The organism is Caloranaerobacter sp. TR13, assembly GCF_001316435.1.
GTDB lineage: Bacteria > Bacillota > Clostridia > Tissierellales > Thermohalobacteraceae > Caloranaerobacter.
The window spans coordinates 1-57671 of sequence record NZ_JXLL01000007.1; the positions used below are offsets into that span (position 1 = coordinate 1).

The 57671-nt window shown below is 29.5% G+C and carries 61 protein-coding genes and 1 riboswitch (1 of these 62 running past the window's edge); of the genes, 6 read left to right on the forward strand and 55 right to left on the reverse strand.

What is annotated here, in order from left to right; genetic code table 11:
* Nucleotides 1–156: 156 nt before the first annotated feature.
* The 36 genes from grdD to TR13x_RS06775 form a co-directional block, all read right to left on the reverse strand.
* Nucleotides 157–1338 carry a glycine/sarcosine/betaine reductase complex component C subunit alpha gene (gene grdD / locus TR13x_RS06595; protein WP_054871123.1) on the reverse strand — a complete coding sequence of 394 codons (1182 nt, stop codon included), beginning with the start codon at nt 1336–1338 and terminating at the stop codon, nt 157–159.
* An 11-nt stretch (nt 1339–1349) separates the two neighbouring features.
* The gene (gene grdC / locus TR13x_RS06600; protein WP_054871124.1) at nt 1350–2888 is read right to left on the reverse strand and encodes a glycine/sarcosine/betaine reductase complex component C subunit beta; all 1539 of its coding nucleotides are present in this window, start codon (nt 2886–2888) and stop codon (nt 1350–1352) included.
* A gap of 166 nt (nt 2889–3054) precedes the next feature.
* Nucleotides 3055–4365: a glycine reductase complex selenoprotein B gene (grdB, locus tag TR13x_RS06610; RefSeq protein WP_082394821.1), complete on the reverse strand. Its 1311-nt coding sequence runs from the start codon at nt 4363–4365 to the stop codon at nt 3055–3057.
* A 31-nt stretch (nt 4366–4396) separates the two neighbouring features.
* On the reverse strand, nt 4397–4873 hold the full coding sequence (gene grdA, locus TR13x_RS06615; RefSeq protein WP_082394822.1) for a glycine/sarcosine/betaine reductase complex selenoprotein A: 477 nt from the start codon (nt 4871–4873) through the stop codon (nt 4397–4399).
* A 73-nt stretch (nt 4874–4946) separates the two neighbouring features.
* Nucleotides 4947–6233 (reverse strand): glycine/sarcosine/betaine reductase component B subunit, encoded by a 1287-nt coding sequence (locus tag TR13x_RS06620; RefSeq protein WP_054871128.1) that lies wholly within the window; start codon nt 6231–6233, stop codon nt 4947–4949.
* Between the two features lie 45 nt (nt 6234–6278).
* Complete coding sequence (gene trxA, locus TR13x_RS06625) at nt 6279–6596, reverse strand: thioredoxin TrxA (protein WP_054871129.1); 318 nt, start codon at nt 6594–6596, stop codon at nt 6279–6281.
* Between the two features lie 17 nt (nt 6597–6613).
* Nucleotides 6614–7561: a thioredoxin-disulfide reductase gene (gene trxB, locus TR13x_RS06630; protein ID WP_054871130.1), complete on the reverse strand. Its 948-nt coding sequence runs from the start codon at nt 7559–7561 to the stop codon at nt 6614–6616.
* A gap of 100 nt (nt 7562–7661) precedes the next feature.
* On the reverse strand, nt 7662–8042 hold the full coding sequence (locus TR13x_RS06635) for a GrdX family protein (protein WP_054871131.1): 381 nt from the start codon (nt 8040–8042) through the stop codon (nt 7662–7664).
* A 153-nt stretch (nt 8043–8195) separates the two neighbouring features.
* A riboswitch (glycine riboswitch) is annotated at nt 8196–8297 on the reverse strand.
* 84 nt (nt 8298–8381) lie between these two features.
* A complete protein-coding gene (locus TR13x_RS06640; RefSeq protein WP_054871132.1) occupies nt 8382–9494 on the reverse strand; it encodes a DUF362 domain-containing protein in 1113 nt (370 codons plus the stop codon).
* A 66-nt stretch (nt 9495–9560) separates the two neighbouring features.
* Entirely contained in the window at nt 9561–10409 is an 849-nt protein-coding gene (locus tag TR13x_RS06645; protein ID WP_054871133.1) for a DegV family protein, read from the reverse strand.
* A gap of 207 nt (nt 10410–10616) precedes the next feature.
* Nucleotides 10617–12221, reverse strand: coding sequence for a Na/Pi cotransporter family protein (locus TR13x_RS06650; protein WP_054871134.1), 1605 nt, complete (start codon nt 12219–12221; stop codon nt 10617–10619).
* Nucleotides 12222–12354: 133 nt separating this feature from the next.
* Entirely contained in the window at nt 12355–12825 is a 471-nt protein-coding gene (trmL, locus tag TR13x_RS06655) for a tRNA (uridine(34)/cytosine(34)/5-carboxymethylaminomethyluridine(34)-2'-O)-methyltransferase TrmL (protein WP_054871135.1), read from the reverse strand.
* Nucleotides 12826–12924: 99 nt separating this feature from the next.
* Entirely contained in the window at nt 12925–13395 is a 471-nt protein-coding gene (locus TR13x_RS06660) for a chemotaxis protein CheX (RefSeq protein WP_054871136.1), read from the reverse strand.
* A gap of 34 nt (nt 13396–13429) precedes the next feature.
* Nucleotides 13430–14356, reverse strand: a complete 927-nt coding sequence (locus tag TR13x_RS06665) for a DUF362 domain-containing protein (protein WP_054871137.1) — start codon at nt 14354–14356, stop codon at nt 13430–13432.
* An 85-nt stretch (nt 14357–14441) separates the two neighbouring features.
* Entirely contained in the window at nt 14442–15263 is an 822-nt protein-coding gene (locus tag TR13x_RS06670) for a Cof-type HAD-IIB family hydrolase (protein WP_054871138.1), read from the reverse strand.
* A gap of 59 nt (nt 15264–15322) precedes the next feature.
* Nucleotides 15323–16576 carry an ABC transporter ATP-binding protein gene (locus TR13x_RS06675; protein WP_054871139.1) on the reverse strand — a complete coding sequence of 418 codons (1254 nt, stop codon included), beginning with the start codon at nt 16574–16576 and terminating at the stop codon, nt 15323–15325.
* A 16-nt stretch (nt 16577–16592) separates the two neighbouring features.
* Nucleotides 16593–17645, reverse strand: coding sequence for an iron ABC transporter permease (locus tag TR13x_RS06680; protein WP_054871199.1), 1053 nt, complete (start codon nt 17643–17645; stop codon nt 16593–16595).
* A gap of 18 nt (nt 17646–17663) precedes the next feature.
* Nucleotides 17664–18635, reverse strand: coding sequence for an ABC transporter substrate-binding protein (locus TR13x_RS06685; RefSeq protein WP_054871140.1), 972 nt, complete (start codon nt 18633–18635; stop codon nt 17664–17666).
* A 21-nt stretch (nt 18636–18656) separates the two neighbouring features.
* Complete coding sequence (locus TR13x_RS06690; RefSeq protein WP_054871141.1) at nt 18657–19187, reverse strand: cob(I)yrinic acid a,c-diamide adenosyltransferase; 531 nt, start codon at nt 19185–19187, stop codon at nt 18657–18659.
* Nucleotides 19188–19533: 346 nt separating this feature from the next.
* Nucleotides 19534–20847 (reverse strand): lipase/acyltransferase domain-containing protein, encoded by a 1314-nt coding sequence (locus TR13x_RS06695; protein ID WP_054871142.1) that lies wholly within the window; start codon nt 20845–20847, stop codon nt 19534–19536.
* Between the two features lie 69 nt (nt 20848–20916).
* On the reverse strand, nt 20917–21450 hold the full coding sequence (locus TR13x_RS06700; protein ID WP_054871143.1) for a methylated-DNA--[protein]-cysteine S-methyltransferase: 534 nt from the start codon (nt 21448–21450) through the stop codon (nt 20917–20919).
* A gap of 8 nt (nt 21451–21458) precedes the next feature.
* Nucleotides 21459–22121 carry a DUF2225 domain-containing protein gene (locus tag TR13x_RS06705; protein WP_054871144.1) on the reverse strand — a complete coding sequence of 221 codons (663 nt, stop codon included), beginning with the start codon at nt 22119–22121 and terminating at the stop codon, nt 21459–21461.
* A gap of 45 nt (nt 22122–22166) precedes the next feature.
* On the reverse strand, nt 22167–23516 hold the full coding sequence (locus TR13x_RS06710; RefSeq protein ID WP_054871145.1) for a VanW family protein: 1350 nt from the start codon (nt 23514–23516) through the stop codon (nt 22167–22169).
* A gap of 100 nt (nt 23517–23616) precedes the next feature.
* Nucleotides 23617–25602, reverse strand: coding sequence for a cell division protein FtsA (locus TR13x_RS06715; RefSeq protein WP_054871146.1), 1986 nt, complete (start codon nt 25600–25602; stop codon nt 23617–23619).
* 108 nt (nt 25603–25710) lie between these two features.
* Nucleotides 25711–26280: a hypothetical protein gene (locus tag TR13x_RS06720; protein ID WP_054871147.1), complete on the reverse strand. Its 570-nt coding sequence runs from the start codon at nt 26278–26280 to the stop codon at nt 25711–25713.
* 22 nt (nt 26281–26302) lie between these two features.
* Nucleotides 26303–26779 carry an N-acetyltransferase gene (locus TR13x_RS06725; protein WP_054871148.1) on the reverse strand — a complete coding sequence of 159 codons (477 nt, stop codon included), beginning with the start codon at nt 26777–26779 and terminating at the stop codon, nt 26303–26305.
* A 53-nt stretch (nt 26780–26832) separates the two neighbouring features.
* Entirely contained in the window at nt 26833–27516 is a 684-nt protein-coding gene (locus TR13x_RS06730; RefSeq protein WP_054871149.1) for an HD domain-containing protein, read from the reverse strand.
* A 180-nt stretch (nt 27517–27696) separates the two neighbouring features.
* Nucleotides 27697–28419 carry a helix-turn-helix transcriptional regulator gene (locus TR13x_RS06735; RefSeq protein WP_054871150.1) on the reverse strand — a complete coding sequence of 241 codons (723 nt, stop codon included), beginning with the start codon at nt 28417–28419 and terminating at the stop codon, nt 27697–27699.
* A gap of 76 nt (nt 28420–28495) precedes the next feature.
* Nucleotides 28496–29218 (reverse strand): biosynthetic peptidoglycan transglycosylase, encoded by a 723-nt coding sequence (locus TR13x_RS06740; RefSeq protein ID WP_054871151.1) that lies wholly within the window; start codon nt 29216–29218, stop codon nt 28496–28498.
* Complete coding sequence (locus TR13x_RS06745; protein ID WP_054871152.1) at nt 29215–29682, reverse strand: GNAT family N-acetyltransferase; 468 nt, start codon at nt 29680–29682, stop codon at nt 29215–29217. Before TR13x_RS06745 ends, TR13x_RS06740 begins: the two co-directional genes overlap by 4 nt.
* Before the next feature lie 45 nt (nt 29683–29727).
* A complete protein-coding gene (locus TR13x_RS06750) occupies nt 29728–29907 on the reverse strand; it encodes a hypothetical protein (protein WP_054871153.1) in 180 nt (59 codons plus the stop codon).
* Between the two features lie 27 nt (nt 29908–29934).
* Entirely contained in the window at nt 29935–30237 is a 303-nt protein-coding gene (locus TR13x_RS06755) for a DUF3784 domain-containing protein (protein ID WP_054871154.1), read from the reverse strand.
* Nucleotides 30238–30240: 3 nt separating this feature from the next.
* Nucleotides 30241–30744 carry a GNAT family N-acetyltransferase gene (locus TR13x_RS06760; protein WP_054871155.1) on the reverse strand — a complete coding sequence of 168 codons (504 nt, stop codon included), beginning with the start codon at nt 30742–30744 and terminating at the stop codon, nt 30241–30243.
* Nucleotides 30745–31076: 332 nt separating this feature from the next.
* The gene (locus TR13x_RS06765; RefSeq protein ID WP_054871156.1) at nt 31077–31886 is read right to left on the reverse strand and encodes an amidohydrolase family protein; all 810 of its coding nucleotides are present in this window, start codon (nt 31884–31886) and stop codon (nt 31077–31079) included.
* A 357-nt stretch (nt 31887–32243) separates the two neighbouring features.
* Nucleotides 32244–32885 (reverse strand): endonuclease III, encoded by a 642-nt coding sequence (gene nth, locus TR13x_RS06770; protein WP_054871157.1) that lies wholly within the window; start codon nt 32883–32885, stop codon nt 32244–32246.
* Between the two features lie 60 nt (nt 32886–32945).
* Nucleotides 32946–33227: a DUF503 domain-containing protein gene (locus TR13x_RS06775; protein WP_054871158.1), complete on the reverse strand. Its 282-nt coding sequence runs from the start codon at nt 33225–33227 to the stop codon at nt 32946–32948.
* Between the two features lie 247 nt (nt 33228–33474).
* Here TR13x_RS06775 and TR13x_RS06780 point away from each other — a divergent pair, with 247 nt between their 5' ends.
* Entirely contained in the window at nt 33475–34488 is a 1014-nt protein-coding gene (locus tag TR13x_RS06780) for a cell wall-binding repeat-containing protein (RefSeq protein ID WP_054871159.1), read from the forward strand.
* 101 nt (nt 34489–34589) lie between these two features.
* Here the strand turns inward: TR13x_RS06780 and TR13x_RS06785 are convergent, their stop codons facing one another.
* From TR13x_RS06785 to TR13x_RS06805, 5 genes are all read right to left on the reverse strand, one after another.
* On the reverse strand, nt 34590–35780 hold the full coding sequence (locus tag TR13x_RS06785; RefSeq protein ID WP_054871160.1) for a glycine C-acetyltransferase: 1191 nt from the start codon (nt 35778–35780) through the stop codon (nt 34590–34592).
* 23 nt (nt 35781–35803) lie between these two features.
* Nucleotides 35804–36850 carry an L-threonine 3-dehydrogenase gene (gene tdh, locus TR13x_RS06790; protein ID WP_054871161.1) on the reverse strand — a complete coding sequence of 349 codons (1047 nt, stop codon included), beginning with the start codon at nt 36848–36850 and terminating at the stop codon, nt 35804–35806.
* 126 nt (nt 36851–36976) lie between these two features.
* Entirely contained in the window at nt 36977–38098 is a 1122-nt protein-coding gene (gene queG, locus TR13x_RS06795) for a tRNA epoxyqueuosine(34) reductase QueG (protein WP_054871162.1), read from the reverse strand.
* 12 nt (nt 38099–38110) lie between these two features.
* Entirely contained in the window at nt 38111–38686 is a 576-nt protein-coding gene (gene lepB, locus TR13x_RS06800) for a signal peptidase I (RefSeq protein WP_054871163.1), read from the reverse strand.
* 190 nt (nt 38687–38876) lie between these two features.
* The gene (locus TR13x_RS06805; RefSeq protein WP_054871164.1) at nt 38877–39614 is read right to left on the reverse strand and encodes a ZIP family metal transporter; all 738 of its coding nucleotides are present in this window, start codon (nt 39612–39614) and stop codon (nt 38877–38879) included.
* A 201-nt stretch (nt 39615–39815) separates the two neighbouring features.
* Between TR13x_RS06805 and TR13x_RS06810 the strand changes: the two genes are divergently transcribed.
* A complete protein-coding gene (locus tag TR13x_RS06810) occupies nt 39816–40715 on the forward strand; it encodes a YIEGIA domain-containing protein (RefSeq protein ID WP_054871165.1) in 900 nt (299 codons plus the stop codon).
* 23 nt (nt 40716–40738) lie between these two features.
* A complete protein-coding gene (locus TR13x_RS06815; RefSeq protein WP_054871166.1) occupies nt 40739–40933 on the forward strand; it encodes a capping complex subunit for YIEGIA in 195 nt (64 codons plus the stop codon).
* A gap of 33 nt (nt 40934–40966) precedes the next feature.
* Here TR13x_RS06815 and TR13x_RS06820 read toward each other — a convergent pair whose 3' ends face one another.
* From TR13x_RS06820 to TR13x_RS06835, 4 genes are all read right to left on the reverse strand, one after another.
* Complete coding sequence (locus TR13x_RS06820; RefSeq protein WP_054871167.1) at nt 40967–43369, reverse strand: heavy metal translocating P-type ATPase; 2403 nt, start codon at nt 43367–43369, stop codon at nt 40967–40969.
* A 246-nt stretch (nt 43370–43615) separates the two neighbouring features.
* A complete protein-coding gene (locus tag TR13x_RS06825; RefSeq protein ID WP_054871168.1) occupies nt 43616–44443 on the reverse strand; it encodes a deoxyribonuclease IV in 828 nt (275 codons plus the stop codon).
* A gap of 11 nt (nt 44444–44454) precedes the next feature.
* On the reverse strand, nt 44455–45471 hold the full coding sequence (locus TR13x_RS06830) for a spore photoproduct lyase family protein (protein ID WP_200905832.1): 1017 nt from the start codon (nt 45469–45471) through the stop codon (nt 44455–44457).
* Nucleotides 45422–46231 (reverse strand): hypothetical protein, encoded by an 810-nt coding sequence (locus tag TR13x_RS06835; protein WP_054871169.1) that lies wholly within the window; start codon nt 46229–46231, stop codon nt 45422–45424. Before TR13x_RS06835 ends, TR13x_RS06830 begins: the two co-directional genes overlap by 50 nt.
* A gap of 184 nt (nt 46232–46415) precedes the next feature.
* Between TR13x_RS06835 and TR13x_RS06840 the strand changes: the two genes are divergently transcribed.
* Nucleotides 46416–47825, forward strand: a complete 1410-nt coding sequence (locus TR13x_RS06840) for an aminotransferase class V-fold PLP-dependent enzyme (protein ID WP_054871170.1) — start codon at nt 46416–46418, stop codon at nt 47823–47825.
* 90 nt (nt 47826–47915) lie between these two features.
* Complete coding sequence (gene rodA / locus TR13x_RS06845; RefSeq protein WP_054871171.1) at nt 47916–49064, forward strand: rod shape-determining protein RodA; 1149 nt, start codon at nt 47916–47918, stop codon at nt 49062–49064.
* Between the two features lie 23 nt (nt 49065–49087).
* On the opposite strand, the gene TR13x_RS06850 is transcribed toward rodA, so the two are convergent.
* The 6 genes from TR13x_RS06850 to TR13x_RS06875 form a co-directional block, all read right to left on the reverse strand.
* Nucleotides 49088–49615: a GerMN domain-containing protein gene (locus TR13x_RS06850; protein WP_054871172.1), complete on the reverse strand. Its 528-nt coding sequence runs from the start codon at nt 49613–49615 to the stop codon at nt 49088–49090.
* 164 nt (nt 49616–49779) lie between these two features.
* A complete protein-coding gene (locus TR13x_RS06855) occupies nt 49780–50241 on the reverse strand; it encodes an NUDIX domain-containing protein (protein ID WP_054871173.1) in 462 nt (153 codons plus the stop codon).
* A 170-nt stretch (nt 50242–50411) separates the two neighbouring features.
* On the reverse strand, nt 50412–51329 hold the full coding sequence (gene glsA, locus TR13x_RS06860; RefSeq protein WP_054871174.1) for a glutaminase A: 918 nt from the start codon (nt 51327–51329) through the stop codon (nt 50412–50414).
* Between the two features lie 69 nt (nt 51330–51398).
* The gene (locus TR13x_RS06865) at nt 51399–53063 is read right to left on the reverse strand and encodes a nucleoside kinase (RefSeq protein WP_054871175.1); all 1665 of its coding nucleotides are present in this window, start codon (nt 53061–53063) and stop codon (nt 51399–51401) included.
* Nucleotides 53064–53148: 85 nt separating this feature from the next.
* Nucleotides 53149–53577: a CBS domain-containing protein gene (locus TR13x_RS06870; RefSeq protein WP_054871176.1), complete on the reverse strand. Its 429-nt coding sequence runs from the start codon at nt 53575–53577 to the stop codon at nt 53149–53151.
* A gap of 72 nt (nt 53578–53649) precedes the next feature.
* Nucleotides 53650–54618 carry an RluA family pseudouridine synthase gene (locus tag TR13x_RS06875; RefSeq protein WP_054871177.1) on the reverse strand — a complete coding sequence of 323 codons (969 nt, stop codon included), beginning with the start codon at nt 54616–54618 and terminating at the stop codon, nt 53650–53652.
* Between the two features lie 178 nt (nt 54619–54796).
* Between TR13x_RS06875 and TR13x_RS06880 the strand changes: the two genes are divergently transcribed.
* Nucleotides 54797–55360 (forward strand): hypothetical protein, encoded by a 564-nt coding sequence (locus TR13x_RS06880; protein ID WP_054871178.1) that lies wholly within the window; start codon nt 54797–54799, stop codon nt 55358–55360.
* Nucleotides 55361–55406: 46 nt separating this feature from the next.
* Here TR13x_RS06880 and TR13x_RS06885 read toward each other — a convergent pair whose 3' ends face one another.
* From TR13x_RS06885 to TR13x_RS06900, 4 genes are all read right to left on the reverse strand, one after another.
* Nucleotides 55407–56060 carry a DUF4397 domain-containing protein gene (locus TR13x_RS06885; protein ID WP_054871179.1) on the reverse strand — a complete coding sequence of 218 codons (654 nt, stop codon included), beginning with the start codon at nt 56058–56060 and terminating at the stop codon, nt 55407–55409.
* A gap of 71 nt (nt 56061–56131) precedes the next feature.
* Nucleotides 56132–56683: a DUF6648 family protein gene (locus TR13x_RS06890; protein WP_054871180.1), complete on the reverse strand. Its 552-nt coding sequence runs from the start codon at nt 56681–56683 to the stop codon at nt 56132–56134.
* Nucleotides 56684–56769: 86 nt separating this feature from the next.
* On the reverse strand, nt 56770–57285 hold the full coding sequence (gene pssA, locus TR13x_RS06895; protein ID WP_054871181.1) for a CDP-diacylglycerol--serine O-phosphatidyltransferase: 516 nt from the start codon (nt 57283–57285) through the stop codon (nt 56770–56772).
* Nucleotides 57275–57671, reverse strand: the 3' portion of a protein-coding gene (locus TR13x_RS06900; protein ID WP_054871182.1) for a phosphatidylserine decarboxylase family protein. It continues 248 nt past the right edge of the window; 397 of the gene's 645 nt are visible here — the last part of the coding sequence; its start codon lies off the right edge, out of view; the stop codon is at nt 57275–57277. Before TR13x_RS06900 ends, pssA begins: the two co-directional genes overlap by 11 nt.

Genomic DNA, 57671 nt, shown 5'->3' on the forward strand with positions numbered 1-57671 from the left:
AAGGAAGATTTTGATGAAATCCATTACCAAAATTACAATGGAACATCTTAATGAAAAACTTACTGAAGCTTTGTTGTTAAAATTTTGAAAATTACTAATGCTTGCTTACTATAATAATTTATGTAAAATGCCCTAGGAATATACCTAGGGCATTTACTAACAAGGGTCAGATTCCTTTGATGTATAACCAGCATTCGCCAGCACTTCTATAGCTTTTTGTAACTTTGCTTCATTAACCATTACTATAGGACCTGTACAGCCCATTCCACTTTCTGCGTAAATACCGTTTTTCCATAACGCTTTAACAGCATTTTCTAATTCTAAAATATCTATGCCTGAAATTGATCCTGTTACAACTTCCTTCGGTGGAGCTTCAACCTCTTCATCTACTTCTTTAGATGTTACTTCTTTTTTCAATCCCTTTATTATATCATCTAATTCAGCTTTCTTAGCTTTATTAAACTCTTCTTTACTAATTTTTATTAAATCACCTCTAGCTAATTCTGCAGCATAAGAAATAGCATTTGCTACTACCGGAACACCAGAAGCTCTCGAAAGTATTAATATTATCCTACTGTAATCTTCTCCAATTCCAGGACCATATCCATAACCTAAAGCTTCATAGCTTCCTCCTGTTGTAAATGAAGAAAAAATCTTCATTAGTAAATTACCTGTTAATGTATCTGTAATCATTACATCAGGCGTTCCTGCCAAAAGGTCATTTCCTCTCATTACAGAACCACCATCTGACCTCATTGATTCAGTAAAGTTTATTTCATATCCATTATTTGATAATTCTTTTAGAGCTCTTTCTACTTGTCTAGCTCCATCAACATTAAGTATACCAACAGTAGGATTTTCTATTCCCATTGCTTTAGCTGTTATAATACCGAAAATTCCATTTTTAATCATAGCCTCTACTCTATGTGGAGAAGATGTTCCAGTTGTAGTAGCTATAAACATCTCTCTGCCTAAACCTGGTGTAATAACTCTTCCTACAGTTGAAACACCTATTGGAAAATTATAATGCATCGTAACAGCACTATGAATTTCACCACTATCTAATAATTCTTCCATTTTCTTATGAGCTTCTTCTTCTGTATTAGCCTCAACTACTTCTAACTTTGTATCTACTTTAGGTCCTATTAATACTACTTCAATAGAATTATCCCTTGATTGAGCTATTTCAGCACCTTTAACTATATTTTCAACCCCATGCTCACTGCCTAGGATTGTAATACCTACTCTTATTTTCTTACCAAATTGTCCTGTTTCTATTGCATCAGCTATGTCATTAAAGACTTTACCAATGAGTTTTTTTACGTTATTATCTGACATCTATATCACCTCTAATCTCTTAAAAGATGTGATGCAAATTCCCTCATAGCTTCTGCTACTAACTTTTTAACTTCTTCCTCAGAAACTCCTTTATCACTATCCACTTTACCACTATTTCTTTCAATTACTATTGATACACCATCAAATAGATTTGTCATACGACCTAAGAATAAACTACCTTTACCAACGATCATAACTCTATTTATATTGCCATCAAGTAGTTCTTCTCTTGCAAATCCTACATAAGGAACCCCAGAAGGAATATGTCCTTGAGTTGGAGCCCATCCTGGCATACCATGCTCTTTAACAAAATTCATTAAGTCTTTTCTTTCTAGTTCTTTTCTCTTAACGCCTAAAGCAGCAATCATCTTATAGTTTGATGTAGGAACATCTCCTGCTCCAGCAGGCTTTGTAACATCTGGATTTTGCATCTCAACAGAATATTTATCTATATCTGTAATTTTTAGATTTCCCTTATCAAGAGGAGCTGTAATTAATGAAGTTATTACAGCCTGTGGTGAAGAACCTGTTCCAACAGTATGGCGTCCTACTAAATCAGTTCTTAATACAGGATTTACGCCATCATTTTTACTCACTAATATTGCAAATCCACCTAAAACATCTTCTAATACAGGCATTCCTTTTTTCACGTGATCTTTTCCATTCATTCCTAATTTTGCAGTTGCTCCTCCACCTACTATTACAACATTTTCATAAACTCCTGCTTGTACTAAAGCAGCAGCTTCTATTAATGCATGAGTAGGTGCAGCACAGAATCCTCTTGTATCTGAACCAGTTGCATTGATACAACCTGCAACTTCTGCAATTGCTTTTGCGAAGTTGCCTCCACCTCTTTGGTTCATATCTCCACAAGCTTCTTCTGAGCATTCAATTACATAATCTATGTCTTCAGCTTTAAAATTGCTCTTATCTAGTAAATTTAATAATGCTAATACACCTGAAGCTTTAACAACTAAGTTTTCAAATAAAGTATGAGCATTCAAATTAATATCAATATCATGCGCTCTCTTAACACAGCCAACTATTTTACCTTCATTATAGATAGGTTCAGCATGTTGCTCATTAATCAATTTTTCTATTTCAGAATTTTCTTCTCCTTCTTTAAGCTTCGAAATTAAATTGTCATTTATTAATGGATGTTTTTCTAATTTTTCTTTAACAACATTAGTAAATTCTTTTTCAAGCTTTACTAAATCAAATGCATCAGATATCTTCATAAGACCTATAAATTCGTCCTGAGGCATTATTTCTCCAAATTTACCAAATCTATTTGCATCTTCAACTTTTTTATCATACCAAGGCATCTCGTATTTTGATAAATCATCTGGTGTAATATTTCCGATATAAGTTTGATTTGGTGCATAACTTACAACTTCATCAAAATTACGCAAATGCTTTGGAAGCTCTTTTAAATACTCTGAGTCAGGATTTATTAATCTCTCTGAAGTTTGTGTAGTACCGCTGTGTATTACCATATCAGGTGCATGTACTAAAACATAACCTGTTCCTTTAACTACTGCAAAACTCATAGTTTTCACCTCCAAAAATTATCGTCGTTAGTCACTCGCTATTCACTATTCGTTAAATCTAAGAAGCTAAAAATGGAAATAATAAATTTTCATAAAGTATTATTCTGCTATATTTTAATAAAGGGTGATGAACCTATCATCACCCTTATAATTTTATATGATTAGCTTACTCTTCGAAAACTGTTTGACCATCCACTTCAGTTTGTAGAGCTTTTAATGCTCTTTCAACCAAACTTCTTCTTAAAGCCTTTTCTTCTTCTTTGCTAAGGCTTGGATTTCCAAGTGGATGTGGTATAGCTATTGTTGGAACTATTCTATTAGCACCAACAGTTAGTGATATAGGTACTACTGTACACATGTGAACTACAGGAATACCTGCTCTTTCGATTTCTTTAACCATCGTTGCACCGCAACGTGTACAAGTACCTCATGTAGATGTTAATATAACTGCATCTACACCATCTGCTACTAATTCTTTTGCAAATTCAGCTGCAAAAGCTTTAGCGTTAGCAACAGCTGTACCATTACCAGTTGTTGTATAGAAGTATCTGTGAAGCTGACCAATTTTTCCTTCTTTTTCTAATTCTCTAAGAACATCTACAGGTAATACCCTATCTGCATCCTCATTTGCATATACAGGGTCATAACCACCATGTGCTGTTTCATGTGTTTCTGGTGTTAAATCATCGAATTGTGAAATATCATATTTACCATACTTAGATGCACTTGAAGATTCAATATGATCTGGATTACCTTTTGGTACTATACCTCCAGAAGTAACTAAAGCAATCTTAGCTTTTGTAATATCCTTTACTGGAGGATTTGGTTCAACTCTGTCGAAGTCTGGCATTGGGTACTCAGTTTTGAATTCCTCGCCTTTAAGCTTTTTAATAAGCATTTCAACAGCTCTTTCTGAACCTCTTTTTTCTGCAAAATAATTCTTTCTTATACCTCTAGGGATATAACCTTCAACATCAGGAGCTTTTATCTCTTCTCCTTTTGCTAGTTTTAGAGCTAAAGCAGCCATTGACTTAACAGCTTTTCTCATACCAGCTGCACTATTTTTAGTTTCTACTATATAAACACTCTTTTTGAACATATCTGCACCAGGGTTTTCTGGATACATACCTGTCAATACTGGTATCCCTAATTCTTTATTAACGGCCTCAGTTATAGTACCACAAGCAACACCGTATCTACCAGCATTAAACGCTGGACCAGCAATAAATAAATCAGGGTTATATTTTCTAACCATTTCTATTATTATTTTCTTTGCTTCTTCTATATTTTCATTGAAATATGAGTCACCACAGATTATAGTTGCTACTATTTCTGCTTCGTCACCAAATCTCTTGCTAAATTCCATTCCTGGACCTACAACACCTTCTCTTACTTCAGGTTTGTGGTCAGCCTTCTCTTCTCCACCAATTCCTGCAAAGAATTGATTAATATAATGAACTACTCTTATTTTGCTCATTTTTCCCCCCCTCTCTAATTCGGGTCTTATTTTAGTCGTTAAATTTACAATATTCTTCTCTTATATCGCTAACTTCACTTATAATTTCATCTACATCTAATACCATTTCCATCATACCAATTTGTTCATCATAAACTTCTGGATCAACTTCATTTTTGAACTCTGGTTCTACTGCATGATATACTCTAAGTCCTAACTGGACTCCTGCTAATGGACCTGCAAAAGTAGGGTCTCCTGCTGTAACAGTTTCAGCTGCTAGCCCAGCAGCTTCTGCTTCAGCAGCTCCTAATATTACTACAACATTTTCAGCACCATATTTTTCAGTTAAATCTTTAACCCTCTTTTGATTTTCTAGGTCCATAGCTCCTGCAGCAGTTCAGACAAAACATTCAGTTGATGCAAAAACTACTTCAGCTTCAGTAGTCTTTAAGCACTCTTCAATAGCTGGTGCAGGAATTCCATCTCTGTCACCAATTACGATTACTTTCTTACCATCTAGTAATCCCATTCTTACCCTTCCTTTCTATCTAATTTTAATTTTCTTTGTTTTGTATACTATTTATAATTTACAAGTAACTAGCTTAATATCCTTTAGCTGTTAATTTGTTAAATCCTAACTCATTAGTAGCTCCTGTTATAGCTTGCAATTCAACTACTATAGAGCCATCTTCCTTCAAACTACCATCAAATCCACCAGCAATCTTATTAGCAGGTTCAATATGTCCTATAACTTTATCCATAGGTGGTAACTCGATAACTTCATTTGCGTTACCTCCTGTAACAACTGCATTTGCTAGTGGGTCTGCATCTGCTAATGATTGTGAAGCTCCATCTCTTCCTGCATATTCATCTGTTACAATAACTGTTTTAATACCTTTTTGTTCTATTTTCTTGCAGTTCATAATTAAGTCTGTATCTGGATTACCAAAACCTTCTTGTGAAATAATAACACCGTCTACACCTAGATATTCAGCTAATTTAGCAGTCCAGTTTGATGAACGCTCTTTATCAGCTAAATATACATTCTCATTAGTTATAATAACCCCAACAAAATTCAATTCTTTACCATGTTTATTGTAAAGGTCACGAATTATTGGGTTATTTAAATGATGATAAGTAGTATTCTTATCACAAGCTGATACGCAGTTACCACTAATAATAGCTCCATCCATTAACTCAGTTGGGCTTATTAAAGTAGGTAAAATCTGTTTAGCATCAACGCCATATACATAAGTATCATGCAATAAACCTTGACTTTGAAGCATTAATACATATGCTACCTTTGGTAATTCTGGATATTTTTCAATACTCTTAAGTAACGGTAAAAATTCATAAGTTTCAACATCATCTGGCTGTACATTCTTAGCTGCTTTTCCTAAATACTCTGCAGCTTTTAATCCAGCCATTCTAACAGCTTTTTCATGTTCATGTTGCTTTAATCCATCAACTGGCTCGCAAACTAAAACAACATTATTTAACTTTGAAAAAGGTGTATATTCGGCTCCTGGGCCAGTCATATCAATTATACCTTCTTGGAAACCTACTATTTTACCAGTAGTTACTACAGCAGCGCCTTTCAAAACATTAGTTCTTCCAGAACCTACTGTTTCTACTTTTGATAATATACCAGGGAAAATACCACCTTTTCCTTCAACTTTAACTCTAGGCTCAATAACATCCTTTACAGGCATTATTCTTACACTTTCACCTGGTCTAGCTAATTCAACATCTATACTCTTTAGATGTTCATCCTCTGATAAGATAGAAATCAATTCTTCTTTATTTACATAAAGCACTCCATTTTCAACCTTTGTTTCATTTCCAAACTGAACATCTTTGATATAGATATTTCCTAATTCTAGGCGCATGTAGTTCACCTCCCTTTTATTTTCAATATATTTCAAAATAAAAATTTAGACATACTTCTTAATCATTTCTTCTATATTTGCAGGTGTTGCATCTTCTTTTGTTAATTCATCAATTTTCTCTCCATCTTTATAAATAGCTATTGTAGGTAATCCTAATACTCTTTGTTTAATAGCTAGTCTTCTTGCTGATGAAGTGTCAAGTTTGCAGAATTTCATCTTATCTCCATATTTTTCTGCTAATTCTTCCACATGTGGTAATAAAGCTTTGCAAGGTTCACAGCTTTTTCCCCAGAAATCTACTAATACATATCCTTCTGCATTTAATACTTCAGCTTCAAAAGTTTCCTTATTTACTTCTAACATCATAATCCCTCCTTATTTTATTCACTAAAATTATTCTCAATATATTTTTCAGCCTGTGTAGCAGCTATTGCTCCATCTGCACAGGCAGTAACAACCTGTCTTAATGACTTCTTCCTACAATCTCCTGCCGCAAAAACACCTTCTATATTTGTTCTCATATCTTCATCTGTTAACAAATAACCTCTTTCATCCATATCTAATATACCTTTGAATAAAGCAGTTTGCGGCATATATCCTATAAATACAAATATGCCAAAAGTACCATCTTCTTCATTTGCGTGTATTTCTGTTTCTTCACCAGTAACTCTGTTTCTTATAACCATTGATTCAACAATGCCATCACCTTTTATTTCTTTAACTTCAGAGTTCCAAATAAAATCAATTTTTTCATTTTTAAATGCTTTTTCCTGAATAGATTTAGCTGCTCTTAACTGATCTCTTCTATGTATAATGGTTACTTTTCTAGCAAACTTTGTCAAATAAATAGCCTCTTCTACTGCTGAATCCCCTCCACCGATTACATATACATCAAAATCAGTAAAGAAATCAGCATCACAAGTAGCACAGTAAGAAACTCCTTTTCCAGTAAACTCTTTTTCTCCTGGACAATTTAGCTGTCTAGGTTTTGCTCCTGTTGCAACTATTACAGTTTTAGCTCTGTATTCTCCCTTTTCTCCTTTAAGTACTTTGATTTTTCCTTCTAATTCAACTTCATTAATAGTATCAGAAATCTTTTGAGCTCCAAATTCTTCAACTTGTTCAACCATTCTTGCAATTAAAGAAGGTCCTGTTGCATTTCTAATTGACCCAGGATAATTAGCAACTTCGTCTGTAGTTACTATTTGTCCTCCTGTTCTCTCTTTTTCGATAACTAAAGTCTTTAATCTTGCTCTTCCTGCATACAAAGCAGCTGATAATCCTGCTGGTCCTGAACCTATAATAACTACATCATATAAATTTTCCATAATTAACACCCCTTTTTAAGTTTTTAATATCGAAGATTTTGTTCCAACTTAACTAAATTTTCTCTCTTTAAAGCTTTTTTTATACAAATACAGCTTTTCATTATACCTTTTCGTTTATAACAACATCCTTAATAAGCGACAAATCTATAGTTTGGAAATCAATTAAAATCTTTTCTGGCCAGTTTGGAGTTTTGAAATCTCTTATAAATTTTTCTGCTGTTTGTATACTCCCTTCGATAATTATCAATGAATCATAATCTAAATATCCTCTATCGCTGCTAATAATTATAGATTTATAAGGTGTTTCATTAGGCTTTATACTTCCCGATAAAGGATGTGATAACAACTTATGACCTAAGTGTACTTTATCTCTAACTTTTCTCAAAATATTTAAATAATCCGTTTCATAATACTCTATATCGATGTATTCCGATAACTGATCTTTAACTAAAGGATTATTGGTTATAAGTATTTTACCCAATCAATTCACTCCTTAAAAGGAAAAGGTTTTCAGTAAAAATAACATAAAAACAGAGCAAAAGACCCCTATAGGTGCCTTTGCTCTGTTTATAACCTGAGAGTTTCTTCTTTTCCAAGAATTGCTCCTTCGGTGCCCTGAGGCTCTCCAGAGAACTGTCGAAATACGGTCCTTTTGCCTGAGAGCTTCATTACATACCGGCACAAGGTATATAACTTACTCCTTCGGCGCCTAAATGGTCTCTCCCGCATCTCTCATCCAGACAAAATAATATTCAATTATTAAACTTCTTTATATTCATATTATAATACATAAATTTTTCTTATACAACAAATTTTTCATTTATTTAACTTCTATTAATTCATAATTTGTACTACCTAATCCAATAGCTTCTCCATACTCTAATATTCTATTAGCATCTACTTGTGGATGTAAACCATGAAATTTATCTTCACCTGGTTTGTGTCCATCTTTCAAATCACTATTTTTTATACCCATTTGATCATTTATTAAATCTATACTTGCCTTATCTATTGCTACTGGGTCAAAAGAAGCTAATATACCTACATCATTAACTATTGGTGCATCGCTCCATGGAACACAGTCACACATTGGAGTTACATTCATCACAAAATTAAAATATGCAACTTTGCCTTCTTTGTTTTTAACAGCTCCATAAGCATATTCAGCCATTTTTTCAAGGAAAACATCTGAATCTGTCTCCCATTGTATTTGAATTGCACGTTTAGGACATATTGTTATACATTCACCACATCCAATACATTTGTCTTTGTCTATAACTGCTTTATTATCTACCATTTCTATAGCTTCAACAGGGCAATGTTTAACACACAATTTACATCCAATGCATTTCTTACTAATAACTTTAGGCTTAGCATCAGAATGCTGAATTTGTTTTCCTGCAGCAGTTGCACAACCCATTGCTAAGTTCTTTATAGTACCACCAAATCCAGCCATTCCATGTCCCTTAACATGACTTAATACAATCATAGAATTAGAATAATAAATATCCCCAGCTATCTTTACTGTTTCAAAATGATTTTTATCTATTTTAACTTCAACTGAGTTTTTACTATATATGCCATCAGCTATTATTATAGGTGCATTCACTACAGCATAAGCAAATCCATTTTCTATTGCCGTTTGTATATGTGTAACGCTATTTGTTCTACTTCCCGTGTATAGAGTATTTGTATCTGTTAAAAAAGGTCTAACTCCACATTCTTTTGCCTTATCAACTATTTGCCTAACAAAAATTGGATGTATGAAAGCACTTGAACCTTTTTCTCCAAAATGCAGTTTTATTGCAGTTATATCATCACTTGATAAAACTTCTTTAACACCAGCTTTATCAAATAACCTTTGAATTTTATTCGGTATATTATCTTTCTTACTTCTCGCTCTTAAATTTACAAAATAAACTTTACTTGCCACCCTATCACCTTCCTGTAAATAAGTATGTAATTCGTCTTTTAATATATCCAATTTATCAATAGGTTTTTATTCTTTTTCATAATATATAGCAAATGCTCCAGTACCAGCAAAAATAGCTACTGTACACCCTACTTCACCAAAAACTATTTCACTAACATCAAAGTTTTCTTTAATAGTATCTACAAGTTCTATGCCAAATTCTTCATTTCTCGCATAATTTATGGCTATAGTCTTATCTTTTAGATTTACATTCTCGCTTTTCATTTTTTCTATAATCCACTTGATTACTTTTTTTCTTCCACGAATTTTATCCATCTGGACAATATATCCGTCTTTCATAGTTATTACTGGCTTAATTTTAAGTTTTTCTCCTAAAAATGCTTTAGTAGCAGATATCCTACCAAGCTTCTTTAAGTTTTCTAACGAATCAACCACGATAATATATTCTAATTTATCAATTAACTCATTTAATCTTTCTATAATTTCATCTTTATTTTTGCCGTTTTTGGCCATCTTTGCAGCTTCTAATACTATAAGCCCTTGTCCTAATGTAATTCCTTTAGAATCTATAACTATAACTTTATCTTCTATTTCTGCTAACTGAGCAGCTGTTATAGCCGACTGATATGTACCACTTAGTTTTGATGATAAAGTTATCACAATTAAATAATCATAATCGTCTTTAAATTTTTCATATGTATTTAAAAACTCCATTGGAGTTACCTGCGAAGTAGTTGGTAATTTATTACTTTCATCCATTTTTTTATAAAACTCATCAACTGTAATATCAACTTTATCTTTATAACTTTCACTTTCAAAATTAATTGTCAAAGGTATAACCTCTATATCATATTCATCAATATATTGCGAGGGAATATCTGAAACGCTATCTGTTATAATTTTTATTTTTTCCACCTCTATTTCCTCCTTGTCTAGACTATATCTTTAAACATTATTATATAATTAAAAGATAAAGTACTCAAGAAAAAAACTTCACTGGCTACTCGCTTTTTGTAATTCGTTTTATTCTATTAATAGTAGATAGTCATTAGTTTTTAGTCTAATACCTAACGATTATTGTCTATTGACCACAAAAAAAGAGCCATAAAAGGCTCTTTTTTATTACTTAAGTGCATCTAAAATTGTTAAAGCAATATTTGATGCATGGTCTGCTATTCTCTCTAAGTTACTTATCATATCTAAGAATACTATACCTGAACTTGGATGACACAACTGTTTATTTAATCTTTCAATATGATTTGCTCTTAATTGTTTCTCCATTAAATCAATATCTTCCTCAAAAGCTATTACACTTCTAGCTATTTCTGGATCTGCTGTTTTATATGCCATAAGAGCTGTTCTATATGAGTTTTCTACTTTTTCAAACATCATTTCAAGTTCTCTTAAAGCTTCATCTGAAAAATTAAGCTTATTATCTATTGCATATTGTGCAAGCTCAGCAATGTTATCAGCATGATCTCCTACTCTTTCTAAATCATTAACTGTATTGAATAAAGTAGTTACTCTAATTTGTTGATCATCAGTTAAATCAGCATTTGAAAGTTCTACAAGATAATGAGTAATATCCTTTTCTAATTGGTTAATAAATTTCTCTTGTTCAAATACTTTATGTGTTAACTTTTCACTCTTACTAAAGAAAGATTCTTTTGCAATTTTAAGAGAATTTTGTGCAATTTTACCCATTCTTAAAACTTCTTTTGCAGCCTGTCCTACTGCAATAGAAGGAGTCTCAATAATTCTAGTATCTAAATATTTTAATCCAGTATTATCTTCTTCAACATCTCCTGGTATTAACTTCTTAGCAGCCATAACAATAAATCCTGCAAATGGGAATTGAACTATCACGTTAATAATATTAAAGAATGTATGCGCATTAGCAATCTGTCTTTCAACATCTTGTGGTGTCAAACGTGTTACTAAGTGCTGTATTGGATACCTTAACACAACCATAAATATAAATGTACCTATAATGTTAAATAATAAGTGCATAAGTGCAGCTCTCTTTGCTGTTTTGTTTGCACCAATACTTGATAATAGAGCAGTAACACAAGTACCAATATTATCACCAAATAATATAGGTAATGCTATATCTATTGTTACAAGTCCTTGACTAGCTAATGCTATAAGTAAACCTATTGAAGCACTACTACTTTGTACTATTGTAGTCAAACCAAAACCTACCAAAATACCTAAGAATGGGTTTTCTAAACTAGCTAATAAGTCTTTAAAAGCTTGTGACCCACTTAGAGGTTTTAAATAATGTTTCATAAAATCCATACCAATAAAAAGTATACCGAATCCTATAAGTATCTCAGCAATCTCTCTATGCTTCTTCTTTGAACTAAATAGCCAGATAGCAACACCTATTGCTACCACAATTGGTGCAATATCTGTTAATTTGAAAGCTACTAATTGTGCTGTTACTGTTGTACCAATGTTAGCACCCATTATTACTCCAATTGCTTGGCTTAATGTCATAAGTCCTGCATTTACAAAACCTACAACCATTACAGTAGTAGCACTACTACTTTGAATAATCATAGTTACTACTGTACCTACAATAACTCCCATAAATCTGTTGTTTGTCAGAATTTCAATTAATTTTTTTAATTTTTCACCTGCTGCCTTTTGTAACCCGGTTCCCATTAAATTCATACCGTATAAAAATAATCCTAAACCACCAAGTACACCAAAAGCAATTTCCATATTAGTACCTCCAATCATTCTTTTGTTAACACAATACTAATAATACAATATTTTTTATTATGTTTTGTTAATTCTATGTTAAATTTATTAACTTTTTATTTGTTTTGTTGATTCTATGTTAATTTTATTTTAATTATTTAAGGTTCGGAAAATTCAATTGTCTTAAAGCTTCATAAGCTATAATTGCTACAGAATTAGATAAATTCAAAGATCTTGCATGCTCATTGTTTAACATAGGTATTCGCATACATCTATCGATATTATCTTTAAGTAAATCTTCTGGTAACCCAGCAGTTTCTTTGCCAAATACAAGAAAACATCCATCAAAAAACTTCATATCAGTATAACTTCTTTTCGCCTTTGTAGTTGCATAAAAGAACTTCTCTTTTCCGTATTTTTCTAATAATTCATCAAAACTATCATAATAGTGTACATCCAAAATATTCCAATAATCTAATCCTGCTCTTTTTAGATACTTATTATCTAATGAAAAGCCTAGTGGTCTGACCAAATGTAAAGATGTACCTGTAGCTGCACAGGTTCTAGCAATATTTCCTGTGTTTTGTGGAATTTCAGGTTCAACTAAAACAATGTTTAAAGCCATAAGAATACCCCCTTAAATTGTCGTTATTAACCATCAGTCATTCGCTATTCATCATACTTGAGCGAAAAACGAAAACATAAGTTTTATAAAACTTTTTCTTTATTTATTATTAACTTTTAATATAATATTAACCTCAATCAAATCACTTCCTGCTCTAAACGGGATACAGTATATTACCCCATCGCTTACTGTATATTTTATTTCTTGACCATATATTAACGCTGGTAAAGACAAATCGACAATAATTCCAACATTATAAATATCTGAAATAGCATTACAGATTAACATATTACTCATATCACATAATATTTTTCTACATGTATCATCTAATTCAGCAATTGGTACATCATCTAAGATACTTGACACAATTTTTTTAGATATTGCCTCTGAAAGTTTTATAATAATTTGTCCTTTTATATTACCAGCTAAACCAGTAATTATCGCTATATCATCCTTTAACCTAACTTCTTTCTTAATATAAGGTTCTTCAATGTCCACAAATAACCTTATTGCCTGAGAAAAAATTTCCTGCCCTGATTTTGTAACGGCACTTATTATAATATCATCCATATATCCACTCCTTCAACCTAATTTAGTACTGTAGTTAATTACCATGTATACCTTTTATCCCATTTTTATCAATAACTATACCCTGATTATAAGCTCTATAACTAAAAATTTGTTCTGCTGTTTTTAAATCTAGTCCTCTCATATCCACTTTCTCTAATTGAGCCTCACCCAACCCTTTTTTATATAAATCATACAGATAATGAACAGCTTGAGGTAAAAATCCAAGTAACCTTGCACCTACAGTATCACAAGCCACAGGATCTGTACCTGCGATTATTATTCCAGAAGTGTCAATAGCCTTCCCGTCTGAAGGACCTGTTCCAATCATTGTCTTATCTGCACTAATTATGGTTAAATCTATTGGTATTTTTTCTGCCATAGCCACTATAAAATGATGTAAATCTTCATGTATCCCTAAAGATTTTTTTGGAAATCCATGAATTTCAGCAGGTGGCCAACCTAAAGCAATATTCTTAATCCCAGCACTAATAGTAGCTTCTTCATGTATTTTCAATTGTGTAAATGATATTAATACATCCATTTCCTCATAAAGTACATTAATTTTAGTTTTAGATGGTTTATTATGGTTTAACTCTAAATCTACATACGGTCCATAATTTAAATCAATAAATTTCACGTTATTCTCTTTTATTACTTTATCATAACCTACATAATTCATAACTTTATCAGTTGGGTCTCCTCCAGAACCAGTTGCTATTATTACTTCGCGTGGATTAAATCTTTTTACTATTTTTATAAGTCTGTCTAAAGTATTAGGTCCAACTACAGTAGCAGTATTTGGTTTCTTTGCTTTCACCCAGTTTGGTGTTATAACTACTTTATCGCCTTCTTTTAATATCCTCTGCAATGGTAAATTATAAAGACACTCTTCTAAAGAATCTCCTTCATTATAATCTTTTGCTATCGAAACAATTGGTTCAAAAACCCTTCTTGCTTTCACTACATTCCCTCCAAAAAATAATAGATTTTAAGATTTTTATCTTAAAATCTATTATTTTATACATAGAAGCTAATTATTCAATTCATTAATATATTAATTCTTTTAAAGCCTTATAAACTCCATCGTTATCATTTGTATCCGTAATTATATCAGCCTTCCTTTTCACTTCTTCTTCTCCATTTCCCATAACTATACCACAACCTGCAAATTCTATCATTGATAAATCATTATAATTATCTCCAATAGCTATCACTTCACTATTCTTAATATTAAATATATTGCACAGTTTTTCGAGAGCTTTCCCCTTAGACACACCTTTATTCATTATATCAAAACTACCTTTCCATGAACTTACAATTTCGATATTCTTGTTCTTACTAAGCATATTTTTTACATAATTTAACTTATCTAAATCATTATCCATTGTAACAAATTTATAAACCTTAGGTTTTCGCTTTTCAAATAATTTATTGGCATCATCAATTAATTGTATATTAATTTTGTCTCCTGGTTTCTGTTTTTTGTTCCAATTGTAATATTTTAAAGAATTATAGTTCAATTCTTTAGTATAAAAAGTATCATTATCGTAAAAATGAAAATACATATTATTTTCTTCTAATACTTTAATTATTTCTCTACAATCATCAAAGTTTATAGGATTTTCATAAAGTACATTATTCCTGTGATACTCACAAATATATGCTCCATTACAAGCTATTATTGGAGTAACAATTCCTAATAGCTTTGCATAAAATCTTGCAGATGTAAATATTCTGCCTGTTGAAATAACCACCTGTATCCCTTTTTCTGTAGCAATTTTTAATGCATTCTTATTCTTTTCTGAAATCTCATTGTTACTATTTAACAAAGTTCCATCCATATCTACTGCTATCAATTTATACTTCATACATATCACCTTTTCTATTTTAGTTTTTAAATATCTTTTTTATCAACTACAAAAAAATCTTACAAATGTTTAACCAACTCATCAAAATCATTAAAAACTTTCAAACCAAGCTTTTTCATATTTTCTAAAATTTCAACAGCTTTTCCACCAACATAGTCAAAACTATCATATTCATTATTATTATTAAATAGATAAATAGTTTTTCCATCTTTAAAACCTTTATAAGCTGCTAGTAAATTTTTCAAATTGCCCGAACCATAAGGTACATTACAAAGTATTATAACATCACTTTTATCTATTACCTCCAAATTTTTTTCAAAAGCTTTATCACTAATAGCTGTAAAAGGTAACTCCTCCACTAACTCTAATGATAATTTTCTCCCTATTTCCCAATCCGTATCTCCTATATTAATAACTCCCAAAGACACTTGATATCCCAAAGAATCAAGTTTGCTTATTATCTCAACGCCTGTACCGCCACCACATATAACATGTACTTTCTTATCTAAAATACTAGTCTGAACCTTATTTTTTGATGTTAAAGGCATCAAATACGGACTATTAGTATATAAATCTTTAGTGATAACCACATTTAAATTATAAGCTGCTTCTATATTTTCATATGTAATTACTTCTTTAGGCTTGCCAATACTAAGTATTTCACCTTTATTAAGTAAAATCATTTTATTGCTATATCTTGTTGCTAAATTTATATCGTGTATAACAATCACTATAGTCATATTTTTTTCTTTATTTAGCTTTTTTAGTAGAGAGAGAATTTCTATCTGATGATTAATATCTAAATGTGATGTAGGCTCATCTAAAAGTATAATTTCAGGTTGTTGAGCTAAAGCCCTAGCAATAATTACTCTTTGCCTTTCTCCACCACTGATTTGATTAATACTCTTATCTTTTAAATGTAAAGTATCTGTAAGTTTTAATGAATCTTTTACTATTTGAAAGTCTTTATAACTTTCCTTTTGAAATCGACCTAAATATGGATTTCTCCCCATCAGAACTACATCAAATACTGAAAAATCATAAGCAATATTTGTATCTTGCAGCACTATAGCTACTTTTTTAGCAAGCTCCTTAACTTTATACTGTCTCAACTCTTTTCCATCTATTCTAACAAGACCTTTACTTGGTTTATCTATAGAAATCATATTTTTTAATAGCGTTGACTTTCCTGAACCGTTAGGACCTATTATACTAACAAATTCTCCTTTTTCAATTTTAAAATTAATATCCCTTAAAACTAAACTATCTCCATAGCTAAAATAAAGAGATTCAACTTCTATAGCTGGTTTCATCTATTTCACTCCTGAATTAATATGTTTTTTTCTTCTTTAGCAAAAGATATAGAAAAAATGGGCCACCAAACATAGCTGTAATAATACCTACAGGTACTTCTGTCGGTGATATTATTGTCCTAGCTATAGTATCTGCAAATATCATAAATATTCCACCAACTAAAGCAGAAGAAGGTAGTAAAATCCTATGGTCAGGACCTATAATGAGTCTTACAATATGTGGTATTATTAAACCAACAAAACCAATAATGCCACTTACTGAAACTACCATCGCTGTCATAAAAGCACATATAACTAAAATAATCAATTTTACTCTTTCTACATCTATTCCCATACTTTGTGCAGATTCTTCACCCATAAGCATAACATTCAAATCTCTCGAAAAGAAGTTCAATATTACTATTGAAAGCAAAACCGGTATTGCTACTGGAATTAATTCGTCCCATCCTTTTGAAGAAAAACTGCCTAAAGTCCAAAATATTATTTTACTTACATCTTTTGTATATATAACCATCAGAAAAGACATAATAGCCGTTAAAAGTTGTCCAACGGCTATTCCTGACAATAAAAGTGTATTTATCGGAACTTTATTCTTTGTCTTCGAAATAAAGTAAACTATAAAAGTAGAGACTATAGCTCCTAAAAAAGCACCAACTGAAATGCTTGAAAGTTTTAACAAACCAATATTTAGTCCTGAGACAATTATTATAGAAGCACCTAAAGCTGCTCCTGATGATATTCCAATAACATATGGATCAGCCATAGGATTCTTAAACATTCCTTGAAAAGCAGCCCCAACACTTGAAAGGGCTGCTCCTACTAATACACCTAATAATACTCTAGGCAATCTGACTTTTAAAATAATGATGAAATGAGATTGAGGTATTTCACTAACATTTATATAACTACCAATATAAGGCAACCTTGAACTCACTATCTTAATTGTATCTAATACACTTATATTAGCAGTGCCTATTGTAGCAAATATACAGACACTTATTACTAATACAATAAACAATGTTAAAAACACTATGCTTCTCTTACCTTTAATATTAGCTATTATTCTCATATGCATCACTACTCAATCCTATTTAAAAGCTTCTGGATGTATTTTTCTTGCTATTAATTCTAAACCATCTACTATTCTAGGTCCTGGTCTTGATATTATATTAGGATCTAATATATAAACCCTGTCATTCTTAATAGCATTTATATTTTCATATCCAATTCTTGCTTTTATACTGTCTACTGTCTTATCTTCTCTATCTTTCGCTGTCAAGTACACATCTGGGTTTCTTTCAATAAGCTGCTCTAAATCAAACTGAGGATATTTTCCTTGTGCATCTTTAGCAATATTTTCTCCACCTGCTAAATTAATAAGCTCATCAATGAAAGAGCCTGGGCCCGCTGCCATTAACGGTTGATCCCACACTTCATAAAACACTTTTACTTTTTTCTTTCCTGCAACTCTTGATAATACAAAATCTCTTTTTGTCATCATGTCAACTATAGTCATTTTAGCAGCTCTTCCACTATTAGTTATTTTACCTAATTCATCAATTAAATTAATTACATCATCTATAGACTCTGGCTCATAACTTAATACTTTAATACCAGCTTCCTTTAATCTCTTATTAACTTCTTCCTTGCCCTGTCCATATTGTATTACTAAATCTGGAGATAATTCTATTATTTTTTCAACATTCACATTAAAAGAATCTCCAACCTTTTCTTTATTTTTTGCTTCTTCTGGATAATCGCAATAATTTGATACACCAACTACTCTCTCTCCTAAGCCTATTGCAAATAAAATCTCAGTATGGCTAGGTGCTAAAGAAACTATTCTTTTAGGCTCATTTTCTATTGTCACTTTATTCCCAAAATCATCTTCTACTTCTAATGGATAAATTGTACCAGTAATATTAGATTCATTATTATTTATTTCACTTTTATCATCAATATTTTCTTCTTTCTTTTTAACACAACCTGTAAATGCGCCCATAATTAATACTAAAGATAATAATAAAACTAATACCTTAGCAAATTTGCTTTTAATCATCTTGCTCCCTCCGTTTATTATTTAATATTCGATTCCTTTTCTTGCTGATATGCCTTTTTCAAAAGGATGTTTAACCATTTTCATTTCACTAACTAAATCTGCCCTATCAAGTATAGCTTCAGGAACATTTCTTCCAGTTAATATAATTTCCATATTTTCAGGTTTAATGTCTAAAATATGTAAAACCCTATCTATTGAAACTAATTTGTTACTTATAACCCCCATAATTTCATCTAAAATAAGAATGTCACAATCATTTTTCTTAATTATTTCTTCAATAAACTCAAAAGCATTACTGATTTTTTTCTTTAATTCTTCCTTTTCAGCTTCATTCATGTTCCAAAAAAACTTTTTTGATTTATCAAATCTATATATTTCAAAATCTCCATTAAAATTTTTCGTACTAAATAATTCTCCAGAGTCACGCCCTTTTAGAAATTGTATCATCTTTACTTTGTAGCCATAGCCAACAGCTCTTAATCCTAATCCTAACGCTGCTGTAGTTTTTCCCTTACCATCCCCTGTATAAACTTGAATCAATCCCTTGTCCACCTTTCCTGCACCCCCTTCTTAGTAATACATAAAAATATCAACCCTATCAAAAGGATTAATTGAAAAAAATAACGCTCATAGACAAATCTTTAGAGAAAACATAGAATTATAATTTCGAAAAATCCTAACGCACCTAATCAAGACGTCCTGTCTTGTAGGATGCTGGCTTAGCGTCCTACTAAGCCTACGGATTTTTTTGAAATTCTTCATCAAGTTTTCTTTACTAAAGCTTTGTAATTATTCGCTTATACTTTTTTCAATCATTATAGTTTTTTTGTATACAATAAGTTTTTGAAGCCACAATATGATAATATCAAATTGTATTTATTTCTTCAAACTATTTTCTCTATATTTTTAATATAAAATTCTCTTTATTTACAGCTTCATCAACTTTTTTAACTACACTATTCTCATCACCTTTTAATACCATTACTTTAGTTTGTTTATCTTTTTTAGTTTTAATATTTACTGTTGAATCTTTAAACTTATCATTATCCATTATAATCCAATACAAATCCTGTCCTAATTTTTCAACATATAATTCTCCAGCCCTAATATATCTATCGTTAAACATGACATTACAACCTCTATTATTGCTAATAGAAATTTTTTCTACATTACTAGCAATAATACTATAAATATTTACCATTTTTTTGTGCCTTGCTCTCATAGTTCTTCTAGCTCTTCTGACATTTAAAATACTAGATAAAATACCCCCGCATTCCTTTAAAATCTCAACATGATCACTTTTTATTTTGTATCTATCTCCATATACTGTATAAACACTGTCCTCTATTACTGTTCCATCTCCTCTAATTGTATAAATTGCATATTTAGGCTTGCCATCAAACCATTTAATAGATTTAGGTACCTTTTCTACACACAAATACTTTTTAGTCTTTTTTCCTGTACCTGTTATAAGATAAATTTTTATGCTTTTTCGATACAATTCTTGTACGCTTTTATTTAAAATATTCAAGAACTCATTTTGACTACTGATTTGAGAAATAGGTATAAATCGCACAAATCTATTGTTGTTTTCTATAAATAGATAATCTCCATACTCATTACTAGGTAACAAATCTTTGATTGACGGAAAATAATTGTGCAACAAACTTAAATTATCCTTTTCTCTATGAATAATCTTTAGAACCCAAATAAAACCTTCCCATAGAATTTTATAAAATGTACTTTCGTTATATTCTTTATAAGGCAACTCTCCTCCTTCCCAAAAATAGTATGCATTTGCTGACCCACTATTAGGCGTTGCAATCATAACAAGTTTGTCTACATCGTTCTGATAATAATCACTCTGAATATATGCTCTTGCAACTATACCTCCCATACTATGACAAATAATATTAACTTTTTCTTTTTTTGTCTTCTCTTTTGCTTTTTTAATTACAGGAATTAAATATTTTTGTGCAGAATAAGCATTTTCTTTTCTCCAATCATAAAATGCTATAAAAAGATTTTCATCAAGCCTATATCCTAATTTATTAAGGTCTTCTATTATTGGTCTATACACATAGTCAGCTGGCCCAAATCTAAATTTTCCTGTGCCAGGAATTATATCACTACCAATAGAACCAAAAAGTCCAGGTATAAAAACTATTGGATATTCATCAGATTCTTTAATTAAACTCCTAAAAAAGAACATCCTACCACCTTCTATGTCTTTTTTTACATATTATGCAGTAGGATGCTAAAATGCACAAAAATAAAACTGCTAATTCTTAACAATATATTTTTCTTTCCTTACTTCTATTTTAACGCCTTCAAGCTTTAGTAATTTAATTTTATAATCGATTCCTCCTCCATATCCACCTATCTCTCTATTATTATTTATAACTCTATGACATGGAACAATAATAGGAATAGGATTTTTGTTATTTGCTCCGCCAACAGCTCTAAACCCGTTTGGTTTCCCTATTGCCAAAGCTATATCTTTATAAGACCTTACACTCCCATACGGAATCTTAATTAGCTGTTCCCATACTTTTTTCTGAAATTCTGTACCATAAAATTCTACTGGTATATCAAACTTTTTTAGTTTTCCTTTCAGATATGACTTTATTTGTAAACTATACTCTAGCTCTTCACCATTGTACTCACTAATTTCATCAAAATATATTTTAAGCCAATTAAAAAAATCCTTTTTTTCTTCAGTATGTAAACTTAACTTTACTAAACCTCTGCTAGTAAAAGCCAAATGAATTTCACCAAGCAAATCTGAATTGAAACTGTAATAATAGGCTCTCATTTAAGTTCCTACCTTTCTCCTTTAACTAAATACCATTGATCTCTCACTAGCTTGTCTAATCTTGGGTTATTCTTAATAGCTCTATTAGATATAACTCTACTAAACCATGTTAGAGCTTCTTCTCTATCTCCTAACCTTCTATGTAATTCTCCAATTAAATAAGCTAATGATAATTCATCAAAAGGAGATGAAGGAATATCTTCATTGTAATATGCATTCCTAAAAAGTTCTGCGCTTAATCTCAAGAATCTCTCCTCTTCCTTATCTCCATTCAGCCTATTCATCCAAGCTAGTCTTAAAGTTATATTTCCTAAGTCATATTTTTTAAAGTTTAATAGTTGACCACAATATAAAGCTAACTTATAACATGTAATTGCTTCATCAACACTTCTTTTTAAAGAAAACTCTCTTTTCATCCATTTATTTGATACATTCTGCTTAATTACTTCAATATCTTTGGATTTTATCTTATCAAACCTATCCTCTAGTGCAGCATATCCACACTCTGGACAAACAAACACGCTATATTTTAAAGGATTCTCGCCTTTATAATATGTAAAAAAATCAGTATCTCTTTTTTCAACTCTAAGTTTAGAACGCTTAACTTTACTCGTAGTAAAATCATTTTTACAAACAGGACATTTTATCTTTTTTGAATATAGCTCCTCCATTTTTCCCCTCCATATATTACTAATTATAGTGCAAAATCATTTGATTTAATTTGTTTTATCCTTTTGTTCAGGACCTATCTTAACAATTTCTTTTCTAGGTTTGTAATAATCACTTGATATAATTTCTGTCTTTATTTTTCTGCCATTTTCATAAACTTCCTTATACGTTTTAACTTTATACCCATATCTACCTTTTTGTAATATATTTTTTGTTCCAGGTTCTAATTTTTCATCAATTCTTATTTCCACTTCTGGTTCTAATACTTGAATAATCTCAGATTTTATCTTAACTTCTCTATTTTTATCCTTCTTACCAAAAATCGTTATTGTTAAATTATTATCTTTAACCTCCGAATGTATATATACAGGATAATTTGTATTATTACTAAATTTAAAATCTAAATAATCATATGCTACAGTTGCATCTAATCCTTTCTTAACATATGTCGCAGGTATAGAATGAGGATGTCTCTCTTCTATTTTAAGATTCGATAATAAAACTGCATTATATAATGTTGTAGAAACCTGACAAACTCCTCCTCCAATACCTGGTGTTAAATCTCCATCTAATATTATTTTAGCTTCTTTATATCCTGCATTAGCATCTCTAGGACCTGTAGTTTCATTAAAAGAAAAAATCTCTCCAGGTAAAAGAATTTTTCCATTAATACTACTAGATGCTAAATTAATATTATGTTTTCTTCCTGGACTACTGCCTGCAAATGTAGTAGTAAAACTTCCTAATCTATCTTTTATTTGCTTTAGCATGTTTTTAGTAATTTTAGGTTTTTCTAGATCAACTGGAATTTCTACAAAGCCACCTACTAATACTGCATTTATTATTCTACTTTTTAATTTCTCTCTATTAACCTTTCTGCCATATACTTCAGAAAATATTTTAAAACCATTTTTGCTATAAACTATATAAGCATCTTTACTTTCCACATTTATATCTTTTGAGACTTTATTAATTATATTTATCAACTTCATATCATTATACAATAAACCCATTTCTATATTATATCCATTAGCTCTAACATATAATATATCTCTAATTCTATTTATTATAGTACCTTGTCTACCAATTGAAAAAGCTTCGTTGGTAGCCTTGTAATAATCATAAGTAATACCAAGTTCTTTATATTCAATTATATACTTGTAATCTTGATAAATTAATTTAACAAATTTATTATTAAGCTTATAACCTAACTCTCTTTTTAGATGTATTATAGCATTATTTCTATCTAATCCACCTACATCTATATTGTTAATTTTAACACCTTTATATATAGTAGTTATATTTAATGAGATAAATATAAATAAAGTAAATAATAAAATTAAAACAACTAATATAATCAAAAATATTTTTACGAAATATTTATTTAAATCAAACATAATATGCCCCCTTAGACAGTAATATCAATATCTTATTAAATATTATTAATTAATTGATATTTATATGAAAATTAACTGTCTAAAAGAGGCCATCTGTATATCACTTTGCCCAATATATATTTATAGTATCACCATTTCTTAATTCTTGCATCAACTCAGCCTTTTTGCCATTTACTTCTAGCTTTAACATCCCCATAGGTTTTGATAAATCAAAATCGATATAATCAAAAATATCAACAAATATAAAACTCTCTTTTTCATAAGAAATAACTTTATCTTCACCATTAACTTTTAATGTAATTGTATTATGCCTATTAATTTTTTCAATATCTTTTTCTTCAACAGAAATTTTATCATTATTTTTAAGTTCACAATCACTTGATACTTTATTACCATTAACAAATATTTCATTTTCTTCAGTACTTATATTTCGTTCCATTAGCAACTCAAATAAAGTCTTTATTTCATCATATACAATTTCATCATTTTCATTGATTATAATATTTTTATCTACCTCTATTCCATTTACAACTATTTTTTTGATTAAACCTATTTTCTCCCCATTTAAAAATACACATTTATTTATATCTACTAAATCATAAAGTCTAGGTATTACTTTTTTACCTTTCGTAGCTGCTTCAATAATAACTTCATCTCCATTATCTAATTTATGCTCTAAATTAGCAGGTTTTCTATTAACAAATATCTTTGCTGCTTGTCCAACCTCTCCTTTAATTATTTTTTCTTTACCATTTATAAAACATTTAAAGTTATCTCCTCTCTTAGGTATAAGATTTCTTGGATTATATCCAATAAGTACAAGCACATCTGATACTTTCACCTTTTTAGAATTGAACAGCTTTACCTTTTTGCCATTGACGATTATCTCTAAAAAATCTTTATATTTACTTTGTATTGCAGTAATAGCTATTCCTATTGGAGTAATTGCATGAGGTCCATTTAATTCTTCTGGTATACCCTCTATATTTTCAATAGAATTTGTATCTCTGATAGCAACTCTCTCTTTTGGTAAATTTAAAAAATTAGCAACCAAATCAGGTAGCCTTGGTATATTACTACCCCCCCCTATCAAAAAAACGGCGCTAGGAGATTTATCGTTATATTCAAGTATTCGTTTTGCAATTTCTTTTGCTAAATTTTCAATAGATTCTGTTATGCTATCTAATATTTCTTCACTTGTAAGCTCATGTTCTATTCCAACTATATCTGTAAATTTATGTTTGATTTCCTTATTTAGATTTACTTTTAATTTTTCAGCAGTATCATAATCTAGTAAATAAGTTTTTGCAATTTGTTCCGTAATTTCATCTCCAGCAATAGAAGCCATTGCGTATGCTACTATTGTTCCATCTTTGGTAATTGCTATATCTGAGGTTCCAGCACCAATGTCAACAAGAGCAAGATTTAATAGCCTAAGATTTTTCTTAATAGCTACATTAATAGCTGCAATTGGTTCTAAAGTAATATTTATTACTTCTAAGTTTACTCTATTCATTACCGTATATAAACTATCTACAACTACATGAGGTAAAAATGTAGCTAACAAATCGACACCTATTTTACTTCCTCTATGCCCTTCCAATTTTTCTATAAAATTATCATCTAGATAATAATTTACTACTGTATAACCAACACAATAATATTTAGATTCTTCCATACCTTTATTAGACTCTAATAGTTCTTGTGCCTTTTGTACAGCTTCCATTTCTAAACTTTCTATCATTGTTTTATCTATTTCTGCTCCTATTTCTGTATTTCTATCAACTCTTACTCTGTAAGTCTTAAGTGCCCTACCTGCTGCAGCTATTGCAACTTTATCTAATTTTTTACCAACTTTGTTTTCTAAACTTTGTTTTACTTCCTTAACTATTTTAGCAACACCGTTTATATCATGAATTTGCCCATCATACATGCTTCTTTCTTCATGCTCTTTGATTTCACTGGCTATAATTTTAAATATTCCTTCATCATCATAGATTCCTACTAATCCAATAACAGTTCTTGTTCCTATATCTAAAGAAAAAATCAATCTTTCTTTATCTATATTAGAAATCTCATAGACCACTTGAAACACCCCTTTTATATTTTAACCAATTAAACCTATTCTCCATAAATCACTATAATTCCTTTTATAATGTCAAAAAAAGTCCCTTAATGGGACTTTTCAGATAATTTACTTCTGTTCATCTAATTTTTTAATAGCTTCATCACAAATTTTTTCTAATTTCTTATATGAATCTCTGATAAAATATCTAGGCTTTTTTTGATAAAATGAATTTTCTTCATAAAAGTCGGTAAGCGTCGTATATAATCTAGTACTTGCTATTTTCTTCAATACTTGCCTGTCATAATCAGAAAACCCTTCTTTACTCAAAACAAATGATCGTTCTAATCTATATATATATCCTTCTAACTTAATAACGTCAAAATCAAAATTACTGTTTAACTCCCCAGCAAATCCCAATGGAAGATCACACAAATTCAATTTTCTTTCAATATCATTTAAAGTTTGTATTACATATCTTCTGTCTTTAAGTTTTTCTTCATCTACCTTAACCAGTTTATCTTCTAATTCTGATAGAATAATATTAACTGTTCCAGCAGCACTAAAATTACTTATTTTCAAAAATCTATCAATCTTTTTTTGTTTATCAAACAATGTACTTAATAAAAAAATATTAAGCAAAATAGATATGCATAGTAAAATAGGCAAACTTTTATTAATAAGTTCTTTTATCTTCATATAATTAGCTATCCCCCTGAACCTAATTTCCTTTATCCTCAATCTGCTCTAGTATAATAGTTCTAGGCAAAAATCCATATTTCTCATAAAATGATAGAACTTCTTCATTACCTACACTTACTCCTATACATATTGATTTGACCTTATTTAATTTCATCCAATCTAGTGCATTTTTCATAAACTTATTACCAATTCCCTGCTTTCTATAATCTGGTTCAATATATAGCGATTCAATTTCTCCTATATTTCTATCATTTATTGTACTAATGCAATAACCAACATTTTTGTTTTTCTCTATATCTCTTGCAATTTCAATTTTCATGAGACCTTTTTTAGCTTTATCTATTAATCCTTTTTTTCTAACTTCAAATGAAAATTTTGAAAATTTTTTTGAAAAGTGTTTTGAATTATTCTTATGATACTTATTTAACTTCTCCCATAGAAATCCAATGCTATCTAATAAATCTTCATTGCCAGATATATACTCAATTTTTTTCATTTTGTACCTCCATATTTTAAAACTTTTCTTTTTAGTAAGATAATGTATCATTTCTATTCATTTTTATTTATGAGATTTAAAACAATATCCCCTCCATCCAATTCATCTTCTAACTGATTTGTAAATAAAACTATAAAATCCTTTTTCTTTTTTAAAATTCCTTTTGCTGTTGATGTTTTTAATTTGAGCATTTTTCTATTACAAAAATCAATTTCAAAATTTCTTACTCTATCTAATAACTGATTAAAAAAGAATGGAGAATTATTATCAACTCGATTAGCTGCCATAAATATTGAAAGTACACCAATTTCATCTAATATATCCGCATCTTTTAACACTTTACAGCAAAAGTCATCTTCATAATTGTCTTTATTTGAATGAGTTTCAATCATATAAAGAAGTTTTTCAACATCTTTTATCTGAGAAGATATTTTATAATTCTTATCTAACCAACTTTCAACTATTTCTGCTCCAATTTTGGCATGTTGCTGCCTATCATCAAATCTACCTATATCATGAAGAATAGCAGCAGTGCGCAATAACTCAACTTCCTCACTACTTATTTTTTGTTTTTCACCTTTAAGAATTTTCATTACATATGATTCAACTCGAAATGAATGGTATACAACAAACTCCCAGCCTTTTCTCCAAGGGTAATTAGTTTCATTTGTGTATTCTTTTTCTCTCAAATATGTAATAAGGTATTTTCGTGCTTCACTTACAGCAATACTCTCCATGTACTTTTCCTCCTTACTTGAACGATATTTTCTTTTGTATACTTATAATAAATTCAGGTTGTCAAAAACCTAGTAGATTTTGTTGAAATTTATAACAGAATTTGTAACAAACTATGAAAGCCAAAGGGAGAGCTTAATTCTGATATAGCTCTCCATTCTACTAACCTATAGTAATCTTATTTAACCTTCTTTTATCGGCATATATAAATCAAGTTGAAGATTTACAATTAATTCATCAACAGCCTTTTCATTTATATCTTCATCATTCAATAAATGTTTTTCCAGACATTGATGTGTACCAAACTCATATCCATACTCATCTCTATCAGGGCTAGGACTAGGGTTATCAAATCCAAAATATCTGTGATTATTATCTCCATTAAGTAAATTATTCCTTTTTGCCCAATTAAGTACTTTAGTAATCGCTATTATTTCTGGACTCTTTCCATATGCATGATAGTAAGCTACACGCATAGGTTTTAATTCTTTTAGTACCTTTATGTCAGGATATTTATCTTCAATTCCATGAGTTTCAAAATATTTCTCCATTAAATTCACCCTTTCCATGCTTTTAATTTCTTTTTTTAATTTCCGATATCTCCCAGGAGTTATTTCAAAATAATTTCTAAATGCTCTTGTGAAGGCTTCTTGAGACTCGTACTGATAGTCTAATGCTATATCTATAATTCTTTTTTTAGTATTTAATAGTTCATTAGCTGCACAGGATAATCTTCTTTTTCTTATATAATCTTTAACTGTATGACCTACAAGAGCGTAAAACATTCTATAAAAGTTCGAAATAGACATGTATGATTCCTGTGCAACCATTTCAATTTCAATTGAACTTTTTAAATTTTCTTCAATATAATCCAAAGATCTTTGAATTCGTTCATAATAATTCATTCTCAATTCACCTTCTATAATAAAAATAGCATGAAAAGAGCAAATGATTTTGATATTTTTTACAAAACTTAAAAACTTAATAACCCCATATTAATTTGTTAAAAAAGCTACGTGGTTTTTTAGAAAAATATTTTCCTCCGTAATATAAATCCATAAGACCCTTTGGAACATATTCACCCCTTATAAGTAACTTTATTCGCTCTACTCTATTAGAATTAGCTTCTGGATTTTTTATCACATTAAACTTATTTGGAGCTATTATCATAGCAACTAGTGATATATATTCCTCTTCACTTAATTGACTAAATGGTTTTCCAAAATATCTTTCTGAAGCATTTGCGAAACCATAGATTGGATTTCCATCTAATTTACCTAAATATACATAATTGATAAATAATTTAAGTTGATCATCTTTTGATACTAAAGGATTCAATGCAAAGCGGGCTATTAATGTCTGCTTAATTTTTGCAATGCCAGGTCTAAAATTCTCAAAATAAAACTTTTTAACTAAACCTTGAGTTATTGTTGTTATTCCAGCACCTGGAGTTTTAAAATCTATACCTTTATGATTATAAAAATTAGGATCTTCTACTTTTAAAAGAATATCTATTTGTTCTTTTGATAAATCATTTAATTCTAAAACAATTTTCTCTGAGTTTAATGCTCTACTAATTATCGTAGGTGTATTTTTACGAGCTATAACTACTATCGTTGTATAATAGACAAAAATACTCACTAGAAATATTAAAAATACTGTAAATAATAAATGTTTTATTGACCTAAATCTAAAAAATTTCATAAAAGTTCTCCTTTCCTTAATTTCTTAATCATATGAATATTTTTAGTTCTCATAAAACCAATCTTTTTATAATAATCAAATGCCCTTTTATTTGAAGGAGTTACCTCTAATTGTAGAGCTATTGCTCTATCCATAAAACACTTAGATATAAACTCTATAAATCTAGTAGCAATACCTTGGTTACGCCAATTTGGTTTTACATATAATTCATCAATATGTACAATATCTCCACCATATTCATTACTCCAATAAAAAATCAAGACTGAATACCCTACTATCTTTGATTGTTCTTCGAAAACAATAATTTTTCCCTTCTCAGGATGCTTAAATAAATGCTTAAAAGTCATCATAATCTTTTCTTTACATATAATTTCTCCATCTGGATCTTCAGCATAAAGTGCAATAATCATCTCTTCAACTTCTGCTCTGTCTTCAATTCTCATTAATCTAAAATCTACTTCCATTCCCCCCAACTCCTTTAAATATCTAATAATAGCATCGTATAAGTTTTAATTAGATTTATTATCCAACTTTTTTATTATTTCAGATAATTTCATATCAATTTCTTTAAGCCTTAGCTCCATTTTGTCAATTTTTTCTTCATCCTTTTTAATCAATTTCGGCATTTCATATACAACTCTATAAATCATATAACCAATTAAAAATAGTATCATTACAATTTCACTCATGTATTATTCAACCTTTCTATTAAATAATTAATATTTTTTCTCAAATTTTCTGTGCCCAAAAGCCATTCTTATACTTATAATAACAACAGCTATTGTATACGGTATTGTTGTATTAATATCAAAAATCATTCCTATAATTGATATAACTATAATAATAAAACTCATTAAAAATAAATAAAAACCTGTAAATCTAGCAAGTCCTTCTTTGTCTGCAACTCTTTTTTCATTATATCCTGCTATCAACCAAAGCTTTTTATATCGCCATATCATATATCCAAAATATATAAAAATAAATCCTGATAGAAAAAATATAAAATTTAATAAAAACATATTTTATGCCTCCTTAAAAAATAAATAAGTAAGAATGTCTCGATTTCTTTTATTTATAAACTCCTTTTCCTTAATCATTCCTAATTTTTCAGCTACTCTTATTGAAGCGTAATGATTATATGGCATATTTGCTATAATTCTTTTCATCCCTAGCTCTTTAAAACCATATTCAAGACATGCTTTTGCTGCTTCTGTACCATATCCCTTCCCCCAATATTTTGAATGAATTATATATCCTAAATCATTTTCTATCTTGCCATCTATTTCAAGTATTAAAAATCCACAATCACCTATTATTTCCCGACTGTTTTTTAATTCAATTATCCATCTACCAAACCCAAATTTTTTATAGTTCTCAACATTTCTATTAATCCAGTTCTTTACCTGTTCTGGCGAAAAAGGCTTTGGCCAAAACTGCATAGTAACAGGGTCACAAAGTACCAATTTTAATGCTTCATAATCATTCATATTCATTTTTCTTATCAATAGTCTTTCTGTTTCAATCATCTAAAGCACCTCATTTTAAACAGTAAATCATATATAAAAACTTTTTATATTACGATTAACTTTATTAACAGTTGAAATATAGCTCCATAATGCTAATTTATTTTTATTGATATACCTATAAATATTCACTAATATCTTATTTTAACAATATAATGTCTTGTATTTTTTCAACTTGTATATGATGAATATAAATATTTATATAAACTTCAATAAAGGCTTATGTGAATTGCAAAGTAATTTTGAGAATAAATGTAAATTAGTGAGTTTTTGTTCAAAATTAAGGGGGCAATCCGGCATATAACGGTCTGAATGTTTGAGATGTACAGCTGATGTTATTTCTTCCACCAATTAAATTGTCGCCCAAACTTCTTAATATTTTCACTAAAAACATACTTAAGATTTTCTTTATTTACTACTTCTCTCATAATATCAATTTGTATATCTATATCTTTTGTCGGAAAGTCTGAACCGAAAAAAATCTTATCATATCCAATTTCTTCAAATATTAGTTTTACTTTTTCAATGCCAATATTCTTTTTTAAAATTGGTAATACTCCTGAAGTCTCAAAGTAAACATTATCGTAATTTAACCACGGCATTAAATTAAAATATGGTACTCCTCCAAAATGGGCAATTATAAAACTTGTCTTATGAAAAACTCTAACTATCTTTTCAATATATTTTGGATGAGAATTTTCTATTAATCCTGGTGATGAACCTGGATAACAATGAATCATAACAGGTATATTTATCTCCCCAGCTAATCTATATATAGCCAATAGTCTCCAGTCGTCTCCATTAACTCCTAAGTTCTGTAAATGAATTTTTATTCCTTTTAAACCCCTTTCATACAATTCAATTATTTTTGTTTCTATTTTTTTAATCCCACCCGCATAATGCATTTTACTTATATCTATATCAATGAATCCTACTATGTCTTTGTCATTTTTAATTATACTAATCATATAATCATTCATTTCATCAACAGGTTGCCAAGATATATCATTAATAGGAACAAAAACAGCTTTGTCTATACCCCTATTTTTCAATCCTTCTCTTACTGTTTTATAGCTAGTATCTACTTGTCCTCCACACATAATACCACATGCCAGAGAATGTACATGTGCATCTATTATTTCCATAGGTTTACCTCCTTTTTAATTTCAGCTAGCTCTAGTATTTACGAACTTTAGTTCACTTTTTAATATAATATAGTAGGGGTTACGAATATAGGTTTGTTAATATCTACTTACGTATGTTTTTATACTATTATTTATCCTCCATACCCCCATCTCCTTTCAATTCTTAAGTAAACTATCTGTTCAATACAGTGATTTTGGCTTTACAATATCTATTGAAATTCTCCATTTATTAGCAAATTCCTCTAAAATTTTAATTTTTGATTAATTTAAAAGACAACAAAAATGAAATAAGAGGCATGGAGAAAAACTTACAAAACCTATTTATTCTCTATGCCTCAAACATATACAATATTTTAATTATATATTTTTATAATAAAGGCAATATTTTGTTAGTGGGCAAATCTCACATTTTGGTCTTCTTGCTTTACAAACTCTTCTTCCATGATATATAAGCCAGTGATGAGCATCTGACCAAAGTTTTTGTGGGATGTTTCTCATTAAATCTTTTTCTGTATCATAAGCATTATCACTTGAAGCCAAACCAATCCTATTAGATACTCTAAAAACATGAGTATCTACTGCTATAGCATCTTCCCCAAAAACATTACTTAATACAACATTAGCTGTTTTTCTACCAACCCCTGGTAGCTTCATTAACTCTTCTCTGCTATTAGGAACTTTACTGTCATATTTGTTTACTAAAATCTCACAAGTTTTTAGTATGTTCTTACTTTTATTTCTATAAAAACCACAGCTTTTTATCATCTTACCTAATTCTTCTTCAGTCAGCATAAGATAGTCTTCTGGCTTTTTATATTTCTTAAATAGTTTCTCTGTAATTTGATTGACTCTTTTATCAGTACATTGAGCTGCTAATATAGTGGCTATCAATAATTCAAAAGCATTTGAATAATTAAGTTCTGATTTAGCTTCTGGATAAAGCTCACTTAATATTTTAAGTATTTCACTTATTTCATTTTTATTAAGTATTGTTTTCATATATCTCGTCCTTCCTTTTAACTATTTGTAGCTTTACATCTTACACTAATTACATTCCAATTACAATATCTCTATGTCATAATTTGTTATTTCAACTCTCCCATCATTTTCAATAAAATTGATAACATTTGAAATAATACTATTTGTATGAGCTGTATCGTTACTAACACAGGCAAATCCTATTATGGATTTTCTCCAAGTATCATTTAAACCTACTTCAGCAATAGAAACGTTAAACCTTGATTGAATTTTCCCTATAATACTCTTCACTACCTGTCTTTTATCCTTTAGTGAATTTGCTTCATATATAAACAATTCAATTGTACAAGCTCCAATTATCATACCCTCACCTCAATCATTTTAGCTTTTTGTTGTATTTCATTTTATCATATAAAAATCCACTACCTCAATAAAATTGAAATTGGGGGCAAGCTAAATTCTCAGCCATTTCCAATCATTCATAAATAATGTTTTAGATTTTTTTCATCATAAATTAATGTTTTAAGCAATCTTATATTTTACTATGTAACTATTTATTATAAATATACATAAGCTGTTATTAGCAAACTGTGTAGAGGAGGATTTATTTATGAACCTTAATAGAATAAAAAATACATTAAATACAACACGTATCTGTGGAGGAAATATTTTTAAAAATGCCATAGCTATATCAAATGTTGCTTATGCAGATAAATCTCCTGATTCTATTATTCTTGTAAACGGAGAACTATTTCAGGACGCTTTTGCTGCTACGTCTCTTGTTCATTTTCCACGTAACGCTCCAATTCTCTTTACTCATATGAACTATATTGATTTTGATACCGTAAAACAAATCCTAAAATTAAGACCTAAGGGTGTAAATGGAATACAAATTTTCATAGTTGGCGGAGTTCCATACATTGTTGACCAACAACTTATGATGATGGGATTTAAAATCAAGAGAATATCGGGTACTAACATTTTAGAAACATCAGCCAAAATAGCAGAATATCTAAACTTTCCACAAAATATTATGATTGTATCAGGAGAAAACTATAAGGAGGGATTGTGTGCCTGTGCCTGGGCAGCACATATGGGAGATATTATATTGTTCACTACAAAATACCAGCTACCGTTATATACACGTAATGTAATTCAGGCTACTAAAAATCCTAATGTATTTATTATAGGTAGTACCAAAACTATATCGAATAAAGTTGAGGATGAGATACGTAAACTAAACGTGAAATTTGTAGATCGCATTTCTGGTAATACCCCTTATGAAATTGCTGTTAATTTTGCAAATTATAAGAGCCCAGATGGCGAATTCGGATGGGGAAGAAATTATAAGGGAGGTCATGCCTTTACTTTTACATCTATACAAAACCCTTTCGATAGTGTTTCAAGCTCTGTTTTTGCACATTTAGGGAAGCATACTCCAACACTTGTAGTAGCTAAAGATAGATTTCCAGAAGTAACTCGTAACTATATCGAATCAGTGAAACCATTACCTGCACCCAAACCTCAACCTCCTTTCATGCACGGATGGATTATAGGATGTGAAAATACAATCTCTTCAAAGGTACAAATTGAAATTGAAAGATCACTTTCAATAGATTATTAGCCCTAATACAAATAGATCAATTTAACCACAAGTTTACCACAGATTTTGAAATTTTATAATTTCTTACTTAAAAAATTAAGGCGCCACATTGGCACCTTATATTATTTTAATATATTCATTTCCTTTCCAACTTTTTCAAACGCTGCAACTGCTCTGTCCAATTGTTCTTCAGTATGTCCAGCAGTTACCATGCATCTTACCCTACCAGTTCCTTTAGGCACAGTTGGATATACTATACCTGATACGAAAACTCCATTTTCAAATAACTTTCTACTAAATTCCATTGTCTTAGCTTCATCTCCAATTATTACAGGAGTTATTGGAGTTTCACTATTTCCTGTATTAAATCCTAATTGACCAAGTTTTTCTTTGAAGTATCTTGCGTTTTTCCATAATCTATCAGTATATTCTGTAGTTTCCATAAGCATTTTAATAGCTTCGATTATAGCTCCTACTGCTGCTGGTGGTAAAGCAGTACTGAACAATATTGGTCTTCCTCTATGATTTAACCATTCTTGCATTGTCTTGCTTCCTGCAACATAACCACCAATAACACCAATAGCTTTTGATAATGTACCAATACTGAAATCTACTCTACCATGTAAACCAAAATGGTCAACAGTTCCTCTACCACTTTCACCTAAAACTCCTGAACCATGAGCATCATCAACATAAGTCATAGCTTCATATTTTTCAGCAAGTTCTACTATTTCAGGAAGTTTAGCTATGTCTCCATCCATACTGAATACACCATCAGTAATAATTAAGATATTTCTATATTTATCTCTGTTTTCTTTTAAAACTTTTTCTAAACTGTCCATATCTGAATGCTTATATACAGCTCTATCAGCCTTACTCAATCTACAACCATCTATAATACTTGCATGATTCAATTCGTCAGATACTATCAAGTCACCTTTTTCAGTAATAGCCTGAATTGTACCTGCATTACAATTAAATCCTGATTGGAATACCATAGCTGCTTCTTCTCTTTTGAATTTAGCAAGTAATTCTTCTAATTCTTCATGTAAATCCATATTACCTATTATAGTTCTTACTGCTCCTGCTCCAACACCATATTTTTCAACTGCTTCAATTGCAGCTTTCTTAAGTCTTGGATGGTTTGCAAAACCTAAATAGTTATTAGATGAAAGATTTATAACTCTTTTACCATTAAGTATTACCTCTGCTTCATTTGCTCCTTCCAATATCGGTAATTTTCTATAAACTCCTTGGTCTTTTAGCTCTTGAATTTTTTCTTTCAAGAATGTTAACTCATGCACATTACTCATAGTTTTACCTCCTTAAAAATAAATTATTTATTAGGATATAATACTACCTTTCCACAATTACCACTCTTCATTAGCTCCATACCTTTTTCAAATTCTTCTAATGGTAATTTATGAGTAATTATAGGCTCAAGATTTAAGTTGCCTGAAGCAAGTAGTCCTTTTACTTGATGCCATGTATCATACATTCTTCTACCAACTATACCTTGCATTGTTATCCCTTTGAATATAATATCATTTGCAAAATCTAGCTCAACATTTTTAGCAGGAATTCCAAGTAATGACATTCTTCCACCTAACTTGATATATTTAAATGCTTGCTTTATTGCCGTAACATTACCAGACATTTCTGCAATAACGTCTACTCCATATCCAGAAGTTTCCTCTAGTACTCTTTCGATAACGTTTTCCTTGATTGGGTTTATAACAACATCAGCTCCCATTTTTTTAGCTAATTCTATTCTGTATTCATTTACTTCAATAGCAATAACCTTCGAAGCACTTGCCGCTTTTGCAACAGCTACAGCCATTAATCCTATTGGTCCACAACCTACAACAGCAATACTCTTTCCAACAATTTCACCAGCTAATACAGTATGTACTGCATTACCTAATGGTTCTTGTATTGATAGTAATTCTACAGGAACATCTTTATCATTTACCCAAGCATTACTTTCAGGTATTGCTACATATTCTGCAAATGTACCATCAGTATCAACACCTAATATTTCAGTGTTTACACAGATATGTGCATTACCTGTTGTACAAAGAGGACAAACTCCACACACAATATGAGTCTCAGCTGAAACTATATCTCCAACTTTTACAGATTTTACATTACTACCAACCTCTACAACTTCACCAGCAAATTCATGGCCCATTACTCTTGGTGGTTTAATCCTTTTTTGTGACCATTCATCCCAGCTATAAATATGATAATCTGTACCACATATAGAAGTCGCTAAAACTTTAACCAAAACATCATTAGGTCCTATTTTAGGTATATCTTTTTCTGCAAGCACTGCTCCAACACCAGGTTTATCCTTTAACACAACTTTCATTTTACCGTTCATATACTTGACCTCCCTAAAAATAATATATTAAATCAAAATACATAACCAATATTAATATACCACATTTAAAACCATTTTTCCTTCATTGATAAATATTTTTAATATTTTGTCATATTTTTAACATAATTAATCTACTATCCTATCAAAATAGTCAATAAGTTTATGTATCTCTTCTTTGATCTCTATTGATTTTTCTTTTTCTAAATGTGATAGTAACATTTTTTTCCCTAGCTTCCTATCTATTTTCATTAATGCCCAAGCTGAATACTCCCTAATCATTAGACTTGAATCTCCTAAAGCTTTACTTAGTAGCTCTATAGCTCTTTTATCTCTTAAGTTGCCCAATGCTATAATACAATTTCTTTTTAAAATATTTTTCCCTCTCCAACTCCCTGCCATATGACCATATTTCCTTTTAAACTCTTTGTTTGATAAATTAAACATTTCAACAATATCTAAATATCCACCTGTTACTTTTGGAATAAACTCTTTAGTTTTACCTTTTCTAGCATTCTTATTCTTTGGACAAACTAATTGACAAGTATCACATCCATATATTTTAGTATTCATTTTATCTCTTAATTCATATGGAATTTTCTCTTTTGTTTGCGTAAGATATGAAATACACTTTTTAGGATTTAAAATATAATCATCTTCTAGTGCTTTTGTTGGACAAGCATCTAAGCAAAGTCTGCAATTCCCACAATTACTAACAGATTCACTATCAACTTCAATCTCAAGATTAGTTATAATATACCCAATAAAAATAAAAGAGCCATATTCATCATTTATTATTAAGCAGTTTTTACCATACCAACCTATCCCTGCTCTTTTAGCTATTTCTCTATCTACTAGAGGACCAGTATCAACAAAAATTTTATATTCTATATCTTTAATCTTTTTCAAATGACTAACTAATGATTCTAATTTTCCATATAACACATTGTGATAATCTATTCCCCATGAAGATTTGGAAAGTCTACCTTGTAAAATATTCTCTTTATCATTATTATTAAAATCGATATTATATGAGAGGCCAGCAGCAATTATCGTTTTTGCTGATGACATAATTTTTTTAGGATTAATCCTTGATTCTATATCTATTGACTCAAATTCTGTTACATACCCTTTCTGTTTTCTGAGTACTAAATATTCCTTCATCTCATGAAATGGCTCTGAACTGCAAAACCCTATTATATCTAATCCAACTTCTATTGCTTTTTCTTTTATAAATTTCTTTAAATTCATCATACTCATCCTTTAATCTGTTATTCCATCACCATCTTTAGGATACTCAACTGCTAATGTAGTAACTCCTTTAATAGGCCATATCTTTGTTAAAGCTTTCCCCTTAATATTTTCTATTGGTACAAATCCAAAAGTCCTACTGTCATTACTATTATTTCGATTGTCACCTAAAACAAAAACATAGCCCTTTGGCACAGTCCCCTGTAAAATATTATAATCTCTTTCTATATATTTTTCATCTCTTATGTATTTTTCTATCAGAAGTTCATCATTTATGTATACATGATTACCTACAATCTTAAACTTATCACCTTCTACTGCAATAACTCTCTTAATAAATAGTTCATCTTTCCTATTCTTTAGTGGTGGTTTAAAAATAATTATATCTCCACGTGAAGGTTTTTTATAGATATATGATAATTTATTAATAAGTAACCTGTCATTATTGTTAATTGTATATAGCATAGATCCTCCTTTTACTAAAGTAATGCCTATTATATACTTCTCAATTAAAACAGTTATCACCAATGTAATAAATATAATTTTTAAACAATCAGTAAAAATATTAATTTTGTTTTTATTTATCATAACATCACTTCCTATTACTCCTATTTTTCCCTAACTTTAAATACTACTTTAAAGTTTTGCCTATTATTGGATATATTATAATTGGAATTCCCAATAATAAGAGGTTTTGTTTCAAAAGATTATAGACCCTTTTAAAAAATATTCGAATAGCTTTTAAAAAATTCAATACAATTTTAAAAAGAGAGTATTTCTACTCTCCAATAACGGTTCTAAAGATTATCATAAGTATTAATCCTATGATAAATCCATATGTGGCTAACATCTCATTATTATTACAGTGACTTTCTGGTATTAATTCATGCGAAACTACATAAAACATAGCTCCTGCAGCTATTGAAAGTATAAAAGGCAGTAATTTATCTGTTAATCTTGCAGCAAAAAAGCCTATAGCAGCAGCAATAGGTTCTCCTATTCCTGTTAAAAAAGAAAAAAGAAGTGCTTTACCTCTTGGATATCCACCTTCAATTAATGGTGCAGCAACTACTAGCCCTTCTGGAATATTTTGAACTCCTATAGCTAACGCTAAACTTAAACCTGTACTTACATTTCCAGTTCCATATCCGACTCCTATAGCAAAACCTTCTGGTACATTATGAATAGCAACAGCTATTGCCAAAAGTATATTTTTTTTAAGCACGCTACTATCATCATTTTCATCATAGTTTTTTGTATGTGTATGAGGTATAAGATGCTCTATAAAGGTCAATATCATCGTTCCTATTATTATACCTCCAATAACACTTAACAAGTTGCCATCTTTTAAAGCTGGCTGTATTAAATTAAATGAACTTGCAAATACCATAATACCACTAGCAAAACCTAAAAGCCCATCCTTTAAAGCTTGTGGAACTTTTTTTATAAATAAAAAAGGTAATGCTCCTACTCCAGTGCATAAACCTACCAATATACTTACTAATATTCCTTGCACTAAAAATCCCTCCTGCTAATCATATATATATTATCTTTATACATTGGTAAGTTTATTCATATATATTAGATATACAACTTTTCTAAACATTATCAAACTTATAAGCAATACCTTTATTTATTTCAACTTTCTTGATAGTTAATGTATATAAAAACTTATTGTTGAAAAAAATAACAAAAAAATGAATTAAGGGGAATTAATATGCAACAAAATCATCTTCTTGAATTACATGTTTTGCTATTTATATCAATAGGTATCTTAGTCGGCTTTATAAGTAGATGGTGGATGCTCAGAGGAGATGTAAGACAATACCCTACTTTCCCAAATGGATATTTAATTCATTTAACAACAGGCTTTATAGCAGCAGCTATTGGAGCAGTTGCTTATCCAGCTCTATTGGGTAAAAACTACGTTGCTGTAACTTTTTTAGCTTTAGCTATACAGCAATTTAGAGATATTAGAAAGATGGAAAAAGAAACTCTTCATTCACTTGAAAGAGATAGTTATGCTCCTAGAGGTGAATCTTACATTGATGGTATAGCTAAAACCTTTGAGGCCAGAAATTATATTGTTATGATTGTTTCTCTCACAACTACTATATCTGCATTTATGATAAGAAAATATATCAAAACTAATTTCATAATATTAATTCTTGCAGCAGTAATTGGCTTTATTGTTGCAAGTCTTCTTAAGCAATACACTAAAGGACATACACTAAAGGATATTATTACTATAGAAGAAGCCCCTCTTGAATTCAAAGACGGATCAAATTTATATGTTGGAGATATTTTCGTAATGAATGTTGGTTTATCTGCTACTAGAGAAAGGATATTAAAAAATGGAATTGGAGTTATATTGAAACCTAAAGGTGATAATGAAAAAATAATATTAAATCATCAAGGACAGAGAACAGCCATTATTCATGAATGTTCTAGACTACTTGGACTTGAAAGATATGTATCTACTAGAAGAAATTTTGATACAGGAGAATTAGCTTTAGTTATCGTTCCCATTGTTAAAGATACAGATAAGTTGAAAGAAATTATTCTTAATGTTCCTATACTTGAAATGAATAAAAAAAGACAAGAAAAAACTAAATAAAATCAAAGGAGAGTTTAATATAAATGAAAGAAAGCCAAACAAGAAGTATATTAGCTGTTGTTACTCTAGACAAAAATTTAGTAATTCACTCAAGTGCTCCTACTTTTTTAGCCAAGGACAAAGAGTCTCAAGAGAAAATAGCTTCTGAACTAGGTAGAGTATTAGCAGGTAATGTTTATGGTTTAGCTAATGGAGTTATTATAATAACCCAAGAATAAAATACCTCGGGCATAAAGCCCGAGGTATACTAATTAAATATTATTTACATTTAAAACTCTCATTGCATTTAATACTGCTATTAAAGCAACACCCACATCTGCAAATACTGCGGCCCACATTGTTGCATATCCTAATGCACCTAAAACTAGAACTATTCCTTTCACTCCTAATGAAAATATAATGTTTTGCCATACTATTTTTCTAGTTCTTTTTGCAATCTTAATTGCAGTAACAAGTTTTGATGGTTCATCAGTCATAAGCACTACATCTGCTGCTTCAATGGCTGCATCTGAACCTAATCCTCCCATAGCTACTCCTATATCAGCCCTAGCAAGAACTGGTGCATCATTTATACCATCTCCAACAAATATTAACTTTCCTTTAGTTTGTCTTTCATTTTCCAGCATTTCAACCATTTCTACTTTATGTTGAGGTAAAAGCTCTGCATAAACCTTATCTAACCCTAGCTTCTTACCTACAATATCAGCTACTTTTTTATTATCTCCAGTAAGCATTACAGTTTTATTTATGCCAATAGCTTTTAACTCTCTTATAGCTTTTTCAGAATCCTCTTTTACTTCATCTGAAATAATGATATAACCTGCATATTTTTTATCTACTACTACATGAACAATAGTTCCAGCTGCATCAACATTTTCATAGTCAATGTTCTCTTTCTTCATCAGCTTATCATTTCCTGCAAGTACAACTTTACCTTTTACAACTGCTTTAATCCCATGTCCAGAAATTTCGTCATAGCTCTCTATATCATCTTTATTTATTTCTTTTCCATATTCGTTTAAAATCGAAACTGCAATAGGATGATTAGAATAACTTTCTGCATATGCAGCAAATTCTAATAACTGCTCTCTAGAAATACCATTTTTCACCTTTATTTCAGTAACTTTAAATACACCTTTAGTTAAAGTACCTGTTTTATCAAACACTACAGTATCTACATTATTTAAAGCTTCTAGATAGTTTCCACCCTTTACAAGAATTCCTCTCTTAGATGCTCCTCCTATACCTCCAAAGAACCCTAATGGTATAGATACAACTAAAGCACAAGGACATGATATTACTAAAAATACAAGCGCTCTATAGATCCATTCTGAAAATGTAGCACCTTCAATCACAAGCGGAGGAATAATAGCTAAAGCTAAAGCACTAAATACTATTACAGGTGTATAGTATCTTGCAAATTTTGTTATAAAGTTCTCAGTTGGAGCTTTTTTACTACTTGCATTTTGTACTAAATCAAGTATCTTAGATACAGTAGACTCTCCAAATTCCTTAGTTACTTTAATAGATAAAAGACCATTCTTATTAATGAAACCGCCTAATATTTCATCTCCAACATTAACATCTCTCGGTACAGATTCACCTGTTAATGCAGATGTGTCTACCATAGATTTACCTTCTACAACTATTCCATCTAGTGGAACTTTTTCACCAGGCTTTACTACAATTATGTCTCCAATATTAACTTCATCTGGTGATACTTTCTTTATATCTTCTCCAACTTTAAGATTTGCATAATCTGGTCTAATGTCCATAAGTTCAGCAATAGATTTTCTAGAACGATTAACAGCTAAATCCTGCATAAATTCCCCAACTTGGTAGAATAACATAACTGCTACACCTTCTGGAAACTCTCCTATTGCAAAAGCTCCTATTGTTGCTACAGCCATTAAAAAGTTTTCATCAAACACTTGACCTCTTAATATATTTTTGCCTGCTCTTAATAATATTTCTCCTCCTATTAATATATAACTTATAAAGAACAGAATAAACTCAGTCCAAAACGTAAATTTAAAAATTATAGCTATACTAAAAATAGCTGCTCCTGTTAATAATCTTTTAAGCTCTTTTTTATTATCTCCTTCTCCATGAGAATGGCCATGGCTATGACTATGTCCATGTTCATGCTCATGAGTGTGTCCATTATGTTTTTCTTTATTTTTACTTTCATCAATTACATCTACTTCTGGCTCTATTTTCTTTATTATTTCTATCGCTTCTTTTGTTATTCTATTTAAATCTTTTTTATTAGCCTCGATAATTAATTTTCCAGCTGCAAAATCTACATAAGCATTTTTTACTCCCTTTATTTCTTTTACCTTTGATTCAATTTTAGCTGAACAACTAGCACACATAAGACCCATTAAGACTAATACCTTTTTTGATACTTTTTCTATAATTTTTTCTTTAACAATTACATGTGGTTCAAGCTTTTTTACAATATCCTTCGTTTCTAAAATAACTGATTCTATTTTATTTTCATCAGTTATTTCAATTGTTAGTGTCTTAGTTATAAAATTCAGATTTGCTGTCTTAACATCAGCTAATCCATTTACTTTTGCTTCTATTTTCGCTGCACAATTTGCACAATCTAATCCTTCTAATATCAGTTCTTTTCGAATTTTTTTGCTCATCTAAACACCCCTTTGCCTCTCTTTATATATGAATACCTATTCATATGTTCATCTGTATATTATTATATACCCTTTTTTTCGAAAATACAACTATATTTTTAATTTATATCAAACTAAAATTTTTATAAGATTAAAAAATAAAACCTATCGATAATTTAATATCAATAGGTCTTTTAAAACAAATTTGTAGTTCAATTACTTACTAAAATAAAAGCTTATTTTCAAGCTATAAAGCTAACCTGTTGTCTAATAGCTTTGAACTATCAATAACTTTATCTCATCTCTATATCCCTCAAGCTCATTAGGAGTTTCTAAAATAAATGGTAAATCTTTTAGCTGAGGATGATTTAATACGTTTAAAATAGCTTCAAGCCCTATAGTTCCTTTTCCTATTTTTTCATGTCTGTCTTTCCTACTGCCAAACTCTTTCATGCTATCATTTAGATGTATAGCTTTTAGTTTATCAATACCTATAATTTTATCAAACTCTTCTAAAACATTATCCAGTTCATTAACTATATCATACCCTGCTGAATATATGTGGCAGGTATCTAGACAAACTCCTATCAGTTCAGAGTATTTCACTTTATCAAGTATATCCCTTATTTGCTCAAATGTATATCCTACCTCTGTTCCCTTTCCAGACATTGTCTCCAATAAAATCATAGTATTTTCATTGCCTGTAATTATCTCATTAAGTCCTTGAGCTATTCTTTCTATTCCATAGTCTATACCCTTGCCTAGATGATTGCCTGGATGAAATGTAAAATATGGACAAGGAATACTTTCTAATCTTTCTAAATCCTCTTTAATCACTCTTTTTGCTAAATTCCAAGTATCTTCTTTATGTGAAGCAAGATTAAGTATATATGGAGCATGAGCCACTAATGGACCAAATTTATATTCAGCTAACATTTTTTCAAAATTTCTTATATCATCCATATCCAAAGCTTTTGCTTTTGCACCTCTAGGATTTCTTGTAAAGAACTGAAAAGTATTAGCTCCTATGCTAAGTGCTATTTCTACAGCATTTGAATAACCTTTAGAAATTGTCAAATGACATCCTAAAAACATTAATATCACCTCTAATATATCTTCTTTTTATCAATATAATTAATCAATCTTTTTCTTACAAAGTCTCTTAAATAATCTTCATCAAAATAGCTTATAACTCCATTTTCCTTTTTAAAATCATAACCAAACACCTTAGAATATTTATCTAACCTCCTTAGTCTCTTTATATGCTCTTCACTCATTCTGAATACTCCAATATTAACATCTCTTATAGCATCTGATGGCATTTCTGTAAATACTTTATCTATAAATTTACCATAAATCGATTCAAACCCTTTAATTTTCATGATAGGTTCAAGAGATATCCTTACTTTTAACCCTTTTGAAATAGCTAATTTTATATCACTTAGTCTTGACATAAGACTAGGTGTCTTATGTTCAAAATTATCAACTATTTCTTGAGGCGACAATGTCCAAGCAAATATAATATTTTCTGGTATTTCTAATTCTTTAATACTTTTAAAATTGTTACTTTTAGTTCTTATTTCTATAAGTAGATTTTCGTTCTTTTTTGCAAATTGAATCCATTTTCTCACAAAACCAGTTATATTTTCAAAAGCTAATATGTCTGAGTCATATGAAATACATATATAAGCTCTTTTACCTTTAGTTGTTTTAATGATTTCTTCGAAATAATCTTCTATATTAACAAAAATTACAATATTAGAGGATGTATATAAACCTCTTAAATAGCAATATTCACAATCATAAATACAATTAAATATATTTGAAGAATAATAAAATAAAGTTTCTCCAAAATCTTCACAGATAGGTGAACCTTCATACAAATAGCTACCCGTTTTTTTAGCCAATATCAACTTAGGAGATTTTTTTTGAATTATAAAATTCTGTTTTGGTCTATTGAAAACATCTTTGTAGTTTTTTATTTCTATTACCTTACTCTTCGGGAATTTACTTAATATTTCTAAAGTTATATGGTGATTTAAAACATCTTTTTCTACATAAATATGTGAAAAACTATTCATATAGCTTATTGATAAGCTTCTTGAACTCTCTTTTACTTTCATTTTTATCTTGCACCCTTACATTAAGTATATTTTCTACAAATTTTGGACTTTTACTTTCCCTTATCTTATATCCAATATAAGCCTTATTAAACTGAATTTTTTGACTTTCTGTTAAATTAAGTACTAAGCTTATCTTATCTATCATATTTTTGTCCCAATCATTAAGTAAATCCTTTTTTACAAAACTGTTTTTCATTTTATTTATATAATCATCTATCGTAATAATATTTTTTTCTACCAATTTCTCAACAAATTCACCTGTCAGTCTCGCACCATCTAAATGATCAGAGACAATTTTTATAAGCTGAATTTGATGAGGAGAAAAAAACTTTGATGAAGCCTTAAAAAAGCCACTTCCCTCCATATCGCATATATCTTTTATATCAAAATCAACTACTGGCTTTGAAAAAGTCTCTAAAGTCCCCTCTTCAAACTGATGTTTAATCAATATATCTGGATAATAATCTCTTCCTGTTTCAATATCATGAATCTTATTAACAAGTACTGCCTCTCCAATTTCTCTACTTTTACTTCCACAAATACCTATATTTATAATAATGTCTTCATCAGAAATACCATATTTAGAAACAATATGAGCTAAAGCTACCGCAGAATTTATTTTGCCAATTCCAGATATGATTAACTTTATATCATCGTTTTCAAAAACTTGAAAAAACTTATTTTCATTAACCCTTTTTAATTTATAAAAATTTATTATTGGTTTTGCTTCATTATAAAAAGCACAAATAAAATATAACATAACTATCACCCTAAATTAAGTACTATATACAGCATTATAGCATAAAACCTCAAGTGTCAATCAAACTAAATCTTCATAAAATGAATAATATACAGACTATTGACAAAGTTATGTTACTTAATGAATTGAAAAAATAGCGCTCATAATACCTTATTTTTTAATCTATATCTGAAGGAGGATTTTTATGTTTCAAAGCAAAACATACACTATATCAAACATTCGTAAATATATTGTAGGTTTAGATAAAAAGGTATTATTAAGAAGTGGTAAAAAGGTTAGATATATCAATTTTGACAATGCAGCAAGCACTCCAACCATTAAACCAGTTCAAGATAAAATAAATGAATTTCTACTATGGTATTCTAGTATTCATAGAGGAACTGGATATAAATCTAAAATATCAACTGAAATTTATGACAAGGCACATGAAATAGTTTTAGATTTTGTAAATTGTGATAAAGAAAAAAACGTATCTATTTTTGTTAAGAATACAACAGAAGCTATCAACAAGCTCTCATATAGATTAGCTCTCTCTAATGAAGATATAGTAATTACTACTCTAATGGAGCATCATTCAAATGATTTACCTTGGAGAAATAAAGCTAAAACGTTACATGTAAATCTACTTAAAGATGGCAGACTTGACTTAGACGATCTAGAGATAAAATTAAAAACTTATAAAGGTAAAGTAAAATTAGTTGCAGTTACAGGAGCTTCAAATGTAACAGGTTATGTAAATGATATTCATTATATAGCCTCACTCAGTCACAGATATGGAGCTATGATACTTGTAGATGCTGCTCAACTTATTCCTCACAGAAAAATCAATATGAAAGGATATAAAGATGATGATTATATTGATTTTCTAGCTTTTTCAGCTCATAAAATGTATGCACCATTTGGCACAGGAGTTTTAATTGGTCCTAGAAAAATATTTAAAGAAGGTGCTCCTGAATACGTAGGAGGAGGAACAATTATAAGCGTAACAAAATATAATCAACTTTGGGCAGATTTGCCTGATAAAGAAGAAGCAGGTACTCCTAATGTTATCGGTGCCGTTGCACTTATACAAGCAATTAAAATATTAGAAGAAATAGGAATGGAAAGCATAAAAGAACATGAAAAAATACTAACAACACATTTACTTGATAAACTTAAATCTCTTCCTAATATAAAAATTTACTCTGTTTATAAACAGTCTGAAGACATGGTTGGAGTAGTCACTTTTAATGTGTCAAATATCCCTCACAACCTGTTAGCTTCATTGCTGTCTTATGAAGGTGGGATAGGAGTTAGACATGGTTGTTTCTGTGCTCATCCATACATTCATTACCTACTAGGACTTAGTCAAGAGGAAATAGCAAAACTCCAAAAAGAATTGCTAATGGGTAATTTTAGAAATACTCCTGGATTAGTTAGAGTAAGTTTTGGTATGTATAATAATTTGGAAGAAATAGATAGTTTTATTCAAAAATTAGAATACATTATCAGTAATAAAAATAGTATTATAAAAGAGTATATATATAATAAAAAAATTAATGAATATCAGCCTAGTATTCTTCCAGGAAATATGTTTAATGACTTTAATTTGTAAAATGAAAGATTAGAATTATTTCATGTATATTAAATATGTGATATAATTTAAATAGCTTAAGAGAACTTAAGAGAAAGGAAAAGCTAAAATATGTTAGAAAGAAAACTTTGGAGAAAATTTGATTATATATTATTTATAACAATAGTTTTATTATGTATATATGGTTTCATAGTAATTGCAAGCGCAACTTCTAAAACTAAAGGAAGTGATATACAATTAGGAATAAACTTATTAAAACAGCTTATTAAGAACCCCTTTCTTAAAACTCAAATCACTTCATTTGTTTTAGGTTTAATTGCTATATTTATTTTAATCTTATTTAATTATGATACATTTGGTAGATTATATCTTTTAATATATGGATTTTGTAATCTTTTACTAATAGCAGTTTTATTATTTGGAACTGGCGAAGAAGCTTGGGGTGCTAGAAGCTGGTTATCTATTGGAGGTTTTAGTTTCCAACCTTCAGAAATCGTAAAAATAGGTACTATAATCTCTGTAGCAAAATTTATAGATAATAATAAAGAAAGACTTAATGAACCTTTTACATTAACCAAAATACTCATATTTTCTTTAACCCCAGTTGTATTAATTCTTATGCAACCTGATTTTGGGACAGCCACTGTTTTTATATTTTTTATCTCAATAATGTTATTTATAGCAGGTCTAGATATTAAATATATTTTGTATGCTACTGGTTCTGCACTATTAAGCTTTCCTATTTTATGGTTTTTTTTACTAAAAGATTATCAAAAAGAACGTATTAGAGTTTTTATTGATCCTAGTCGTGATGCAATGGGGTCAGGTTATCAGGTTATACAATCAAAAATAGCAATTGGTTCTGGTAAATTACTTGGTAGAGGGCTCTTTCATGGAGTACAAACACAATATGGCTTTCTACCAGAAAAACATACTGATTTTATATTTGCTGTAATTGGTGAAGAATTAGGATTAATAGGAGGGCTTATTTTACTTTTACTTTACTTTATTATGTTATACAGACTTATAGTGATTGCAAAAAACTCAAAAGATCTTATGGGATCTTTGATAGTTATAGGTATAGCTTCAATGATTACTTTCCACATTATAGAAAACATAGGAATGACAATGGGTTTAATGCCTGTAACGGGTATACCTTTGCCTTTTATTAGTTATGGAGGTACTTTTCTATTAGCAAATTTAATAAGTATTGGACTAGTTCTTAGTATTGGAATGAGAAGGGATAAACTTAATTTTTAAGGGATGCTTAAAGCATCCCTTTTTTAACTTATAATATTTTGAACTGATTCTCTCGTAAAAGGTTCTTTTACATAAATATGTCCCATCAAAGTTTCTACCTTCTTACCATCTACTAAAAACTGAACTTTATCTATGTAATCTAATTCTGTCAATGACTTTACAATAGATGCTATAAGAAATGCTTCCTCTGTTGAACCTCCACGCAATCCACTACTCGAAATATTTACTTGTGCAATACTATCAACAACATCTACTCCTAATATCTGTATATGTGGAGCTATTGTTCTTCTAAGTTTTTCGTTTTTAGGACCTTGTTTAAGATTATTTAAAATAACTTCTTCTAATGGTTCTTGATCTATTTGTACCTTTATTTTCTCTGCTACTAAATTCATAAGCTTATCATCAGCAAAATATAATGTTATATCTTTTTCTTCTTTTATTTCTTTAACATCTTTAGTATTATCATCTATATTCTTTTCAGGCTGACTGCAAGCTGATAGATTAAATATGATTAAAATAACCAGTATAAAAACTGATATCTTTCTTACCATGCTATAACCTCCAATTGCAAGCTGACTCTTTATTTAATTATACCACTTTTTCTTTAATTTATGTTAATATTTTGGGTACTGGATACTAGGTACTTGGTGCTAGGTACTTGGTACTGGGTACTAGGTATATAAAGAAACTACTAGCTCAAAGGGCTAGTAGTTTACTATTTTTTGCTATGTTTAATGTAATTTATTATTATGCTATATACATCATCGTCATAAGATATGTTTTCTGGCAATCTATCAAACAATTTTACCAAATCAGTTTCACTCCATCTTGGCTTAGGATTAAACTTCTCAACTTCTCCTATAAATATAGCATATTTAAATATCTCATTTTCTCTTTGTACTGTATAATATCCAATAGATTGTATTTCTGATAATTCAGCTCCTGTTTCTTCATAGGTTTCTCTAGTGGCGCATTCTAAGACTGTTTCTCCTTCTTCTCTTATGCCAGCAGGAAATTCCCATCCTCTTCTCTTAGGATGATAAGTCATAACTAAATTTCCATTATAGAATAGTACTACTAAAGATCCAATTGAATCTTCTAAATTATTTTTAGCTTCTTCTGATAAAAAGATTTTAATGTCTCCACTATGTCCTTTAATTTCATAATACTTTTTCAAATTTATCACCTACTATCTTTAAATTATCTTTATAGAATTAATTTATGAAATATACCCAATAAAAGTACATAAGTTTACATATCTATTTTAAACAAAAATTTTCTGTATATTCTGACTATTTTAATAATTTCGGCGTATAAAAAAAATTTCCTGCTTAATCAGGAAATCTTTTAAAAAATACTTAAATTTAACTCTCTAGACAATTCTTTTAATACTTCGTACCCGCCTATAGAATTACCTTTTTCATCTAATGCTGGTCCATATACACCAATACCCATTTTATGAGGTACTGCAGCCATAATTCCTCCACCAACGCCACTTTTAGCTGGTATTCCAACTTTTATCGCAAACTCGCCTGATGCATTATACATTCCACAGGTAACCATAAATGTCTTAACTATTCTAGCTATATGCTCAGAAACTATCTTTTCAGATGTATGTGGCACTCTCCCTTTATTAGCTAAAAAAAGTCCTATCTTAGCTATATCAACACAATCTACTTCTATTGAACACTGTTTAAAATATACGTCAAGAATCTCCTCTACATCCCCTTCTAGTATTCCAACATCTCTCATAAAGTACGCCATAGATCTATTTCTATCACCTGTTCTTTTCTCTGATAAATATACTTCTTGGTTAACTTTTAAATCATCATTACCAGTTATTTTTTTAAAAAGATTAAGTAGCCTTTGAAATTTTTCGTCTCCATCTTTCCCTTTTATTAAAGACGCTATTGCAATTGCTCCTGCATTAATCATTGGATTTAGTGGTTTTGACGGATTTATCATTTCTAGTTTTACTATTGAATTAAATGCATCTCCTGTAGGTTCCATTCCTACTTTTTTAAACACTTCTTCTTCTCCATTATCCATTATAGCCAACATTAAGGAAATCGTTTTCGAAATACTCTGTAGCGTAAATTTAATACTATATTCACCTGCTGTATAGATATTACCTTGTATATCAGCTACACAAATTCCTAAATGCTTTGGATTTGCTTTACTTAATGCAGGTATATATGTGGCTACCTTTCCTCTACTAGTTATATCTCTGTTTTTTTCTATTATTCTATTTAGTAACTCATTCAACTATCTCATCTCCTATCTTTATTATACACATAATAAAGATAGTACAAATAAAAGGAATAGTCAATAGGACTATTCCTTTCTAAAACAACTGCCTCCAATGAACTCCCTTAATATAGAAGTATTTGGAATTATCGATTCATCATCTATATCTTTAAAATAACTTAAAAACTTTAATAGTCTTTTAGCTTCCGCATAATATGGTACATCTTTGCTGACCTTTTCCAATAAAGGTATTGCATACTTTTTTAGTACTGCTAATTCATATACTAAAGCTGAATTAAACATAACATCTGCCTCTTCTTGAAATGGAAATATATTTTTTTCTTCTCCTCTTCTAACAGAATCCCATAATTGTAAAGTTCTCTCTGCATCATTACCTCTATATTTACTATCTCTTACAATTCTTCTTATAAGCCTTAAATCCGTAGTTGGTATTCTATTATGTGAATCAATATTAAGCTGAGTCAATGCACTTACATAAATCTTAAACTTATTCTTTTTAGGTATAGCTAAAGTCAACTTATCATTAAGACCATGAATACCCTCTATTATTATTGGTTGATCCTTTTCTATTTTTAAAATTCTACCTTTATATTCTCTTACTCCTTTAATAAAATTGTATGTTGGCAAATGTACTTCTTCACCAGCAATAAGTTTTAATAAATCTTCATTAAATTTTTCAATATCTATCGCTTCAATCGATTCAAAATCATACTCTCCATTCTCATCTTTAGGAGTATTCTCTCTATTGACAAAATAATCGTCCAATGAAATAGAAATAGGCTTTTTCCCACTAGTCTGTAATTGAATTGATAATCTTTGCGCAAAAGTAGTTTTACCAGACGAAGATGGCCCAGCTATTAATATTATTCTTTTATCTTCATCTTCGGCTATCTTATCAGCTATATATGCAATTTTCTTCTCATGTAATGCTTCAGATATTAAAACTATATTCTCTATAGTGCCATTTAATATTCTTTCATTCAAATTACTAACATATCCTATATCTAATATATCACCCCAAGTTTCTGCTTCTTTAAAAACTTTGGCTAATTTATTCTGCTGCTCAAACTTAGGGATTTTAAAATTACTTTCTTTCCTTGGAAACATTAATATTAATCCAGGATGATAATATATTAAATCAAAACTGTTGATATATCCAGTTGAAGGTGCTAAATAACCATAAAAAGAGTCATAATAATCTTCTAAACTGTACAAATGCATTTTTTCTTTATTTAAGTTTTTTATTAAATTTATCTTATCAAACATTTTCTGCTTTGTGAAAATTTGTATCACTCTGTCAGTACTAATCAGTTCTCTTTTTATTTTTATATCTTTACTGATAATTTCTTGCATTCTAGTTTTTATCCTTTTTACTTCATCCAATGTCAGATTATTCTCTTTATGTATTTCACTGTATAACCCTTTGCTCAATGAATGTTCTATTGTTATATTTGCATCTTGAAACAAATCCTTACAAGCTTTTATATAAATAAAAGAAAGAGTTCTTGAGTATATCCTCAATCCATCTTTATGAGTAATATCCAAAAGCTCAACACTACAATCACTAATTAAAGGATATTCTAAGTGTCTAACTTCATTTTCAACTATAGCACCTAAATATTTTTTCTCATCATCTACTTTTATTAATTTTATTATATCAATAATCTTTATACCTTTATTAAAAGTAAATTCTCCTATACCTTTTAATTTAACTTTAATCTTTTCTGCCATTTCATTCCCCCCTTAACATTATATTTAATACCCCAATAGTTAAATATATAACATCCTGCAAAAAAATAGTTCCTATAAAAAGGAACTATTTCATTGGTCTACTTGGTTCTGAAATACTTGATAATGCATCTCCTGCTTCATTTACATATATATCTCTTACAGCAAGGTCTCCAATTGATAATATACCTACAAGTTTACCATTTTCAACAACAGGAAGTCGTCTGATTTGATTATCAGCCATAATTCTTGCTGCTTCATGAATATCTGTGTCTGGAGAAACAGATATTACATTTGTTGTCATAACACTAGATACAGGTGTAGAATTGTCTCTTCCAGACGTTAATCCTCTAATAACAATATCTCTATCTGTTACTATCCCTATAGGTCTATTAGAGCTGTCACATACTGGAATAGAACCAACATTTAGACTTTTCATCTGGTCTGCTACTTCTTTTATTGTGCTGTTTTCTCTAGCAACTGAAACATTAGTAGTCATTACTTCTCTTACTTTCAAACTTTTCACCCTCCTTGTGATTACTCACAATTAGGATATGCAAAAAATCATTTTTTAAACATATCAAAAATATCAACTAAATAGTTGTTTAATAATTTTTTTATATAAATCATCTAAACTAGCAGTAAAACTTTTACCATTTAAATACGCTAGGTAATCATCTAATCCATTAAATTTTATCTTATATGAATGTAAAAACTGACTATCTAAATTATATTCTTCCTTGAAAAATCTATTTGTAGTAATATCTCCATATTTTATATCTCCAATAATAGGATGTCCTAAATAAGACAAATGAGCTCTAATTTGATGCGTTCTTCCAGTAATCAAATCAATCTCAAGTAGACTATATTTATCATTGTTTTTCAAGACTTTTATACCTGTTTCAATTTTTTTTGCCCCATTTACATAGTTTTGAAAAATCTTTGCTTTATTTTTTTTTGTATCTTTTAACATATAACCCTTTATATTAAAATCTTTCTGTATTTTCCCTTTTACAATACATTTATAATATTTTTTTATTTTTTTCTCTCTTATAGCTTTGTTCATTAATTGTAGTGTTGTAAAATTTTTAGCTCCAATTATAATCCCACTTGTATTTCTATCTAGTCTATTACATATAGATGGTATAAAAGTCTTTTCTTCATTAGGATTATATTCACCTTTACTGTATAAATAACTTATTAACGCATTTACAACGTCATTTTTACTATCTACTCTATCAGAATGCGATAACATTCCTTTAGGCTTATTTATTAAAATAATATTTTCATCCTCATATACTATATCTATATCTACTTTATTGTTTTGTATTTTAAATTCTTCTTTAAATTTATTTATCGTGTCTTCAGATAAGTATAAGCTTAATACATCTCCTTCTTTAATAACATCATTCGGATTTGCTTTTTTACCGTTTAGCTTTATCCTTTTTTTTCTCAGCATCTTATATAAAAATCCTTTAGAGGCTTTAGGCATATATTTTTTTAAGAATCTATCTAATCTTTGATTGCTTTCGTTTTTGTTTATAATTACCTCTTTCATAATCGTCTCCTTTCTCATTTGTAGAATAATAGGCTAAAATCATCTATATTTTTTTCTATTTAAACATTATTTTTTTCAATTGTCAACAAATTACAGATACATATCAGTTCTATTTATTGAAATTATACTACCTTATATGATATCATTTTGTTAGAAAACATTATTTGGGGTGACTAAATTGAAAAATTTTATTGAAAAATTTAAAGACTTTTTGTACGATATCATAGATCACGTGATAATAATCGGAGTAATAGTTATAGTTATTGGAATTATAGGTTGGAGATTAGATATTCTATTTGCAGATAACTTAGTAAAAGCTCCACTAATTAGCTCTGAAGATGCAAATAAAAATAATAGTAGTATTACATCTATTAACGAAAATACTTCTATAGATATATCTGAAAATAATATGTCTGAAAATCCAATAGATGATACTGAAATAAATGATTCTACTCAAAATGATAATGAAAATAACCAAATAGATTTTAATGAATCTGAAAAGGATGCGAATTTAAACGACACACAAAATAATAAAATAGTTGTTATTAAGATACCAAAAGGTTCTTTAGGCCCTGCTATTGCTGAAATATTATTAAAAGAAGGTTTAATTAACAGTAAAACCGAATTTTTAAATAGGGCTAAAGAATTAAAACTAGATACAAAACTTAAAGCAGGTAGCTTTAAAATTGAAAGTAATAGTTCATTAGATAAAATAATAAAAATTATTGCAGGAGCAATTTAGAGCCTAAGTAATACCAATATTACTTAGGCTCCTTAATTTAAGTTAGCTAAAATCCAAGATATGAATTTCCATCCAGTGGTATTAATACTTGTAATGGTGGCTCTTGCTTTGATAACCCTACAAAATATATTGAATAGAACTTACTTGGTCTTAGCGATGCATTTGGAACATATAAAATTCTTTTATTAGTTCCTGCTAAATAAATATCAAAGCTATAGGTTGCAGGAGCTAATAATATATAATTTGTTATTTGCTTATAACCTATATTAGAAAATAAAACAGCACCATTAGACAGTCTAACATCTACTAGTGGTGTATCTGGTGATAGGTGAATAAATCTTAAGCATACTTTACCCATCGGTATAGGCAATCTCGGGTCTAAAATAGGATATAAAGATATATCTTCTAACTTTCCAATAACCGATACAGTAAAAATAGAGCCTGGTGGAATATTTATATCTGTATCAATTAAAACCTTAGTTCTATTACCTGCTGGAAAAACTTTAATATTATATCTACCATGATAAATAGGAAAATATTCTGTAAAATCTTTATAAGAAAGATTTGTAGATACATCTTTGTTATTCATTAAAATATCTATATTAAATGTGCCTGGAGAAGCATGTAAAAAACGTACGTATGAATGCATCCTATTCATAGAATTGTAGAAAAAATTAGGATTATAACTCCATTCATACATCTAAAATCATCTCCCTAAAAAAGAATTTACCTACTGCTAGTACAATATATGCAGTAGGTAAATTTTTGTAACTAATATTTTTCATTAATATAACTATCAATTAATGATTTTCTTACACCTTCAAAAAATACACCTTCGTCCTTAAGAATTTTTAAAAGCCATGGACTTTTTGAATGTAAAATTGCATTTTCATAATCTTTTAAATCTATTTCATATAATTTATCCTTAAGAAATCTAGATTGTACTTTAATAAAATATGCTTCTACATTTTGAAATTTTAAAAACCTAAGTAGTTTCAATGTAGCTCTGTCCTTTAAGTTATAATAGTAATTTGCTTCATCAATACAGGCTCTATAATAATCAAAATGCCTATTTCTTTTTTTAATATCCATTGCCGTCATGTAATAATATTTTGCTAGCATATTATAGTACTGATAATTATACATTCCTTTTTCAAAACTATCTATCCTAGTAAACGGTTTTACATTCATTTTTTGTATATACTCAAAGTTTAATTTTAAAAATTCTCTTTTAGTTATATCACCATTAATATATTGAATAATAAGTGCATCTCTATGATTGAAAAACTTATCGAATAAACTTTCTCTTTTACAATATACCACAACTAACACCCTATCTAATAATTGCTGTTTGACTATGACTACATATTAATTATATCATAATTTAAAAACATCTTATCAGTAATAATTTACCTCTTTTTTAATTTTATTTTACTACTTACCATTGCATATGATAGTGTTAACATTATAAACATTAAAACATATACATTAAGCTTATACTTTATTGTATATAAAGAAGTTATAGCCAATATACCTCCCGATAAAGTAATTGGTATCCCAATATATATGCCATCAAAATCTATAACATTATATCTAGCTAACCTGTAAGCTCCAGCAATAGCAAATAAAATTGTTATTATTATACCTAAAACACCTATATCAATAAGCTGACTATGCCAAATTAATATTGATGGTGCAACTCCAAACGAAATTAAATCACACAGAGAATCTAATTCTTTACCTATGCTTGAAGTTGCATTAAACATTCTAGCTATTTTACCATCATATCTATCTAATAAAGCAGCCAATAAAATAAGTAAAGAAGAAATATAATAGTTATCTTGAATAATGTACAATATTGCTAGTATTCCTAATGATAGATTTAAAAAAGTAAATAGATTGGGGATATACCCTTTAATTTTCATCTTTAATCACTCCAATTACTGTTATTCCGCCTTTTACAACTTCGCCTTCCTTAACTTTTAATTCTACTTTATCTTTTGGAATTACAACTTCGGTACATGAGCCAAACTTAATTAATCCATAAAGCTGACCTTGCTCTAAAACATCTCCTGTTCTAACCCAGCTAACTATTCGTCTTGCAATAAAACCAGTAATCTGATGTACTAAAACTTTAATATTCCCATTATTTAACCCTATAGTGTTTCTCTCATTAATTTCAGAAGCATGGCTTTTAAAAGCTGGTAAAAACTTCCCTGGCCTGTAGTTTATATATTCAACTTTACCTGATATTGGAGTTCTGTTTACATGCACATTAAATAAGGATAAAAAAATACTTACTTTAACGGCT

Bases quoted from the DNA above. Each gene is read 5' to 3' on its own strand.
- grdD (WP_054871123.1), bottom strand. From the start codon at position 1,338: ATGTCAGATAATAACGTAAAAAAACTCATTGGTAAAGTCTTTAATGAC.
- grdC (WP_054871124.1), bottom strand. From the start codon at position 2,888: ATGAGTTTTGCAGTAGTTAAAGGAACAGGTTATGTTTTAGTACATGCA.
- TR13x_RS06620 (WP_054871128.1), bottom strand. From the start codon at position 6,233: ATGCGCCTAGAATTAGGAAATATCTATATCAAAGATGTTCAGTTTGGA.
- trxA (WP_054871129.1), bottom strand. From the start codon at position 6,596: ATGTTAGAAGTAAATAAGGAAACTTTTGAAGCTGAAGTATTAAATGCA.
- trxB (WP_054871130.1), bottom strand. From the start codon at position 7,561: ATGGAAAATTTATATGATGTAGTTATTATAGGTTCAGGACCAGCAGGA.
- TR13x_RS06650 (WP_054871134.1), bottom strand. From the start codon at position 12,221: ATGGAAATTGCTTTTGGTGTACTTGGTGGTTTAGGATTATTTTTATAC.
- trmL (WP_054871135.1), bottom strand. From the start codon at position 12,825: ATGGCTTTAAACATTGTTTTAGTTGAACCTGAAATTCCACAAAACACA.
- TR13x_RS06660 (WP_054871136.1), bottom strand. From the start codon at position 13,395: ATGGATGATATTATAATAAGTGCCGTTACAAAATCAGGGCAGGAAATT.
- TR13x_RS06670 (WP_054871138.1), bottom strand. From the start codon at position 15,263: ATGAAGTATAAATTGATAGCAGTAGATATGGATGGAACTTTGTTAAAT.
- TR13x_RS06675 (WP_054871139.1), bottom strand. From the start codon at position 16,576: ATGAAACCAGCTATAGAAGTTGAATCTCTTTATTTTAGCTATGGAGAT.
- TR13x_RS06680 (WP_054871199.1), bottom strand. From the start codon at position 17,645: ATGAGAATAATAGCTAATATTAAAGGTAAGAGAAGCATAGTGTTTTTA.
- TR13x_RS06685 (WP_054871140.1), bottom strand. From the start codon at position 18,635: ATGATTAAAAGCAAATTTGCTAAGGTATTAGTTTTATTATTATCTTTA.
- TR13x_RS06695 (WP_054871142.1), bottom strand. From the start codon at position 20,847: ATGTTCTTTTTTAGGAGTTTAATTAAAGAATCTGATGAATATCCAATA.
- TR13x_RS06700 (WP_054871143.1), bottom strand. From the start codon at position 21,450: ATGAGAGCCTATTATTACAGTTTCAATTCAGATTTGCTTGGTGAAATT.
- TR13x_RS06705 (WP_054871144.1), bottom strand. From the start codon at position 22,121: ATGGAGGAGCTATATTCAAAAAAGATAAAATGTCCTGTTTGTAAAAAT.
- TR13x_RS06710 (WP_054871145.1), bottom strand. From the start codon at position 23,516: ATGTTTGATTTAAATAAATATTTCGTAAAAATATTTTTGATTATATTA.
- TR13x_RS06720 (WP_054871147.1), bottom strand. From the start codon at position 26,280: ATGAAGATAAAAGAACTTATTAATAAAAGTTTGCCTATTTTACTATGC.
- TR13x_RS06725 (WP_054871148.1), bottom strand. From the start codon at position 26,779: ATGAAAAAAATTGAGTATATATCTGGCAATGAAGATTTATTAGATAGC.
- TR13x_RS06730 (WP_054871149.1), bottom strand. From the start codon at position 27,516: ATGGAGAGTATTGCTGTAAGTGAAGCACGAAAATACCTTATTACATAT.
- TR13x_RS06735 (WP_054871150.1), bottom strand. From the start codon at position 28,419: ATGAATTATTATGAACGAATTCAAAGATCTTTGGATTATATTGAAGAA.
- TR13x_RS06740 (WP_054871151.1), bottom strand. From the start codon at position 29,218: ATGAAATTTTTTAGATTTAGGTCAATAAAACATTTATTATTTACAGTA.
- TR13x_RS06745 (WP_054871152.1), bottom strand. From the start codon at position 29,682: ATGGAAGTAGATTTTAGATTAATGAGAATTGAAGACAGAGCAGAAGTT.
- TR13x_RS06750 (WP_054871153.1), bottom strand. From the start codon at position 29,907: ATGAGTGAAATTGTAATGATACTATTTTTAATTGGTTATATGATTTAT.
- TR13x_RS06755 (WP_054871154.1), bottom strand. From the start codon at position 30,237: ATGTTTTTATTAAATTTTATATTTTTTCTATCAGGATTTATTTTTATA.
- TR13x_RS06760 (WP_054871155.1), bottom strand. From the start codon at position 30,744: ATGATTGAAACAGAAAGACTATTGATAAGAAAAATGAATATGAATGAT.
- TR13x_RS06765 (WP_054871156.1), bottom strand. From the start codon at position 31,886: ATGGAAATAATAGATGCACATGTACATTCTCTGGCATGTGGTATTATG.
- nth (WP_054871157.1), bottom strand. From the start codon at position 32,885: ATGAAAACAATACTTAATAAAAATGAAATAAGTGAAATACTTAAAATA.
- TR13x_RS06775 (WP_054871158.1), bottom strand. From the start codon at position 33,227: ATGATAATTGGAGCTTGTACAATTGAATTGTTTATATATGAAGCAAAT.
- TR13x_RS06780 (WP_054871159.1), top strand. From the start codon at position 33,475: ATGAACCTTAATAGAATAAAAAATACATTAAATACAACACGTATCTGT.
- TR13x_RS06785 (WP_054871160.1), bottom strand. From the start codon at position 35,780: ATGAGTAATGTGCATGAGTTAACATTCTTGAAAGAAAAAATTCAAGAG.
- tdh (WP_054871161.1), bottom strand. From the start codon at position 36,850: ATGAACGGTAAAATGAAAGTTGTGTTAAAGGATAAACCTGGTGTTGGA.
- queG (WP_054871162.1), bottom strand. From the start codon at position 38,098: ATGAATTTAAAGAAATTTATAAAAGAAAAAGCAATAGAAGTTGGATTA.
- lepB (WP_054871163.1), bottom strand. From the start codon at position 38,686: ATGATAAATAAAAACAAAATTAATATTTTTACTGATTGTTTAAAAATT.
- TR13x_RS06810 (WP_054871165.1), top strand. From the start codon at position 39,816: ATGCAACAAAATCATCTTCTTGAATTACATGTTTTGCTATTTATATCA.
- TR13x_RS06815 (WP_054871166.1), top strand. From the start codon at position 40,739: ATGAAAGAAAGCCAAACAAGAAGTATATTAGCTGTTGTTACTCTAGAC.
- TR13x_RS06820 (WP_054871167.1), bottom strand. From the start codon at position 43,369: ATGAGCAAAAAAATTCGAAAAGAACTGATATTAGAAGGATTAGATTGT.
- TR13x_RS06825 (WP_054871168.1), bottom strand. From the start codon at position 44,443: ATGTTTTTAGGATGTCATTTGACAATTTCTAAAGGTTATTCAAATGCT.
- TR13x_RS06830 (WP_200905832.1), bottom strand. From the start codon at position 45,471: ATGAAAGTAAAAGAGAGTTCAAGAAGCTTATCAATAAGCTATATGAAT.
- TR13x_RS06835 (WP_054871169.1), bottom strand. From the start codon at position 46,231: ATGTTATATTTTATTTGTGCTTTTTATAATGAAGCAAAACCAATAATA.
- TR13x_RS06840 (WP_054871170.1), top strand. From the start codon at position 46,416: ATGTTTCAAAGCAAAACATACACTATATCAAACATTCGTAAATATATT.
- rodA (WP_054871171.1), top strand. From the start codon at position 47,916: ATGTTAGAAAGAAAACTTTGGAGAAAATTTGATTATATATTATTTATA.
- TR13x_RS06850 (WP_054871172.1), bottom strand. From the start codon at position 49,615: ATGGTAAGAAAGATATCAGTTTTTATACTGGTTATTTTAATCATATTT.
- TR13x_RS06865 (WP_054871175.1), bottom strand. From the start codon at position 53,063: ATGGCAGAAAAGATTAAAGTTAAATTAAAAGGTATAGGAGAATTTACT.
- TR13x_RS06875 (WP_054871177.1), bottom strand. From the start codon at position 54,618: ATGAAAGAGGTAATTATAAACAAAAACGAAAGCAATCAAAGATTAGAT.
- TR13x_RS06885 (WP_054871179.1), bottom strand. From the start codon at position 56,060: ATGTATGAATGGAGTTATAATCCTAATTTTTTCTACAATTCTATGAAT.
- pssA (WP_054871181.1), bottom strand. From the start codon at position 57,285: ATGAAAATTAAAGGGTATATCCCCAATCTATTTACTTTTTTAAATCTA.